At 71.6% G+C, this 57,398-nt stretch carries 44 protein-coding genes, 1 tRNA gene, 2 pseudogenes and 1 riboswitch (1 of these 48 running past the window's edge); of the genes and pseudogenes, 26 read left to right on the top strand and 21 right to left on the bottom strand.

The genetic code is table 11. The features are described 5' to 3' along the window. Positions 1–2,436 carry the 5' portion of a pyruvate carboxylase gene (locus FREUN1FDRAFT_RS15705; protein WP_006541084.1) on the bottom strand. It extends 948 nt beyond the left edge of the window, so only the first 2,436 of its 3,384 coding nucleotides appear in the window; it begins with the start codon at positions 2,434–2,436; its stop codon lies beyond the left edge, outside the window. Between the two features lie 512 nt (positions 2,437–2,948). Here FREUN1FDRAFT_RS15705 and FREUN1FDRAFT_RS15700 point away from each other — a divergent pair. The 3 genes from FREUN1FDRAFT_RS15700 to FREUN1FDRAFT_RS15690 all read left to right on the top strand — a co-directional run bounded on the left by FREUN1FDRAFT_RS15700 (position 2,949) and on the right by FREUN1FDRAFT_RS15690 (position 6,580). Then, on the top strand, positions 2,949–4,379 hold the full coding sequence (locus FREUN1FDRAFT_RS15700; protein ID WP_006541083.1) for an amidohydrolase family protein: 1,431 nt from the start codon (positions 2,949–2,951) through the stop codon (positions 4,377–4,379). Positions 4,380–4,709: 330 nt separating this feature from the next. After that, the gene (locus FREUN1FDRAFT_RS15695; protein WP_006541082.1) at positions 4,710–5,381 is read left to right on the top strand and encodes a dTMP kinase; all 672 of its coding nucleotides are present in this window, start codon (positions 4,710–4,712) and stop codon (positions 5,379–5,381) included. 248 nt (positions 5,382–5,629) lie between these two features. Further along, positions 5,630–6,580: an acyl-ACP desaturase gene (locus tag FREUN1FDRAFT_RS15690; RefSeq protein ID WP_006541081.1), complete on the top strand. Its 951-nt coding sequence runs from the start codon at positions 5,630–5,632 to the stop codon at positions 6,578–6,580. Positions 6,581–6,690: 110 nt separating this feature from the next. On the opposite strand, the gene FREUN1FDRAFT_RS15685 is transcribed toward FREUN1FDRAFT_RS15690, so the two are convergent. Continuing rightward, complete coding sequence (locus FREUN1FDRAFT_RS15685; RefSeq protein WP_006541080.1) at positions 6,691–7,227, bottom strand: hypothetical protein; 537 nt, start codon at positions 7,225–7,227, stop codon at positions 6,691–6,693. A gap of 271 nt (positions 7,228–7,498) precedes the next feature. Here FREUN1FDRAFT_RS15685 and FREUN1FDRAFT_RS15680 point away from each other — a divergent pair, with 271 nt between their 5' ends. The 13 genes and pseudogenes from FREUN1FDRAFT_RS15680 to FREUN1FDRAFT_RS15620 all read left to right on the top strand — a co-directional run bounded on the left by FREUN1FDRAFT_RS15680 (position 7,499) and on the right by FREUN1FDRAFT_RS15620 (position 21,271). Beyond that, positions 7,499–8,239, top strand: a complete 741-nt coding sequence (locus FREUN1FDRAFT_RS15680; protein ID WP_006541079.1) for a hypothetical protein — start codon at positions 7,499–7,501, stop codon at positions 8,237–8,239. Positions 8,240–8,405: 166 nt separating this feature from the next. Beyond that, positions 8,406–9,215: pseudogene (locus tag FREUN1FDRAFT_RS48040) on the top strand (histidine kinase); the annotation flags it as partial. 859 nt (positions 9,216–10,074) lie between these two features. Next, complete coding sequence (locus tag FREUN1FDRAFT_RS15670; protein ID WP_006541077.1) at positions 10,075–10,722, top strand: response regulator transcription factor; 648 nt, start codon at positions 10,075–10,077, stop codon at positions 10,720–10,722. A gap of 126 nt (positions 10,723–10,848) precedes the next feature. Next, positions 10,849–11,871 carry an ABC transporter ATP-binding protein gene (locus tag FREUN1FDRAFT_RS15665; RefSeq protein ID WP_006541076.1) on the top strand — a complete coding sequence of 341 codons (1,023 nt, stop codon included), beginning with the start codon at positions 10,849–10,851 and terminating at the stop codon, positions 11,869–11,871. Further along, positions 11,868–12,686, top strand: a complete 819-nt coding sequence (locus FREUN1FDRAFT_RS15660; RefSeq protein ID WP_006541075.1) for a hypothetical protein — start codon at positions 11,868–11,870, stop codon at positions 12,684–12,686. Before FREUN1FDRAFT_RS15665 ends, FREUN1FDRAFT_RS15660 begins: the two co-directional genes overlap by 4 nt. A 282-nt stretch (positions 12,687–12,968) precedes the next feature. Beyond that, complete coding sequence (locus FREUN1FDRAFT_RS15655; RefSeq protein ID WP_198144338.1) at positions 12,969–13,628, top strand: molybdopterin-dependent oxidoreductase; 660 nt, start codon at positions 12,969–12,971, stop codon at positions 13,626–13,628. After that, entirely contained in the window at positions 13,615–14,271 is a 657-nt protein-coding gene (locus tag FREUN1FDRAFT_RS15650) for a cytochrome b/b6 domain-containing protein (RefSeq protein WP_006541073.1), read from the top strand. The genes FREUN1FDRAFT_RS15655 and FREUN1FDRAFT_RS15650 overlap by 14 nt, the downstream gene beginning before the upstream one ends. 1 nt (position 14,272) lies before the next feature. Continuing rightward, complete coding sequence (locus tag FREUN1FDRAFT_RS15645; protein ID WP_006541072.1) at positions 14,273–14,746, top strand: protein-tyrosine phosphatase family protein; 474 nt, start codon at positions 14,273–14,275, stop codon at positions 14,744–14,746. Positions 14,747–15,157: 411 nt separating this feature from the next. Continuing rightward, entirely contained in the window at positions 15,158–15,775 is a 618-nt protein-coding gene (locus tag FREUN1FDRAFT_RS39850) for a PadR family transcriptional regulator (protein WP_157474813.1), read from the top strand. 2 nt (positions 15,776–15,777) lie between these two features. Continuing rightward, entirely contained in the window at positions 15,778–16,647 is an 870-nt protein-coding gene (locus tag FREUN1FDRAFT_RS15635) for an ABC transporter ATP-binding protein (RefSeq protein WP_006541070.1), read from the top strand. Next, complete coding sequence (locus FREUN1FDRAFT_RS39845; protein WP_006541069.1) at positions 16,647–19,163, top strand: ABC transporter permease; 2,517 nt, start codon at positions 16,647–16,649, stop codon at positions 19,161–19,163. The genes FREUN1FDRAFT_RS15635 and FREUN1FDRAFT_RS39845 overlap by 1 nt, the downstream gene beginning before the upstream one ends. A gap of 933 nt (positions 19,164–20,096) precedes the next feature. Then, complete coding sequence (locus FREUN1FDRAFT_RS46330) at positions 20,097–20,417, top strand: hypothetical protein (protein WP_006541068.1); 321 nt, start codon at positions 20,097–20,099, stop codon at positions 20,415–20,417. Then, positions 20,414–21,271 carry a glycoside hydrolase family 26 protein gene (locus FREUN1FDRAFT_RS15620; protein WP_006541067.1) on the top strand — a complete coding sequence of 286 codons (858 nt, stop codon included), beginning with the start codon at positions 20,414–20,416 and terminating at the stop codon, positions 21,269–21,271. Before FREUN1FDRAFT_RS46330 ends, FREUN1FDRAFT_RS15620 begins: the two co-directional genes overlap by 4 nt. A gap of 46 nt (positions 21,272–21,317) precedes the next feature. Here the strand turns inward: FREUN1FDRAFT_RS15620 and FREUN1FDRAFT_RS15615 are convergent, their stop codons facing one another. From FREUN1FDRAFT_RS15615 to FREUN1FDRAFT_RS15595, 5 genes are all read right to left on the bottom strand, one after another. Then, positions 21,318–22,016 (bottom strand): TIGR03085 family metal-binding protein, encoded by a 699-nt coding sequence (locus FREUN1FDRAFT_RS15615; protein WP_006541066.1) that lies wholly within the window; start codon positions 22,014–22,016, stop codon positions 21,318–21,320. 26 nt (positions 22,017–22,042) lie between these two features. Beyond that, a complete protein-coding gene (locus tag FREUN1FDRAFT_RS15610) occupies positions 22,043–22,489 on the bottom strand; it encodes a response regulator (RefSeq protein WP_006541065.1) in 447 nt (148 codons plus the stop codon). Beyond that, a complete protein-coding gene (locus FREUN1FDRAFT_RS15605) occupies positions 22,486–24,126 on the bottom strand; it encodes a CHASE3 domain-containing protein (protein ID WP_006541064.1) in 1,641 nt (546 codons plus the stop codon). The genes FREUN1FDRAFT_RS15610 and FREUN1FDRAFT_RS15605 overlap by 4 nt, the downstream gene beginning before the upstream one ends. 11 nt (positions 24,127–24,137) lie before the next feature. Continuing rightward, positions 24,138–25,328, bottom strand: coding sequence for a PP2C family protein-serine/threonine phosphatase (locus FREUN1FDRAFT_RS15600; protein ID WP_035951743.1), 1,191 nt, complete (start codon positions 25,326–25,328; stop codon positions 24,138–24,140). 159 nt (positions 25,329–25,487) lie between these two features. Further along, entirely contained in the window at positions 25,488–26,276 is a 789-nt protein-coding gene (locus tag FREUN1FDRAFT_RS15595) for a hemerythrin domain-containing protein (protein WP_006541062.1), read from the bottom strand. A 159-nt stretch (positions 26,277–26,435) separates the two neighbouring features. Between FREUN1FDRAFT_RS15595 and FREUN1FDRAFT_RS15590 the strand changes: the two genes are divergently transcribed. Beyond that, entirely contained in the window at positions 26,436–26,972 is a 537-nt protein-coding gene (locus FREUN1FDRAFT_RS15590) for a hypothetical protein (protein ID WP_232295210.1), read from the top strand. On the opposite strand, the gene FREUN1FDRAFT_RS15585 is transcribed toward FREUN1FDRAFT_RS15590, so the two are convergent. Continuing rightward, positions 26,921–28,744, bottom strand: coding sequence for a DUF4139 domain-containing protein (locus FREUN1FDRAFT_RS15585; RefSeq protein ID WP_006541060.1), 1,824 nt, complete (start codon positions 28,742–28,744; stop codon positions 26,921–26,923). The two genes, FREUN1FDRAFT_RS15590 and FREUN1FDRAFT_RS15585, sit on opposite strands and share 52 nt — an antisense overlap. Before the next feature lie 1,935 nt (positions 28,745–30,679). On the opposite strand from FREUN1FDRAFT_RS15585, the gene FREUN1FDRAFT_RS15580 reads away from it, so the two are divergent. Both FREUN1FDRAFT_RS15580 and FREUN1FDRAFT_RS15575 read left to right on the top strand, forming a co-directional pair. Then, the gene (locus FREUN1FDRAFT_RS15580; RefSeq protein ID WP_006541059.1) at positions 30,680–31,069 is read left to right on the top strand and encodes a hypothetical protein; all 390 of its coding nucleotides are present in this window, start codon (positions 30,680–30,682) and stop codon (positions 31,067–31,069) included. A gap of 395 nt (positions 31,070–31,464) precedes the next feature. Then, positions 31,465–31,632: riboswitch (cyclic di-AMP (ydaO/yuaA leader) on the top strand. Positions 31,633–31,757: 125 nt separating this feature from the next. Next, positions 31,758–32,744, top strand: a complete 987-nt coding sequence (locus FREUN1FDRAFT_RS15575) for a C40 family peptidase (protein ID WP_006541058.1) — start codon at positions 31,758–31,760, stop codon at positions 32,742–32,744. 1,054 nt (positions 32,745–33,798) lie between these two features. Here FREUN1FDRAFT_RS15575 and FREUN1FDRAFT_RS15570 read toward each other — a convergent pair. From FREUN1FDRAFT_RS15570 to FREUN1FDRAFT_RS15560, 3 genes are all read right to left on the bottom strand, one after another. Further along, complete coding sequence (locus FREUN1FDRAFT_RS15570) at positions 33,799–34,467, bottom strand: PHB depolymerase family esterase (protein WP_006541057.1); 669 nt, start codon at positions 34,465–34,467, stop codon at positions 33,799–33,801. Between the two features lie 135 nt (positions 34,468–34,602). Continuing rightward, positions 34,603–35,355 (bottom strand): type 1 glutamine amidotransferase, encoded by a 753-nt coding sequence (locus FREUN1FDRAFT_RS15565; protein WP_006541056.1) that lies wholly within the window; start codon positions 35,353–35,355, stop codon positions 34,603–34,605. Continuing rightward, positions 35,352–36,602 (bottom strand): Mur ligase family protein, encoded by a 1,251-nt coding sequence (locus FREUN1FDRAFT_RS15560; protein ID WP_006541055.1) that lies wholly within the window; start codon positions 36,600–36,602, stop codon positions 35,352–35,354. The genes FREUN1FDRAFT_RS15565 and FREUN1FDRAFT_RS15560 overlap by 4 nt, the downstream gene beginning before the upstream one ends. A gap of 386 nt (positions 36,603–36,988) precedes the next feature. On the opposite strand from FREUN1FDRAFT_RS15560, the gene FREUN1FDRAFT_RS15555 reads away from it, so the two are divergent. The 4 genes from FREUN1FDRAFT_RS15555 (at position 36,989) to FREUN1FDRAFT_RS15540 (ending at position 39,498) form a co-directional block, all read left to right on the top strand. Then, positions 36,989–37,480 (top strand): tRNA adenosine deaminase-associated protein, encoded by a 492-nt coding sequence (locus FREUN1FDRAFT_RS15555; RefSeq protein ID WP_006541054.1) that lies wholly within the window; start codon positions 36,989–36,991, stop codon positions 37,478–37,480. A 94-nt stretch (positions 37,481–37,574) separates the two neighbouring features. Further along, positions 37,575–38,045, top strand: a complete 471-nt coding sequence (gene tadA / locus FREUN1FDRAFT_RS15550) for a tRNA adenosine(34) deaminase TadA (protein ID WP_006541053.1) — start codon at positions 37,575–37,577, stop codon at positions 38,043–38,045. 189 nt (positions 38,046–38,234) lie between these two features. Next, positions 38,235–38,321: transfer RNA gene (locus FREUN1FDRAFT_RS15545), tRNA-Ser, on the top strand. Between the two features lie 532 nt (positions 38,322–38,853). Beyond that, a complete protein-coding gene (locus tag FREUN1FDRAFT_RS15540) occupies positions 38,854–39,498 on the top strand; it encodes an NAD(P)-dependent oxidoreductase (RefSeq protein WP_006541052.1) in 645 nt (214 codons plus the stop codon). A 347-nt stretch (positions 39,499–39,845) separates the two neighbouring features. Here the strand turns inward: FREUN1FDRAFT_RS15540 and FREUN1FDRAFT_RS15535 are convergent, their stop codons facing one another. Then, the gene (locus tag FREUN1FDRAFT_RS15535) at positions 39,846–41,264 is read right to left on the bottom strand and encodes a pyridoxal-dependent decarboxylase (RefSeq protein ID WP_035951742.1); all 1,419 of its coding nucleotides are present in this window, start codon (positions 41,262–41,264) and stop codon (positions 39,846–39,848) included. Between the two features lie 593 nt (positions 41,265–41,857). Here FREUN1FDRAFT_RS15535 and FREUN1FDRAFT_RS15530 point away from each other — a divergent pair. After that, positions 41,858–42,955, top strand: a complete 1,098-nt coding sequence (locus FREUN1FDRAFT_RS15530; protein ID WP_006541050.1) for a TIGR03617 family F420-dependent LLM class oxidoreductase — start codon at positions 41,858–41,860, stop codon at positions 42,953–42,955. Here the strand turns inward: FREUN1FDRAFT_RS15530 and FREUN1FDRAFT_RS15525 are convergent. The 4 genes from FREUN1FDRAFT_RS15525 to FREUN1FDRAFT_RS15510 all read right to left on the bottom strand — a co-directional run bounded on the left by FREUN1FDRAFT_RS15525 (position 42,945) and on the right by FREUN1FDRAFT_RS15510 (position 47,380). Then, a complete protein-coding gene (locus tag FREUN1FDRAFT_RS15525) occupies positions 42,945–44,132 on the bottom strand; it encodes a cytochrome P450 (protein ID WP_035951747.1) in 1,188 nt (395 codons plus the stop codon). The genes FREUN1FDRAFT_RS15530 and FREUN1FDRAFT_RS15525 overlap by 11 nt on opposite strands. Positions 44,133–44,448: 316 nt before the next feature. Then, complete coding sequence (locus FREUN1FDRAFT_RS15520) at positions 44,449–44,637, bottom strand: ferredoxin (RefSeq protein WP_006541048.1); 189 nt, start codon at positions 44,635–44,637, stop codon at positions 44,449–44,451. Positions 44,638–44,822: 185 nt separating this feature from the next. Further along, a complete protein-coding gene (locus FREUN1FDRAFT_RS15515) occupies positions 44,823–46,433 on the bottom strand; it encodes a FadR/GntR family transcriptional regulator (protein WP_006541046.1) in 1,611 nt (536 codons plus the stop codon). Between the two features lie 287 nt (positions 46,434–46,720). Then, positions 46,721–47,380 carry an enoyl-CoA hydratase-related protein gene (locus FREUN1FDRAFT_RS15510; protein ID WP_006541045.1) on the bottom strand — a complete coding sequence of 220 codons (660 nt, stop codon included), beginning with the start codon at positions 47,378–47,380 and terminating at the stop codon, positions 46,721–46,723. A 682-nt stretch (positions 47,381–48,062) separates the two neighbouring features. Between FREUN1FDRAFT_RS15510 and FREUN1FDRAFT_RS15505 the strand changes: the two genes are divergently transcribed. Further along, positions 48,063–48,947 (top strand): universal stress protein, encoded by an 885-nt coding sequence (locus tag FREUN1FDRAFT_RS15505; RefSeq protein ID WP_006541044.1) that lies wholly within the window; start codon positions 48,063–48,065, stop codon positions 48,945–48,947. Positions 48,948–49,021: 74 nt separating this feature from the next. On the opposite strand, the gene FREUN1FDRAFT_RS15500 is transcribed toward FREUN1FDRAFT_RS15505, so the two are convergent. The 5 genes from FREUN1FDRAFT_RS15500 to FREUN1FDRAFT_RS15480 form a co-directional block, all read right to left on the bottom strand. Then, positions 49,022–50,308 (bottom strand): VCBS repeat-containing protein, encoded by a 1,287-nt coding sequence (locus FREUN1FDRAFT_RS15500; protein WP_050795882.1) that lies wholly within the window; start codon positions 50,306–50,308, stop codon positions 49,022–49,024. A 165-nt stretch (positions 50,309–50,473) separates the two neighbouring features. Next, positions 50,474–51,304, bottom strand: a complete 831-nt coding sequence (gene ppk2 / locus FREUN1FDRAFT_RS15495; protein WP_006541042.1) for a polyphosphate kinase 2 — start codon at positions 51,302–51,304, stop codon at positions 50,474–50,476. Positions 51,305–51,414: 110 nt separating this feature from the next. After that, a complete protein-coding gene (locus FREUN1FDRAFT_RS15490) occupies positions 51,415–52,359 on the bottom strand; it encodes a universal stress protein (protein WP_006541041.1) in 945 nt (314 codons plus the stop codon). Positions 52,360–52,929: 570 nt separating this feature from the next. Beyond that, on the bottom strand, positions 52,930–54,783 hold the full coding sequence (locus FREUN1FDRAFT_RS15485; protein WP_006541040.1) for a GAF domain-containing sensor histidine kinase: 1,854 nt from the start codon (positions 54,781–54,783) through the stop codon (positions 52,930–52,932). A gap of 175 nt (positions 54,784–54,958) precedes the next feature. Beyond that, complete coding sequence (locus FREUN1FDRAFT_RS15480) at positions 54,959–56,587, bottom strand: hypothetical protein (RefSeq protein WP_006541039.1); 1,629 nt, start codon at positions 56,585–56,587, stop codon at positions 54,959–54,961. 339 nt (positions 56,588–56,926) lie between these two features. On the opposite strand from FREUN1FDRAFT_RS15480, the pseudogene FREUN1FDRAFT_RS15475 reads away from it, so the two are divergent. Further along, positions 56,927–57,398: pseudogene (locus FREUN1FDRAFT_RS15475) on the top strand (response regulator transcription factor); the annotation flags it as partial.

Raw genomic sequence — 57,398 nt, 5'->3', positions numbered from 1 at the left:
CAGCCCGGCCTCGAACGGCACATACAGGTCACGGACCGCCTCCCAGTACGCCTCCATCGCGGACAGGGCCGCCAGCGGGATGCCGGTCGCCCGGTCGGTGTGGTCGGTGGCGGCGACGAGCGCGGACAGGTTCGGCTGGCTGGTGCCACCGGACATCGGCGCGGCGGCGGCGTCGACCGCGTCGACCCCGGCCGCGGACGCGGCCAGCAGGGTGGCGAGCTGCCCGCCGGCGGTGTCGTGGGTGTGCAGGTGGACGGGCAGGTCGAACCGTTCCCGCAGCGCGGTGACGAGCTGGCTCGCGGCGGCGGGGCGCAGCAGCCCGGCCATGTCCTTGATGGCGAGCAGGTGCACGCCGGCGTCGACGAGCTGCTCCGCGAGGCGCAGGTAGTAGTCGAGGGTGTAGATCCGCTCACCGGGGTTGGTGAGGTCGCCCGTGTAGCACAGGGTGCCTTCGGCGAGGGCCGTGCCGGTCTCCAGGACGGCCTCGATCGCGGGGCGCATCTGCTCGATGTCGTTGAGCGCGTCGAAGATCCGGAAGATGTCGAGGCCGGTCGCGGCGGCCTCCGCGACGAACGCGCGCACGACGTCGTCCGGGTAGGGGGTGTAGCCGACGGCGTTGCGGCCGCGCAGCAGCATCTGCAGGCAGATGTTCGGCACCGCCGCGCGCAGGGCGGCGAGGCGCTCCCACGGGTCCTCGGACAGGAAGCGCAGCGCCACGTCGTAGGTGGCCCCGCCCCAGCACTCCAGGCTCAGCAGGCCCGGTGTCGCCTCGGCGAACACCGGGGCGGCGGCCAGGATGTCGAAGCTGCGCAGCCGGGTCGCCAGCAGCGACTGGTGCGCGTCGCGCAACGTGGTGTCGGTGACCGCGAGCTCGGTGCGGGCCCGCAGATCGGCGGCCCAGCCGGCCGGGCCGAGGGCGACGAGGCGCTGCCGCGACCCCGAGGCCGGGGTGTCGGCGGACAGCGGCGGCAGCATGGTGCGCGGGTCCGTCAGCGCGCCGCCCGCGGGCCGGGCGTGGCCGTTCACCGTGCTCTCGGCGAGGCGGGCCAGCATGCGGCTGGTCGCGTCGCTGTCATCGGCAGCGCTCAGCAGCCCCGGCCGCTCGTCGATGAAGGACGTCGTCACCCCACCGGCCAGGAAGTCGGGATCGGCCAGCAGGCTGGTGAGAAACTCGATGTTGGTCCGTACTCCGCGCACCCTGAACTCCTTCAGGGCACGGCGGGCCCGCCGCGACGCCTTCTCCAGCGTCGCGCCACGCGCGGTCAGTTTGACCAGCAGCGAATCGAAGTACGGGCTGACCTCCGCACCCGGATAGGTGGCACCGTCCAGGCGTACTCCGGGCCCGCCCGGCGACTGGTAGAAGGTGATCGTTCCGGTGTCGGGCCGGAATCCGTCGGAGGGGTCCTCCGTGGTCACCCGGCACTGGATCGCCGTCCCCCGCAGCGAGACGGACTCCTGCGACAGGTTCAGATCGGCCAGGCTCTCCCCGGCCGCGATCCGCAGCTGCGCACCGACGATGTCGACCCCGGTGACCTCCTCGGTCACCGTGTGCTCCACCTGGATGCGCGGGTTCATCTCCATGAAGGTGAACGTGCCGTCCGCGCCGACCAGGAACTCCACGGTGCCGGCGTTGACGTAGCCCACGTGCCGGGCGAAGCGCACCGCCGCGTCACACAGCGCGTCGCGCACACCGGAGTCCAGCGCCGGCGCGGGTGCGATCTCCACGACCTTCTGGTGCCGGCGCTGCACCGAGCAGTCCCGCTCGAACAGGTGGATCACGTTGCCGTAGCTGTCGGCGAGGATCTGCACCTCGACGTGGCGGGGCCGGTCCACGGCCTGCTCCAGGAACACCGTCCCGTCGCCGAAGGCCGCCGCCGCCTCGCGCGACGCGCTTGTCACCGCGTCGGCCAGGTCCTCGGGCCGCTCGACCCGGCGCAGACCGCGCCCACCGCCGCCACCGGACGCCTTCACGAACAGCGGAAAGCCGACCGCCTCGGCCGCCGCCGCGAAGCCCGTGCCGTCCGGCAGCGGCTCCGAGGCCCGCAGCACCGGAAGGCCCGCCGCGATCGCCGCGTTGCGCGCCGCCACCTTGTCACCGGTCAACCGCAGGACCGCCGGCGGCGGGCCGACGAACGTGACACCGGCCGCCGCGCACGCCTCGGCGAGCACCGCCGACTCCGACAGGAACCCATAGCCCGGATGCAGCGTGTCCGCATCGGCGATCTTCGCGACCCGCAGCAGCGCGTCTATGTCCAGATATCCCCGTACGGGATGACCCGGCTCGCACAGCTCGTACGCCTCGGACGCCTTCGTCCGGTGCAGCGCCGCCACGTCCTCCGGGGTGTAGACCGCGACGGTGCGCAGCCCGAGCTCATACGCGGCCCGGAACACCCGGACCGCGATCTCACTGCGGTTTGCCACAAGCACCTTGCGCACGCGCGGCTCCTCATGGAATGTGCCCCGGAACGTCCCGCACGGACCGAGGGGGTCCGTCGATTTTCGACTGTTTCGCCGGCGAGCGCCAAGATTAGTGACATACATTTCGTCGCCTGGAACGCGGCACCACCCCGCCGACCCGGTATGGATACCCCCTCGCCTGCGAAGATGCCACAACTACGGAACAACAGGGGTTCCCACGCCGCCCACAGACCGACCCCGAAACGGCCCGCCGACCGCCCGGGCCCGCCGTCCGGCCGCGTCACCCCGGGCTCGACGAGCATGCGTCCGCCGACAAGGCGACAGGAAACATGTCAAACATCGGTGACGCTCCGGCTCGGCGCGCCCCACGCTCGCCGACGCCCGCCCCGCAGCCACGCCGTTCCCGCCCCGGTACCCGCGCCGCAGCCGCCCCGTACCCACCCCCGTACCCACCCACCCCCGCAGCCGCGCCGTACCCGCGCCGCAGCCGCGACGCGGTCGTCCCGGCGGGCGGCCATCCACAGGTGCCGATGTCGGAAACCCCCGGCCAGCAGGGGCAGACCACTCCTCCGGGCGCTGATATCCCCAGGCGGACCGCGGTCATCCACAAGTTATCCACAGTCTGGGAGTGTGCCCTCCCCAGAACCGGGCATGATCATGAGGTGCTGCCCTTCGTGGAGAACCTCTCCCTGGTGGACCATCACTGCCACGGGCTGCTCACCCGCGACCTCAGCCGTCCGGACTTCGAGCGCATGCTCACCGAGTCCGACGAGCCCGCCCCGGCCGGCACCACGCTCTTCGACAGTCATGTCGGCTTCGCCGTGCGGCGCTGGTGCGCTCCCGTCCTCGACCTCGCCCCGCACAGCAGTCCCGAGGACTATCTGGCGCGCCGCGGGGAGCTCGGTGTGGAGGAGGTCAACCGACGGTTCGTGCGCGCGGCCGGGATCGGCGCCTTCTGCGTCGACGCCGGCTACCTGCCGGAGCCGCTGATGTCAGCGGGTGAGCTCGCCGTCGCCTGCGGCGCGGCAGGCCACGACATCCTGCGGCTCGAACGGCTCGCCGAGACCCTGGCGGTCGACATCGTCACCGGCCAGCTCGGCGTCAACCACTTCGCCGACACCATCCGCGAGCGGATCGCCGGGGCGAGCCCGACAACCGTGGGGCTGAAGTCCGTCGCCGCCTACCGGGTCGGCCTCGCGCTGCCGGCGGCCCGGCCGACCGACCGTGAGGTCACCGCCGCCGTGCGGGAGTGGATGGCCCTGATCCGGCGGGGAGTGCCCATCCGGCTGGCGAACCCGCTGCTGCACGCCTTCCTGATCTGGACCGGGGTGGACGCCGGTCTGCCCATCCAGATCCACGTCGGCTACGGCGACGCCGATCTCGACCTCGACCGCTGCAACCCGCTGCTGCTCACCGGCCTGCTGCGGGCGCTCGCACCGACCGGGGTGCCGGTGATGCTCCTGCACTGCTACCCCTACCACCGCGAGGCCGGCTACCTGGCCCAGATCCTGCCCACCGTGCACATGGACGTCGGGCTCGCCCTCCAGAACCTCGGGCGCCGGGCGCCGGTGCTGCTCGGCGAGGCGCTTGAGCTGGTCCCGTTCAGCAGGTTCCTGTTCTCCACCGACGCGTTCGGGCTCGGCGAGCTCTACCTGCTCGGCTCGCTGCTGTTCCGCCGAGCCCTGTCGACCGTGCTGGCGGACGGGATCGCCGACGGCGACTGGACCGAGCAGGACGCCACCCGGCTGGCGGAGATGATCGGCGCCGGGAACGCCCGCCGCGTCTACCGGCTGGACGAGCCGGGCCGGGAGACCGCGGCGGTCACCGCCTCGCGCCTCCCGGCGGTCGCGCCAACCGCGGCAGCCGCGTCCGCGACGGTGGAGATCGCGGCGCCGGAGACCGGAGCGCCGGAGACCGCGGCGTCGCCGGTCGAGCCCCAGCCGCAGCCGCAGCCGCACTAGTGTTCGGCGCCTCAGTAGCTCCTTTTCCGGGAGGAGGGCGAAGGGTTGAGGATTTTGGTCGTTCTGGCAACCAAAGTCCTCAGGCCTTGTCAGGTAGCAGTGGCCGCCGCGGCGGCAGCCGGAAGCCGCGATTCGAAGCGTTGAGGATCTCCGTCGTCCCGACGACCATAATTCTCAGATCTTGTCCGGAAGCAGCATCAGCCGAGCCCGCGGGTGGCATCGTGGCCGAGCAGACCGGCCCGACCCCCGCGGCGAGTTGCCATAGGCTGACGGCCCTATGAGCAGGATCGAGCAGCGGCGGGCATTCGCCGGTCCGCGGGCGGCAGCACGATGATCGTCGCGATCGAGGGCGTCGACGGTGCGGGAAAGCACACCCTCACCTCCCGTCTCGTCGAGGCCCTGACCGCGGCCGGGCGCACCGCCGCGACCTTCTCCTTCCCCCGCTACACGGCCGGGCCGCTCGGCACCGCCGTCCGGGCGATGCTCGACGGCGACGAGCGCCTCGCCGGGGTTGCGGGGTCGGCCCGGGCCACGGCCCTGCTGTTCGCCCTCGACCGGGCGAACGCGCTGCCCGAGCTCGCCGCCCGCGCGGCCGAGCACGACGTCCTCCTCGTCGACCGCTACCTGGCTTCCAACGCCGCGTACGGTGCCGCCCGCCTGCCCGCCGACGAGCGGCCTGACTTCCTGGCCTGGATCGCCGAGCTGGAGCTGACCGCCCTGCGCCTGCCGCGGCCGGATCTCCAGGTGCTGCTGGACGTCCCGGTGGAAACGGCCCGCGCGGCGGCCCGCCAGCGCGCCGCCGGCGACGCCACCCGCGCGCTGGACACGTTCGAGCGCGACGAGGGGCTCCAGGAACGCTGCGCCGGCATCTACCGCCACCTGGCGGCGGACGGCTGGGTCGCCCCCTGGATCGTCGCGGACCGGGCGACCGGGGCCGAGGCCGTCCTGGACGCACTGCTGTCCGGGTCGGCGCGGACGCTCCAGTCGTCGCAGTCGCTCTAGCGGTCCCCAGCCCCCAGCCCCCGGTGACCGGGGACCGGGGACCGCGTAGCCGTCCCCAGCCCGGCACGGTCACCGCGGCACGGCGCGGGTTACCCCAACGCGGGCCGCGAGTTGTCCCGCGCGGGCAGAAGTCCCCTGACCGGCCGGAAGGTAGCCCATGAAAACTGTTCCCTGGAGACAGTTTTAGGTTCGGATTCCACTCCGGGTGGCCATGGCCATCAATCATGGAGCGATGTCAGAGTTCATCTATGGGATCCCCTACGGACATCGACCTGTTGCGCGAACTTGAGCCGGTCGCGGAAGCGAACGTCAACCGGCATCTGAGCATCGCGGCGGAGTGGATGCCACACGAGTACGTCCCGTGGAGCCAGGGCCGTGACTTCGACACGACGCCGTGGGCCCCGGAGCAGTCCGTGCTCTCCGAGGCGGCCCAGATGGCCTTCGAGGTCAACCTCCTCACCGAGGACAACCTGCCCAGCTATCACCGCGAGATCGCGGTCGCGTTCGGGCGGGACGGCGCATGGGGGACGTGGGTCGGCCGCTGGACCGCCGAAGAGGGCCGCCACGCGATGGCCATGCGGGACTATCTCCTGGTGACCCGCGCGGTCGACCCCGTGACGCTGGAGCGCGACCGGATGCTGCAGATGCAGCGCGGCTACGACTCCGGGGCGAAGACCGCGCTGGAGGCGATGACCTACGTGTCGTTCCAGGAGCTGGCGACCCGGGTCAGCCACCGCAACACCGGGCGCGTCACCGGCGAGCCCTTCGCCGAGAGGCTGCTCACCCGCGTCGCCGCGGACGAGAACCTCCACATGATCTTCTACCGGAACCTGGTCGCCGCGGCCCTGGAGCTGGCCCCGGAGCGCCTGCTGCCGATCATCCGGGACGAGCTGATGAAGTTCGAGATGCCCGGCACCGGCATCCGGGACTTCGGCCGCAAGGCCCGCTACATCGCCCAGTCCGGCATCTACGACCTGCGGATCCATCACGACGACGTGGTCGCTCCCATCCTGCGGCACTGGAAGCTGCTCAGCCTCGAGGGTCTGTCGGGCGACGCCGCGAAGGCACAGGCGGACATCGGCGTCTTCATGAGCGGCCTCGACGCGCTCGCCACCCGCCAGACGGAGAAGAAGGCCGCCGCAGCGGCCCGCCGGGCCGCCCGCGAGGCACAGCAGCCCACGCCGGTCGCCGCCGGCTGAGCCGGCACACACCCACCCGGAGGGCGGAACGAGGGAAACAGGGGCCCCTGTCGTAACTGCTCCCCGATGTCCGTAGTGTCCGTGGCGTGAGTGGCGGGACCGCCCGGTGCTCACCGCCACCACGCACGAAACGGACGGACCGAAGTGAGCACACATCGCGGGTCCGCGCGACCGATCCCCAGGTCCCAGCTGATTACCGGGGCGCTGGCGGTGATCGCGCTCGTGGCCGCCTTCATGGTCGGGCAGAAGGGCTCGGGCGGCGGCGGCTCCTCGGCCGTGGCCGAGGAATGTCGATCCGGCGCGGCCAGCTCTGGGACGGCTGCCTCCGCACCGGCCTGCCGCACCGCCGCACCGACCTCCCCCACCGGGGCCGGCGACAGCCGCACCCCGGCCACCCCGACCACAACGCCCAGTTCCAGCACCCGGCCGGCGGGGAAGGGCACCGCCGGGCAGACATCGTCCGAGGGCGGCGACAGCGACGCGGCCGACAGCGCCGGCACCACCACAGTGCGCTCACAGTCCGCGACGACCACCCGGCCGAGCAGCACGCGGCCAAGGGCCACGACGGCCAGGCCACGCGCCGGGAACACCCAGGCGCCGGGCCTCGACCTGCGGCTGCCGCCCGTGACGCTCCCAAGCTGCCTCATCGGCTGCGGCTGATCCGAGCGGCCGCGGCCCTCGGTCCGGTATGTCCACCCGGGTTGGCCGGGTGGAGGCAGGACGGGCCGAAGCTTTCGCGTGAGGTTTCACACGGCACCGCGACGTACCAGTGAGTGCACAGGTAATTCAGTTTCATCTCGTATCCGGTTCACAGCTGGGCGCTGTCTCGTTGGAGGGACGTCGACAGCGCCCGCTGTGAACCTGATCCAGACGAACACGAGCACCTGGGCCTCCAGTACGGATCCCCGAGGAGCCGCCATGCCGCCGTCCGCCGCCAGGCCGCGTCCAGCCGCCCCGTCCATCTCCCTTGCCGTGATCGGTGGCACGCTCGCCGGTGCGGCGGTCGACCGGCTGGCCGCGCGGCTCGCGGTCCGCCGCGCCAACCGCCGGCTGAGCGGACGTCTCGGAGCGCTGGACGCGACGGTGCGGGTCCGGCCGCCGCGGTTCCCCTATCTGCTGCACGCGGCCACCGGGCGCCAGGCAGTCCTCGAGGTCAGCGCGACGGCGTCCTACGGCGAGCTGCGACGGTTGCGACGCGGTTGCGATGCCGCCGGCAACACCTGGGACGACCCGGCCTACGCGCTGATGTCCCTGTTCGGCGGCTATCTGGGGGTCTTCGGCGACTCCTGCGGGCCCGTCTTCGACGGCGACCCGGCCAGGATGTCCCCACCCGAGGCGCGGTGGACGGACATCACCTACGGCGGCGACGAGCGACTGTCCATCGGCACCGAGATCGACCTGGGCAACCGCACGCTGGCCATCCGGATCATCGGCATCCCCCTGGTCCGGGACGGCCGCCTCGCCCTGCTGCCGGACGAGATCGTCCTGGGGAACCAGCGGCTGCCGGGTGAGCTGATGACCTCCGCGAACACGGCGGTCTTCGCCGAGCCGGTGGTGATCCTGCCGTCCTTTCCCCGCGGGACCCGTCTCGCCGACGCTGTCGCAACCCCCGAAGGCCTGCGCCTGCGCTTCGAGCAGCGCGAGCCCGCCCGCCACTGACCACCATTGACGCTGGCCACCATTGACGCTGGCCACCACTGACGCTGGCCACCGCTGGCCGTTCGCGCTCCCGCCCTGCGCCGGACGCGGTACGTCCGTTGCGGTATCCCGGTCTACGCCTCGGGACGGATGCCCTTCCGGACCGCCGCCGGTTACCGTCGGAACGATGCAGCGGACCAGTCGTCGGGTCCAGCCGAGGGTCAGCCAGCTCGTCGCGGGCCTCGGGAAGTGGGCCGGGATCGAGGAGAGCACGGGCGTCTGCGACGTTCGCAGCTGTCCGCCTGCCGGCCTGCTCGCGCGCATCCCCTCCGCGACCGTCCGCCGCGTCGCGACGGTGGTGATGGCCGACGTCCTGCCCACGGTGATCCTCGGCGTTGTCTTCCTGGCCGGGTCACGCAACGCGGCCCAGGGGCAGATCCCACCCGGCCGCGAGCTGGACAGCGCCGCCTACGCCCTGCTCGTCCTGGCGACCGGCCTGTTCCCCCTTCGCAGGTACAAGCCGCTGGCACTGTTCGTCGCCGAGGTACTCGTCATCGGCGTCTACACCGCGATCGGTTATCCACATGGGCCCGCGGTCATCGTGGTCGTCATCGCGAGCTTCACGCTCAGCGTGCAGGCCCCGACCCGTACCGCTCGCCGGGCGGCGAAGGGAACCGCGGCGGTTCTGCTGACGGCCACCGTGGTGGCCCACCTCCGCGGCTACGTCGGCGGTGGCTGGGAGCTCGCCTTCGCGTGTGCCGGGATGCTCGCGGTCGCCGTGATCCCGGCGATGCTGGGGGCCCTCATCCGGCTGAGCCGGATCGCGTCGGCGCGGGCCAAGGAGGAACAGACCCGCCGGCGGGTCGAACAGGAGCGCCTGCGGATGGCCCGCGAGGTCCATGACGTCGTCGGCCACGGCCTGTCGATCATCTCGCTGCACGCGGCGGTCGCGCTGCACGTGCTCGACCGGCGGCCGGAACAGGCCCAGGTTGCCCTCGAAGCCATCCGCCGCACCAGCGTCGACGCGCTGAACGAGCTGCGCGCCACGCTCGCGATCACCCGCGCAGGCGACGGCCGCGCCCCCGGCCTGCGCCTCGACACGCCCGGCGGAACACCCGCCGCTCACGGCGAGGCGAACGCCGGCACCGCGCCCACCTCCGCCGGGCCGGATGGGCACGCGGGTCCGAGCAGCTACCCGGCGGGCGGCGAGCCGGTGCCGAACGGCCGCGCGGCGGACGGCCAGGCGGACAGCCGGGCGGCGGACGGCCCGGCGGCAGACGGTCCAGCGGCAGGCGGCCCGGAGGCGGACGACCGGGCGGCGGACGGCGGTCGCGGTGCGCCCCGGACGCCCCAGACCGGCCTGAGCCGGCTGCCGGGCCTGATCTCCGAGGTCCGGCTCTGCGGAACCGCCGTGGACCTGACCACCAAGGGGGACCTCGACGGCCTGCCCGCCGAGGTAGATCTCGCCGCCTATCGGATCGTGCAGGAGTCGCTGACCAACGTGCTGCGCCATGCCGGTGCCGCCGAGGTCAGGGTCGCCCTGCACGCGACCGACATCCGGCTGCGCATCGAGATCGTCGACACGCCCACGCAAGCCGCGGATGCGCCGGACCCGGCGACGACTCCGGCCACAGACGGACACGGCCTTCGGGGTTGCGCGAGCGCGTCGCGGAACTGGGCGGAGCCTTCACCGCCGGGCCACGCCCGGCGGGAGGCTGGTGCGTACGCACCGAGCTGCCGATCGCCGCGCGGACCGCGCTGGGAGCCGCGCAACCACAACCGCAGCCGCAGGCGCGGCCGCAACCACAGCCACTGGCACAGGCACAGGCACAGGCCGACCGAGCCGGGACCGCCGGATGATCCGAGTGGTGATCGCCGACGACCAGCCGCTCATCCGCCTCGGGCTGAAGGTCCTGATCGAGACGGAGGCAGACCTCGAGCTCGTCGGCGAGGCGGAGAACGGCCTGGCCGCGCTCGACCTCGTGCGCCGGGTCAGCCCGGATGTCGCCCTGCTCGACATCCGGATGCCGGGCCTGGACGGGCTGGCGGCGCTGCGGGAGATCACCGCCGACCCTGCGCTGGCAGCCACCCGGGTCGTCATCGTCACCACGTTCGAGCTGGACGAGTACGTCTTCGAGGCGCTGCGCAACGGGGCCTCCGGCTTCGTCCTGAAGGACGCCGAGCCCGCGGACCTGCTGCGGGCCATCCGGGTGGTGGCCGCCGGCGAGTCGCTGCTGTCCCCCACCGTCACCCGCCGGGTCATCGAGGCGTTCGCCCGGCGGCCCAGTGCCCCGGCCGCGGTGGATCTCAGCGGCCTCACCGGCCGGGAACGCGAGGTCATGGGCCTCGTGGGCATGGGCCTGTCCAACGACGAGATCGCGGCCCACCTCGTCATCAGCCCGGCGACCGCGCGAACCCACGTCAGCAGGGTGATGATCAAGCTCGCCGCCCGTGACCGCGCCCAGCTCGCCGTGCTCGCCAACCAGGCCGGGCTCGCGGGCTGAGGCCGCCCAGCGCAGGCGCCCCGGCGACTACTCCCGCAAGCGTAGGTACCGGCCCGCCACTCTGCGCAGACCGATGACGATTTTCGACGGACGACATGACAACCGGTGACGACCAGGCTGAGCGCCATGACAGCAGCCACCACCATCCGGACCGGGCAGGTGACCGGCCCACCGGCGATCGACGTGCGCGGCCTGACGAAACGGTACGGCCGCCGCACCGTCGTCCAGAATCTCGACATCACCGTTCCGGCCGGGGTCGTCGCCGGGTTCGTCGGCCCCAACGGGGCGGGCAAGACAACCACGCTGCGCATGCTGCTCGGCCTCGTCCGGCCGACCGCGGGTGACGGCACCGTGCTGGGCGAGCCGCTGCGGGCGCCCGAGGACTTCCTCCCGCGATGCGGGGCGCTGATCGAGGGCCCCGCGCTGTACCCAGGGCTGTCCGGGCGGCGCAACCTGCACTCGCTGGCCGTCCTCGCCGGGCAGGACCCGGCCATCGCCGACGACGTCCTCGACCAGGTGGGGCTGGCGGGGCGGGCCGACGACGCCTACCGCACCTACTCGCTCGGGATGAAGCAGAGGCTCGGAATCGGAGCCGCCCTGCTGTCCGACCCCGACCTGCTGGTGCTCGACGAGCCGACGAACGGCCTGGACCCCGCCGGCATCCGGCAGATGCGCGACCTCGTGCGATCACTGGCCGAGGCGCCGCCCGGCGAACGGCATCGGGCGCGCACGGTACTGGTCTCGTCCCACCTGCTCGCCGAGATCGAGCAGATCTGTGACTGGCTCATCGTGCTGGAGAAGGGCCGGCTCGCCTACCAGGGCCCGACCGCCAGCTTCATGGCCTCCTCCGGAAGCCGGGTCGAGCTGCGGCCCGAGAGCCCCGACGCGCTGGGCATGCTGGCGGACCTGGTCGCGGGCCTGGGCCTGCCCTGCGAACGGGCCGGTGACCGGGTCCTCGTCGAGATCAGGCCTGCCACGGGAACAGACCCGGCGGGCGACGCGCGGCCGGCGCCCGAGCCGGCCCTCGCCGCGGTCAACCGGGCCGCGCACGCGAACGGGATCACTCTGGTGGAGATGACCTGGCGGCAGGCCAGCCTGGAGGATCGTTACCGGGATCTGGTCGAGGTCACCGCCGGGGGTGCCCAGTGAGCGCGGCACTGCAGGCCACCGTCCGCGCCTACCGCGCCGAGCTCGTCAAGCTGCAGCGTCCGGGGGTGGCCCTGTCCATGGCCGCCGTCACGCTGCTCACCGTGCTGCCCACGGTGCTGGCGATCGTGCTGGCCGACGACACCTTCACCCCGCCGAGCCCGGGCCAGCCGGGCCTGTCGATCTCGATTCCGCAGCTCGAGACGGCGCAGGGCCTGGTCCTGGGCTTCCGGGGCGGCACGACGTTCATCGGGCTGCTCGTCTTCGTGCTCTTCACGGTCAGCATGACCGCCGAGTTCAGCCAGGGCACGGTGCGGAGCCTGTTCCTGAAGGAGCCCCGGCGGTTGAGCTGGCTGGTCGGGCGACTCGGCATCATGCTCTGGACGGTCGCGATCGCGCTGTTCCTCGCGCTCGTGCTGAGCCTGGTCGCCTCGACGGTGCTGGCCGCCGTGCGCGACATCGACACCGGCGAATGGTGGACGGCCACCGCGCTCGGCGAGGTCGCCACCGCCTACCTGAACGCGCTGCTCGCCGCGGCGTTCTTCGCGATCGCGGGCACGGCGCTGGGCATCGCGCTGCGCTCGACGACCGCGGCGCTGGTCGTCGGCATCGCCTGGACCTTCCCCCTCGAGCACATCGTGCAGGACTCGTGGGGCACCGCGACGTCCGTCCTGCCCGGTCTCGTCTTCGACGCGGTGGGGCGCGGCGGTGTGCCGGACGCGTCCTACACGCCGGCGCTGCTCGCCGGGCTCGGCTACGCGGTGGCCGCCCTGGTGTTCGCGTCGGTCAGCCTGCGACGCCGCGACGTGACGGCCTGAGCCGGACGAACCCGCCACCCTGAGCGGCCGCCACCCTGAGCGGCCGCCACGCTGAGCGGCCGCCACGCTGAGCGGCCGCCACGCGCCGCTGCTTCTAAGCAGGAAGTGAGGATTTCGGCTGCCGCAGCGACCGAGATCCTCACTTCTTGCTGACCGTCACGTGGTTCTGCGTCGTTGCCGCTCCACGGCCGGAACCTGCCCCCGAGATCCTGACCAAGGCCATAGGTGTTCACTGGGATCGTGGCCGAGGGAACTCCGGTGGGGCGGCGGGTGGTCTTCGCCATGCTCGGTCTCGGCGCGCTCGGCGTCTTCGTGGGCGCCGACGTGCAGCGCGGCACCGACCGCTTCGTCGCCCCGCTGCGCGAGAACGACCCGACCGGACTGACCGGCCTGCTCCCGTCCAGCGGCTTCCGCTACTACTCGGTGGTCAGCCATGTCCCGACCATGACGGCCGCGGACTACGTGCTGACCGTGCACGGGCTGGTCGATCGCCCGCTGCGGCTCACCCTGGACGATCTCTCCCGGCTGCCGCAGACCGAACTCGTACGCGACTTCCAGTGTGTAACGGGCTGGCGCGTCCCCGACGTCCGCTGGACGGGTGTGCGCCTCGCGGCGCTGCTCGACGCCGCCGGCCCCACGCCCGCGGCCACCGCGCTGACCTTCCGCTCGTTCGACGGCGCCTACGACGAGAGCCTCACCCTGGAGCAGGCTCGCCATCCCGAGGTCCTGGTGGCCCTCACGATGCTGGGCGGCCCGGTCACCCACGACCACGGCGGGCCGGTGCGCCTCTACGTGGCACCGATGTACGGCTACAAGTCGATCAAGTGGCTGGGTGAGATCGAGCTGGTCGACGCGGTCGCCCCGGGCTACTGGGAGCAGCGCGGCTACGACGTCGACGCCTGGATCGGCCAGTCGAACGGGCGCGACGATGAGCCCGTCTGACGAACCACCTCTGGTACGGCGGTTCGGCCGGGCGAGCCGGGCCACGCACTGGTCCACCGCGGTACTGACCGGTGTTTGCCTGGCGACGGCGGCCGTGCTGTATCTCGGCCCGCTGGCGACGCTGGTGGGCCGCCGGCAGATCGTGGCGACCGTCCACCTGTACGCCGGGCTCGCGTTGCCGCTGCCGATGCTCGCCGCCGCCGTCTCCGCCGCGTACCGCCGGGACGTCGCCGCGCTCGACCGGTTCACCGCCGGCGACTGGGCCTGGCTGCGGACCCGCCCGCGCCGCCGGGACCGCGCGGCCGTCGGCAAGTTCAACGCCGGCCAGAAGCTGTACGCCGCGTTCGTCGCGGGTGCCGTACTCGTCATGCTGGGCACCGGCCTGATCATGGAGTTCGGCGGCCCCGGCGCCATCCCCGTCTCCTACCGCACCGGCGCCACCTTCGTTCACGACCTGCTCGCGCTCGGCCTGTTCGCCGGGGTCTGCGGCCATCTGTGGATGGCCTCGCGCGACCCGGTCGCGCTGGTCGGCATGCGCACCGGGATGGTCCCACTCCCCTGGGCACTGCGCGAACATCCCGCCTGGCTCACGGGGCCCGACGGCGGGGCCGGCAGCGGGGCCGACGGCGGGTCGCAGGCCTGAAATGCCGAGCGTTCCCACCCTCACCGGCGCCATCGAACTGCCCGACGGCACCTGGGTCCGCGGGCGCGGCCTGCGCCACCCCCGCCCGGACGGACGATCACCCGACTTCGGTCTCTACCTGGGCTCACCGCGGCTGCGCCGTCGGCACGACGACGCGCTGACCTGGGCGCGCCAGTGGATCGACTGGCCCGACTTCGGGCTGCCCCGTGATCGCGACGAGGCCATCCGGCACATCCACACGCTGCACGAACGTGCGCAGCCCGCCGGCTCGGCGGTCGAGGTCGCGTGCGGCGGCGGCGTCGGACGCACCGGCACGGTCATCGCCTGCCTCGCCGTGCTGACCGGCCTGGACCCCGCCACCGCCATCACCTGGACCCGGGAAAACCACCACCCCCGGGCGGTCGAGACCCCCTGGCAGCGCAGATGGGTCGCCACATTCCGCCTGCCACAGATCGACGCCGATCAAGATCTCTAGTCGGTGGGCAGGGAGGTTCGCACTCCACGAGCGCGGGACCTCCGAGAGCCCGAGCGCCTGGTAGCCCGGTAGCCCGGTTTGGCGAGTCGCAAGAGTGAACGATTTTGGTCGTTCCGACGACCAAAATCCTTCTTTCTTGCGGGTCGCCAGGCGAATCTGCGCCCCCTTTTGCACCCTTTTATGGTGAATTGCTGGTGCCGTGCGGCGCTGGCCGGCGGCAGGGAACCGCCGAGGCACCGCTCCAGCGCCACCCGGCCAGCTTTCGATCACCTCTGGGTGACCGTCGGCCCGCGTCCGACGCGGGCCGACGGTCACCCAGACGGGCTGATCGTTGACAGTCACTACCTAGCCGTTATACATAACCGTTATGCAGACCGGCTGGACGTCGCACGGCGCCTCGTGAGGTTCCTGATGCTTGCCCTGCTCGACCGCGGGCCCGCGCACGGCTACGAGCTCAAACGAGCCCATGACGAGCTGTTCGGTGACGTGGCGCCACCGGTCAACGTCGGCCAGATCTACGTGACCCTGACCCGGCTCGAACGTGACGGTTCGGTCGTCCATCACGTCGAGGCCAACGCGGACGGGCCCGATCGCAAGATCTACGAGCTCACCGAGGTCGGCCGCAAGGCGCTGCGCGGCTGGCTGGCTGATCCGTCCGAGCTGCCCGTGGGCAAGAGCGACATCGTGCTGAAGCTGGTCGCGGGCCTGATCACCGACGGGACGATCGCCCCAGCCGTCGCCGAGCACCGGATGCGCTGCATCCAGGCCCTGCGCACGCTGGCCGACCTGCGGGCGACGAAACGCCCGGCCGGCCAGTCCCGCGACCCCGGCGGCCTGAACGAGGCCGCCAACACCGACGACACCCGTGCCACCAGCACCAACACCACCGGCGGCACCGGCGGCACCGGCGGTCGAACAGACCTGCCTGTCGGCCTCGGCGATCTGCTGCGCGAGGCCTCCGTCCTGCACCTGCAGGCCGAGCTGCGCTGGCTCGACCTGGTCGAGGAACGACTTTCGGGGAGATTGTGATCATGGAGCCGAAGCCGTCCAGCTCGGCGGGAACGCCGATCATCGAGGTGACCGGGCTGACGAAGGCGTTCGGGCGGGCGCCGGCGAAGCGGGTCGCCCTGCGCGGGGTGGACCTGAGCGTCGCGCCCGGGGAATGGGTGGCGATCGTCGGGCCGAGCGGCTGCGGCAAGTCGACCCTGCTGCACCTGCTCGCCGGGCTGGACACGGCCGACTCCGGGTCGGTCCGCCTCGCCGGGGAGGAGATCAGCGCGCTCTCGGCTGGCCGGCGCGCCCTCGCTCGCCGGCACCGGGTCGGGCTGGTCTTCCAGGCCTACAACCTCGTCCCCCACCTGACCGTGCAGGCCAACGTGGAGCTGGGCATGCGGGTGGCCGGCACCGGGCGGCGGGCGACCCGCGCCCGGGCCCAGGAGCTGCTCGACCTGCTCGGCCTGTCGGACGTCGCCCGGGCGCTGCCGGCCACGCTGTCGGGTGGCCAGCAGCAGCGGGTGGCGATCGCCCGGGCCGCGGCGACCCGCCCCGACGTGCTGCTCGCCGACGAGCCGACCGGCGCGCTCGACAGCGAGGCCACGGGCACGGTCGTCGATCTGCTGCGCACGGAGAACGCAGGCGGGCGGACGGTCGTGATGGTGACCCACGACTACGCGGTGGCGGCCACCGCGGACCGCATCGTCTTCCTCCGCGACGGGAAGGTCACCGACGAACGGCGCCCCCGAGGCCTGACCGACAGCGGGGGCGTGGTCGGGGTCCTGCCCGGCCCCGGCCCCGGCGCCACCGCGGCGGCCGGCTCCAGCTCGGGCGACGACGCCGAAGGCCCAGAACCGGCTGGCACCGGCACCGGCGACGTCGACCTGCTGGGCCTTGGGAGCTGGTGATGAGTGCGATCATCGCCCTGACCATGGCGGGGCTGCGCAGCCGCGGCCGTGCCGGGACCGCTGTGCTCCTCCTGGTTCTCGTCATCGCCGCGACAGGGCTGACCGCGGGGGTGAGCGTGGCCCGCGGCGGCGAGGGCCGGCTCGACGACCTGGCCGAACGGACGAACGTGGCCGACGTCGTCGTCCAGGCCCGGGGCCTTCCCGCGGAGCCCACCGCGGCCACCGCGGCCACCGCGGTCACCCCGGGAACCCCGGGAACCACGGCCACCACGGCCACCACGGCCACCACGGCCACCACGCGGGACGGTGCCGCGACGCTGGCCGGTGTGCCCGGGGTCCGGGCGGTGGCCGGGCCGCAGCGCGTCGTCGACGGCGAGCTGGTCACCGGCACGGGGCCGGCGGACCTCGAGTCCGCCGAGGTGGCGGCGGCCGATGATCCCGACCAGGTGGTCGGCGCCTCCCAGGTGACCGCCGGCCGGTGGCTCGACGGCCCGGGTGAGCTGGTCGTCGAGCGCAGCGCCGCCACCCATCTCGGACTGGTGCCGGGGTCGGCGGTCACCCTGCGCACCTCCGGTGGCGCGGACGTCCCGTTCACCGTGGTCGGCACCGCTACCGATCTGACCGACTGCGCCTTTCCGGACTGCGACCCGATCCGCATGTTCGCCAGCTCGTTCGGGGTGCGCCGGCTCGACCCGACGGGGACGGCGTCGTCCACCAGGTATCTGCTCGACGCCGCACCCGGCACCGACCCCGAGGAGCTGGCCGGACGCCTCCAGCGTGACCATCCCGACCTGGCCGGCTGGACCAACACATGGCCGGACACCCGCGGGGACATCCTCGTGGCGTCCCGGATCTTCGGCCGGTTCGTCTCCGCCTTCGGTGTCTTCCTGCTGGTCGCCTGCGCGATCGTCATCGCCGGGACGATGACGATCCGGGTCATCCGGCAGCGGCGGGAGATCGCCGTGCTGGGCGCGGTCGGCTGCCGGCCCCGGGAGATCGTCGCCGCCCTCGTCGGCGAGCACCTCGTTCTCGGCCTCGCCGCGGCGGCCGCGGGGTGGGCGCTGGGCTCCCTCGTCTCGCCGCTGCTCGATCTCGGCGCGGCGCCGCTCGCCGGCCGGCCCGCACCGGTGTGGTCGGTGGCCGACCTGCTCCTCACCGCCGGCGTGCTGAGCCTGGTGCTGATCATCGCGACGATCAGCCCCGCCGTCCGGGCCGCGCGGGCACCGGTCACCGAGGCGCTGCGCGACAGCCCGTCGGTCGGAAGGCTGTGGTCGCGGGGGCCGGCGACCCGGGTGCCGGCACAGCTGAGCCTGCTCGGGCTGGGTCCGCTGGCCACCAGGCCTGCCCGCACCGGGCTGAGCACGCTGGCCGTCGTCGTCGCTGTCGTCGGCCTCATCGTGACCGGTGGATTCCTGCGCATCGTCGAAAGTGCGGCGACCGACCCGTTCCAGACCGGCAGCCCCTGGGACGTCACGGTGAGCGCGCAGGCCTCGGACAGCGCGCCCGCGCAGGACGGCAGCGGCACGCAGCACAGCACCGCCACACAGGACGGTGCTGCCACACAGGACGTCGCAGCAGCACCGGACGTCGCGGGGGCGCGGGGCGCCGAGGCCGCGCGGGGCGCCGAGGCCGCGCGGATCGGCTCGGTCGTGCGGGCCGCGCCGGGAGTCGCGAGCTGGTACGCCGAGGCCAACCGCCCGGCGAACCTCGGCGGCGAGACCGTGCTGGCCCGGGCCTTCGACGGTGGCCCGCCGGCCTACCAGGTCGGCGCCGGGCGGCTTCCGCTCGGCGCGGGCGAGGTCGCCGTCGGCTACGGGCTGATCGCCGACCACGGCCTGACAGTCGGCGGCACCGTGGCGTTCGAGGTCGCCGGAGCCGCCCACACCGCTCGGGTGGTCGGCTGGTACCGGACCACCGAGGACACCGGCGACATCCTGCTGCTGCCGATGGCGGAGCTGCGCCGCACCGAACCGGGTGCCGTGGCGACGGTCTTCCGGCTGACAGCCGGGCCGTCGGTCAGCCCGGCGACGCTCGCCGACCAGCTCAGCGAGGCCGTGGGTGATGACGTCCCGCTCGAGCTGCAGGACAGCTCAACCGAGGGTCTCGCCATGGTCCGAACGGCCATGCTCTCGATCGCCGGCCTGGTCGCCGCGGTCGCGCTGGTGAACCTGCTCTCCACCCTGCTCGCCGGCAATCGGGAGAACGGGCGGGCGCTGGGTGTTCTCGGGGCGCTCGGGCTCACCCCGCGCCAGCTCGTCGGGCAGGGAGCGGTGGCCGGCGCCGCGCTCGGCATGCTCGGTCTGGCGGTGGGGATCCCGCTCGGCCTGGTCTGCTTCCGTGTGCTGAGCGATCTCGTCTCCGCCAGCATCGGGATGGGCCCGGGGTACGGGAACGGACCGGGCCTCGGCGTGCTGCTGGGCCTCGTGGTGACCCCCCTCGCCTGCGCGGCCGCCGGTGGCCTCGCCGCCCGCGTCCTCGCCGCGCGGCCGGTCTCGCACCTGCTGCGCTGGGACTGACTCCGCAGGAAATCCTGAGCCGCAGACTGTCGTCACTTCCGCTGCCGCTGCCGCCGCTGCTGCCGCCGCCGCTGCCGCCGCTGCCGCTGCTACTGCCGCTGCCGCCGCCGCCGCTGCCGCTGCTACTGCCGCTGCCGCTGCTACTGCCGCTGCCGCTGCTACTGCCGCTGCCGCTGCCGCTGCCGAGCAAGATCTGAAGATCGCGGCCCAACGACCAGAATCCTCAGATCTTCGAGCCGCGACTTCGGGCCGCCACTGCTGCAGAGCAAGGTCCGAGGATCAGGGTCGCCGGGCCGGAGCTCGCCGGGCCGGAGCTCGCCGGGCCGGGTCGCCGACCCGGGGGTCGCCAGCCCGGGTCGCCGGGTCGGGGGTCGCCGCTGTTACGCGCATGCGCATCGTTACCCCACAGGCGTATGTGCGGTGACAGCGGAACCAGGGCCGGGCGGGGGCCAGACCCTCCGCACCTGTTCGGTTGCGGCATCACCACCACCTGGCCGCGAAGCAAGTTCAATTAACAAATTGAGTGCCGAATCAACGCCAGAATCACCGCAAGGTGTCGGCCAGACGACAAGGTGCGGCCCGAAACAACCATCGCTCACGCAGAGCGACAGTCCGTGCGGGATAGCTCCCCCCGCCTACGTGGCCACCCACCTCCGTGTACGCTGCCGTCACAACTGTCTAGTCACGTCAGGGTGACCAGTAGGAGTTTCGTCAGACCAAGCCCTGTGGAGGGTCGTCCGCTCAGGAGTAGGCGGGTGGGATCGGGGGGTCCACAACGACACCGCCCGGCACGTCACGGCCGGGCACGGAGGGATGTCCGCGGTGAGACATCGTGCGGAGGGCCAGCCCAGCCCGCGCAGAAAACCGTCCGGATTGCGCCGTCGATGGCGTGGTCCAGTCAGAAATCCCGCCTGGATAGCTTCGCTGAGCATCATGGCATTCGTCGCGGTGGCGGTCGGATGGACGCTGGCCCCGGAGCGGGACGGTGATTCCTCGGCCGTCGTCGAGGCATCGGCCATCGACCCCAAGGACCTCCGGGAAGCCCGCCCGGACGTCAACACCGGCGGCGGCCAGGACACGACGTCCCCGTCGCCGAGCCCGAGCCTGAGCCCCTCCCCCGTCGCGACGACGGCGGCGGCGACCACACCACCCGCGGCGACCACACCGCCCACCACCCCCCGCGCACAGCCCTCGGCGCGGCCGGCTCCAACACCCCCTCCGGTGGTGGCGGCGGCAGGGTGCCCGGTGGCATGAGCGGCGTCTACGCGAACAACCTGACCACGGTGCGCGACTGGGAGGCACTGCGGGGATCGGCGGTGAACGTCGTCCTGACCTTCGCCGACAGGGGAAGCTGGGAGACGATCACGCATCCGTGGCTCGGCGGCAGCACGGAGAAGTTCGCCGGCTTCGCCGGCACGTGGGTGATCTCCCAGCCCTTCTTCCCCACCGGCCAGGGCAGCATCTCCGCATGCGCGTCCGGTGCCTACAACAGCCACTGGGCCGAGTTCGGCCGCTGGCTGGTCAGCAAGGGCCGGCCGGCGACCATCATCCGGCTCGCCTGGGAGTTCAACGGCACCTGGTTCGAATGGTCGGTGCGCGGCAACCCGGGCGCCTGGGCGAGCTGCTACCGCCAGGTTGTGTCCGCCGTCCGCTCGACGGACCCGCAGGCCCGTTTCGACTGGGCGATGAACGCGCACAGCTCCAGCCCCTGGGATGCCTACCCCGGTAACGAGTACGTCGACATCATCGGCATCGACTCCTACGACCAGTGGCCCGCCAGCACCACCGCGGAGATCTTCGACAAGCAGTGCTTCCAGGCGGTGGGCCTGTGTGCGGCCATCGCCTTCGCCCGGGCGAACGGCAAGCAGTTCTCCGTCCCCGAATGGGGCCTGGTCGCCAGTTCGGGCACCGAGGCGGGCCGGTCCGGGCAGGCCGGCGGCGACAACCCGGTCTACATCCAGAAGATGTACGACACCTTCCGCGCGAACGCGGATGTGCTGGCCTATGAGACCTACTTCAAGGACTCCCGCGCCGGGAACGTGCACTCGTCGCTGATCAACCCCAACGAGAATCCCAACAGCTCAGCCCTCTACGCCTCGCTCTGGTAGCAGCGAGCGACCGAACCTCCTGCCGCCGATCCGCGCGGCAGGAGGTTCAGCGGGCGGTCTCCCGGTTGCCGGCACCAGCCGGCGCCGCGACAGCTCGCGCCGTGACGGCCGCGACGGCCTCGGGCGTGCCCCGCAGCTCGACCTGGGCCGCGGCGTACCGCCCGAAGGCGAAGAGCAGGAGCTCCTCCGGCGGGCCCACTATCTCGACGACCGGCTCCCGGCGGCGCAGGGTGAGCCGCCCGGGCGCATCGGTCCGTTCCGCGACCACGCCGACCGCGCTGTGCCGGAACTCGGCGAGCCCGATCAGCCGCAGCGCGGCCCACATGGCATCCCGATCGAGAGTCGCGTCGTCCGCACCGGCCGGGACGTCCGCGACGGCCGGGACACGGCCGGGCGCGGCCCGGCGCAGGTCCTCGGTGTGGACGAAGAACTCGACCAGGTTGGCCGCGTCGTCCAGGGGTCCGAACCGGGTCGGGTGCCACCAGGGCGGGCCGCCGCGGAACATCTCGACCAGCTCGGGGTAGTTGTGTGCACGCATCGTCGCCCGTTCAGCACTTTCCGTCAGGCCGCGCAGCGCGCCGACGACCAGACCGGGGCCGGCCCACGGCACCCGCTCCCGGGTGACCAGGTGAGCGGCCAGGTCGTGCGCACTCCAGCCCGCGCACAGCGTGGGGCTGGCCGGCCCGAGGTCACGAAGCAGGTCCGCGAGAATCTCCCGTCTCACCCTTGCGCGCCCAGCAGCCATGCGGTGACTTTAGGCAGACGAGGCGACTACTGAGTGGGAAGCCGGGCGACCGTGATGAAGAAGTCGTCGATCTGGCGGACCACCGACACGAACCTTTCGAAGTCGACCGGCTTCGTGATGTACGCGTTGGCGTGCAGGTCGTAACTGCGCAGTATGTCCTCCTCCGCCTCGGAGGTGGTGAGCACGACAATCGGGATGCGCCGCAGCTGCTCGTCGGACTTGACCTCCGCCAGCACCTCCCGGCCGTCCCGGCGTGGGAGGTTCAGGTCGAGCAGGATGAGATCGGGCCGCGTCGCTCCCGCGTACGCGCCCTCGCCCCGCAGGTAGGCCAGTGCCTCGACACCGTCGCTGACCACGTTCAGGTTGTTCTTGAGCTTGTGGTCCTCGAATGCCTCGCGGGTCATCAGCACATCGCCCGGGTCGTCCTCGACCAGCAGGACCTCGACCGGGACGACAGGCTGGGGCTGGGTCACGACGGACCTCCTGGTTTCGGCAGAGCGGGCGGCGAGGACTGCGCGGGTGGCGATGGCTGCGGGAGGAGCGACGGGGGCGACGGCTCCGTCGAGTTGCCGTGCGGGACCAGATCGGTGGGCAACACCACGGTGCGGCGCTTCGGCAACGTCCAGCGGAAGGTGGTGCCGGACTCCACCGTATTGTCCAGCCAGATCAGCCCCCCGTGGAACTCCACGATCTTGCGGCACAGCGCGAGGCCGATCCCGGTTCCCTCGTATGCGTCCCTCGCGTGCAGGCGCTGGAAGATGACGAAGATCTTCTCCGCGTACTCGGGCTCGATGCCGATGCCGTTGTCGGCGCAGAACAGCTCCCACTCGTCCGGGCGCTCCACCGCCCCGATCCGCACCCGCGGCGGCTGCTCGCCATGGAACTTCAACGCGTTCCCGATCAGGTTCTGGAACAGCTGGGTCAGCAGGACGGGGTCGCCGGGAACCGTCGGAAGCCCGGTCGAGGTCACCTCCCCGCCACTGCCCTCCAGCGCGATCGACAGGGTCGCCCGGGCCCGCTCGACGACGTCGGTGAGATCGACGTCCACGAAGCTCTCGGTGCTGCGGCCGACCCTGGAGAACGCGAGCAGGTCGTTGATGAGCTGCTGCATGCGCTTGGCACCGTCCACCGCGAAGTGGATGTACTGGCTCCCGCGCTCGTCGAACTGGTCGCCGTAGCGGCGGGACAGCAGCTGGCAGAAGCTCGCCACCTTGCGCAGCGGCTCCTGCAGGTCATGCGATGCGACGTAGGCGAACTGCTCCAGGTCGCGGTTGGAGCGGCGCAGGATCTCCGCCTGCGCCTCGACGGAGGCCCGTGCCTCCCGCGCCGTCTCCAGCTCGCCGATGAGCTGCAGCCGCATCAGCTCGACGTCGCGGGCCAGCGACGCGATGTCGGGTGGTCCGGTGGGCCCGATCGCGTGCCCCAGGCTGCCGGCGGCGACCTGGCGCACATCCGCCCCGACGGTCTCCAGCGGCCGGGTCACCCACAGCCGCAGCGCGCGGAAGATGAGCGTCAGCAACACGACGAGCGCCACCGCCGCGACCACAAGCGAGATCACCAGCGTGCGCACCGCGTCGCTCAGGTTGTCACGGGCCTGCCGCGCCGCGGCCCGCACCGCGTCGTCCAGCGCGGTGCCGGCGGCCCGCACCGCGTCGAACCGGACCTTACCGACCGTGGGGTCGAGACGGTTCGCGGCGTCGACGCCACCGGTGCGCACCGCGGCTATCGCCGGGTCGGCATAGTCGCTGTGCCACTCGTTGACGCGCTGCTCCAGCGTTGCCAGCCCACGCTGCAGGTCGGGGCGGCTGGCCACCCTGGCCGCGAGGCTGGCACGCAGCTCGTTCTCGGTCTCGCGCCCCTGCGTGTACGGATCGAGATACCGGGCGTCGCCCTCCAGGACGTAGCCGCGGACGCCGGTCTCCTGGTCGACCAGGCTCGAGATCAGCCGGACGGTGCCGACCTGCACCGGGGCGAGGATGTCGCTGCGGACGTGGATGGCGTCGTCCAGGCGCACCATCGACCAGCCGATCATGCCCGCGGAGAGCAGGAGGATGACGGCCACGGCGCCGTAGACCGCGCCCAGCCGCCGGCGCAGCCGCCAGCCCCGCATCGCCGCGGCGCTCACGCGGGCAGCACCCGCTGGAGCAGCAGCAGAGCCACGTCATCGGTCAACGGGCCGCCGTTACGTTCCTCCACCCGGTCGATCAGCGCGTCGAGCAGATCGTCGGGACCGGACTGGGGCCACAGGTCGGCCACCTCCGGAAGCACCCCCTCCCAGCCGAGTGGTTCGCCGCCCGGCCCGTCGCGCCCCTCCAGCAGGCCGTCCGTCGCGAGCAGCAGGGCCCACTGCTCCCCGAGCTCGACCGTCACCTCGTCGCTCACCAGCTCGTCGAGGATGCCCAGGGCAGGACCGACCACCTCGCCCGGCAGAGCGGTGATCCGCGGAGACAGCAACGCCGGCGGCGGATGCCCGGCCAGGGTCATCCGCAGGCTGCGCCGGTCCGGCGAGATCGCCAGGGCGCAGACCGTCGCGAAGATCTCGTCGTGCTCCCGCTCGCTCACCAGCACCTCCTGCAGGAAGCCCAGGCGGTCGGCGTCCGGGACGCCGGCCAGCACCAGGGTGCGCCAGGCGATGCGCAGGCTGACACCCAGCGCCGCCTCGTCCGGGCCATGCCCGCAGACGTCGCCGAGCAGCACGTGGACGGTCCCGTCCCTGGTGGAGACCATGTCGTAGAAGTCCCCGCCGAGCAGCGCCTGCCTTCGTCCGGGCCGGTAGCGGGTCCGGTGCTCCAGCGTCGCGTCGTCCATCAGCGGCCTGGGCAGCAGGCCGCGCTCCAGCCGGGCCTTCTCATCCGCTCGCAGCTCGGACTCGCGCAACGCCCGCGCCGCGGTGTCGGCCCGCTCACGCTCGATCGCGTAGCGCACGGCACGGACCAGGTCCCGCCCTTCCACCTGGCCTTTCACCAGATAGTCCTGCGCGCCCGCGGCGACGGCCTCGGCACCCCGGTGCTCGTCCACCAGACCGGTGAGCACGACGACGGGCGCCCCGCCGTCGATCGACAACAGCCTTTCCAGCGCGGACAGGCCCTCGCTGTCGGGCAGGCCGAGGTCCAGCAGGACGCAGGCGGTGCTCTGGGTTCGTAGAACGGCCTCCGCGACCGTCCTCACCCGGGTGACCTCGACGGGGGCGGAGACCTCGTCGAGCAGGGCCGACACCAGGAACGCATCGCCGTCGTCGTCCTCGACGAGCAGCAGCGGCCAGTTCACGCCCGCCAGGCGTGCCGCCTCGCCCTCGGCCGCGGATGGCCGCATGGCAGGGATCTCGCTTGCCGTCACTTTCTCTCCAGGCAGGGGCGACGCCACGCTGATCGGCGGGCAACCAACAGATACTGACAGGTAACAAGCAAACGTTTTAGCAGCTGACAAGGAGAACGTAGCGCCGGCCACGCGGCGGAACGTGTGCTTACGGACTCAATCTCCGGAAGTTCCGGTGCCCGGGTGCGCCTGGTCACTGGTCGGGCGCCCAAGCAGGTACCAGCCCCACAGACCGGCCGGCGCCGGCGCGCGGACGGGACGGCCCGCCACCGCGCGGGCGTCCATCGTGTCCAGCAGATGGTCCCAGTGGCCGGCCAGCCGGGCGGCGAGACGGCTCGCCACGCCCGCCCGATGCCCAAGGTGCGGGTGCGGGCGGGTCGGTGCGCGCCGCATCGCCCGCTGGACGTCCTCGCGCAGCCGCAGCAGCTCTGGACCGGCCAGCCGCTCTTCGAGATCGCTCAGCAGCCGTTCCTCCGCTCGGGCGTGCGCCTGCCCGAGCTCCACCAGGTTGGCGCGGAGCTCGGACACCCCGCTGCCGGGCTGGTACCGGTCTCCCTGCACATACTGCTCTATCCCGCGCATCATGCCGGCCGCCTCGCGGGCGGTCTCGCGCAGCGCCGCGGTTCGGGCCGGCCCGTCCGGAACCGCCGTGGCAGCTGTCGGGTACACGACGCCCTCCATGACGCTCAGGTGTGCGCTGAACGCGGCGACGGCGGCGTCGATCGCATGCAGGGCCAGCCGTGGATCCGCCGACGGGCTCTGTCGGCTGCCGGTGTTCTTCGCGAGCTCCTGCCTGGCCAGCTCGAAAAGATCAGCCGCATCACGGTGCGTCTCATGCACCAGGCCCGAGAGTGTGGACACATCCGCACCACCGCCCGAGCCGCCACCGCCGGTGCCGACTTCCGTACCGGTGCTGGCGCTGGTCGCCTCATCCTGGTGAGCCATAACCGCCTCCCGTACGTCCAAGCTACGCCGGCCGCCCCCCGGACGCATTCACACCGGACGAACACCATGCGCACCCAACTTCGCCGGAAATGCTGGTTCTTCCCCGATCAACGCCGGAGGATGCCTACGGACCGGATGGAGTCAGCTACTGTTCAGTACATGCTTGGCAGCGTCGCACCGGCCACTCTGAACGAGGCGATCACCGTCGCCCGTTCGCGACTCGGCCACGCCCGCCGACGCCTGACCCACGGGGAGCTCCCACCGCTCGGCCATCTGATCATCAGGCACCAGCTTCCCGTGCCCGGCGGGGTCGAGGCGTTGTGGGCCATCGTGTCGACCTGGCCGGATCCGCGGACGATTCACGGCCGCAGCCTCAACGACGGCGCGCACCCGGCCCTGGTCCACATCCGGATGGGCAGCCCCGTGGTCGTCCCGGCCAGCACCGTGATCGACTGGGCGGTGATCGACGGCACCGCGGAGATCGAGGAGGGCGGGTGGACACGGGGCCTCGCGGCCAGCCAGCCACCCCGAACCGCCGGCCAGCCGTCCCGAACGGCCGGTCAGCCGTCCCGAACCGCCGGTCAGCCGTCCCGAACCGCCGGTCAGACTCCTCGGACGGGCGGTCAGCCGCCCCGGGCGACCGGTCAGTCGCCCCAGCCGGTGATCTCCGCCCCGCGGGGATGCTCAAGGCGGTAGGAGAGCCGGATCTCCCGGCTCGCGCCCGGATCAAGCTCCAGGTTCCAGGTCAGCAGCCCCAGCTCGGTGTGCTCGGCCGCCGCCGGCTCGGCTGACACGTCCCGCACGGTGATGCTCTCGTGCCGCGGCACCGGCACCTGATCGCGGACCGTCACCCGGGCCCGCATGGACGCGTAGTTGGTCACCAGGATGGTGTAGGCGACGTCCGTCCGGCGGACGTTGCCGACCATGCGCCGGCCGGTGCTCCGGCGAGCCAGCTTGCGCTCGACCTTCACTCTGTCGTCCACCCCGAGCTGCAGCTCCAGCTCGCCGCCGGGCGGGATGAGGTCCAGCCTGCTGGTGCCGACGAACTCCCGCTCGTGGAAGACCGACACCCGCCCGGCCGGGAGCGTGTGCGCGGAGGTGTTCACGACCGCCGCCCGCAGGTGGGCCTCCGCGGCCAGCTTCGGGACGGTCAGGTGGTCGAGAACCGCGTCGAGCTCGATCACAGCCACCGTCGCACGATGCGGGTCGCCGTCGGCGGGCACGGCCACCGGGCGCGGGGGACGGTAGGTGGACGCCGCGCCCGCCGACTCCAGCACCGCCGTGGCGGCGACCATCGGCGGCGCCGGTGCGGGTGCCCGCCGAGGCGCCGCGGCGAGTGGCATCGCGGCGCCCGCCTCGGTGGGCATGCCGCCGACCAGTACCGGGGCCCCGCCCGGGGCCGCGAGCGCCCCTCGGATGTGCATGGACTCCGGCGTACGCCGGACGTCGACGAACTGCGGGTCCAGTTCGGGAAGCGTGAATCCGCTGGCGGGACGGGCGGTCGACAGTCGAAGATCGGTCGCGGGCCAGTCCTCACCCGTCCGCTGGCTGATCATCGCGAACCAGGTCAGCGTCACCCGCTCACCTTCCAGCCGCGCGTCGTAGCCGGACACCCATGACGCCGACCCGACCAGGTAGGAGACCTCCATCTCGGCGGCGGTGTCGCTGTCGGCGGGCAGTTCCAGATCGGCGGGCAGTTCCAGATCGACGAGGACCGCGCGGGTGTCGGGCACCGGCTTCGCCCCACGAGACTCGATCATCCGGCCGATCATCGTCAGTTCCTTCTCCGCCTCCTCTCGCCGCCTGGCCAGCTCCCGCCGACGTGCGTGCACACCGGCGATCTGTGCCGCGAACGCATCGCCGACCGAGACCAGCTGGCCGGCGGCGTCGACGTCCCCTGGGCCGGCCGGACGTCCGCTGCCGGCGGCCAAGCCGCGGGCCAGCGCGCCCGCCCCCACCCTGGCGGCGACATCGAGGAAGGTACGGCGGGCCCGCTCGGTCTCGTCCTCGTCGCCGATCTCGGCCAGCAGCGCGCGCAGCTCGTCCTGACGGGCACGCAGGTCTGCCAGGGCACCGGCATCCGTTGTCGCCCGCGCCTGGGACACCACCCGCACACCCAGTACCCGGGCCGGGCCCGTCCCGCCTACGCGCACCGAGTTCTCGTCGAGGCCGATGGGCAGGCCGCTCACGGCTGCCTCGACCCGGGTCACACCGGCCGGCAGCGCGGAAAGATCGAGTGGGCCCCGACGGGTCACCCTGGCGGCCGTGGGGTAGACGACAACAGCTGTGATCGGCGCGTCCAGCGCCACCGCGGCGGTTGCAGTGACCGCTGCGGCTTCAGTGACCGCTGCGGCTTCAGTGACCGCTGCGGCTTCAGTGACCGCTGCGGCTTCAGTGACCGCTGCGGCTTCGTCGACCGCGTCAGCCTCGTTCGGGGTGTCCGATGTGTCGTCCGCCACGGCAGCCATGCGGTCACCCTACGGGCAAAACGATCGTTGATCGCCGGTGGCCCGTAGACCCTGGTCAGCCCTGGCCGGGTCTGGACGGGCTCGGTCGGGCCCACCCGTCGGAGCAGCCCCGCCGCCGCGCCGTGCCCCCGGTCGGGTTCTGCGGCACGGCCCCGCTGGCCGCGAGTCGTCGTCGACCGCCGGGTGGGTCGACCGGCGCGCAGCGTCACCGGTCTCGATCATCGTGCCGCGAGTCACGATTACCGTGTGACACGACGAGGGTGGCCGCCCGGCCACCGGCGGCGCGCGGCCTGATCCATCCGCCGGCGGCGGCCACGGGGCAGGTCGACAGCACGGCCACACGCGGCGCCCGTCCGGTTCCCTCCCGCCGATCTCCCGCCCGGCGGCAAATCTCCCCAACCTGACCATCTCATCGCGCGCCCAAGCACCCGACCGCCGTGGCCGGTGCCGATGATCGGATCCGACACCGACCATCGCAGCACGGACAATCCACCGGGACGGGTCTTCCGTCCGTGCCGGTGCGAAGTCGCGCGCCGAACTGCCGCGCCGAACTGCCGCACCGGACAGGCGGACCGACCGACGAAAGGCTTACCGCCCGGCGGCGGGCCGGTCTCTTTTCCCGCCGGGAAGAGCAGCATCGAGCAGGTCACCCGACAGCTGCGGGCCGCCGTGGCGCGGGGCCGCAGCCGCCGCGCACAGCAATGCCGAGAGATGCGGGCGAACCGCCCTGGCTGTTACGGCGCTGCCGTGGGCCAAACTGGTCAGCGCTTGCCCGACACACGCCGCGAGCATCTGGCAGACGAAAATGTGCCCCCATGAGCCTGTCGCAGATCGCGCCGGGGATTTCTGACGATCGCTGCAGGATCGGGGTGGGGTCTGGTGGTTGCCGCTGGTGGTGACGGTTCAGGGGCGGGCGATCTCCTCGGCCGCGGGGCTACTCGCGAGCGCGGCCGTAGCTGCCGGGCAGGACCTGAGGATTGTGGTCGCGAGAACGGCCACAATCCTCGACTCTTCGAACCGCGGCTTCGAGCTTCCGCCGTGGCCGCCACTACTGCCGGGCAGGACCTCAAGGTTATGGTCGCGAGAACGGCCACAATCCTCGACTCTTCGAACCGCGGCTTCGAGCTTCCGCCGTGGCCGCCACTACTGCCGCGCAAGACCTGAGGACTATGGTCGCCAGGTCGCGGGTGGCAAAAATCCCGAGAAGCGGCCGATCCGGGCGAGCGACTTCGGCTGGGCAGCCCGGGCTCGCCCGTCAGCGGCGATCCCAGCCATGCCCACCCGATTAACCGACCTTGATCGACGTGATTGCGTGACAGGATCCCATTCTTAGGAAACCGTCAAAACCGGATCACATACTTACTCCACACGGCGCCACCCGGATCCACCGACACGACCCACACGGATCGGCTGCACACTGATGATGAGGATGACCGGGCATCAGCCACGATCGCCCCGCCGGCCATCGCCACTCGCGCCCCGCCCGTGCTACGGGGCCACGACAGCCATCATGATCGATCGCAGACCACAAGTCGCGTCACTTATTGTGACGATCAGTCGGGTGGCATCCAGTGGCCAGAACGGCGCGAGCCACTGGCCCGCCACTTCGTTCCGTCACATCCGAAACCTTCCGTTGTCGACACGGAGATCTCTGATCGCTGGATCACACGGCAACCGGTGATGATCCATCTCGTCGGGTGCATCCGTTGGTCGACACCCGTCTGGTGGCCCCGACACGCGCCGCCGTCCGTTGACTATGTGCCGGATCCTGCCGACCGCACGCCTAAAATCCATGCGTCGACTAACGTAACCAACCGTGTCGGAACTTCGGCGATGGTTGAGAGCGGGGCGATGGCGCGCCTCAAGGCTGCCTTCCGCCCGGATCACGACGCCCCTCCAGCAGGCCCGCACCGCAGGCCGCGGCCGGAGTCAGCCATGACGCACCCCCAGCCGAGGCGACACGAGCTCTCACTCCTGCCCGGCCGCGGCGATCTGATGGCTGAGCTCGCCAGCCGCCTGGAGGCTCTGGACGCGCTGCTCAGCCGCCTGGAGGACGCCGAGCGCCAGGCCGCGGACGCCGGCGAGCACATCATCCGCACCAGGCAGTGGCAGGAGGACACGGTCCGGACGCTCCAGGAGGAGCGAGCCCGGATGCGTCAACGCCAGCAGGCCCTGGACGATCTCGCCGAGCACGCCCGCGCGGCCGTCGAGGCCATGCAGAGCAGCTACCGCACGCTTCCGCCCGAGGTGACACAGCTCGCGATCGAGCTGCAGGTGCTCCACAACTCCGGGTTCCTGAGCCGCCGGAGCGGCCGTCCGCGCTGAGCCGGCCGTCCGCGCCGAGCAACCGTTCCCCTGGACAGGCCCGTCCACGCCAAGCCGGCCCGTCCACTCTGAGCCGCCGTCCGCGCCGAGCCTCACCCCTCCATGGCCGGGTTTCACCGCCCGCTCCGGCGTCCGTTGCGGGCTGTCAGTTCGGAACTTCTCGTCACCTAAAGTGTTTGTCCGTGATCCTCGTGTGGCCGTCCAAAAACGTGACGTGAAGCTCAGCACCCCCTCTGACCTGGGCAGATGCGCTCCCGCAAGGGGCACTTCTTTGCACACTCGGTGTAGTTGGGGGGGACTAGTGTTTACCCACACCATCCGTGTGGACTAGTCTCGCTTGCGACGTCACGACAACACCGGGCCGAACGCCGAATCCTGCCCGCGGCCCCGGTGTCCCCTCCGAGTCGTCACCTCGGGCAGGAGCGGGGGACCCACCTCCACCGACCGGCACCAAGTAGTGGTGCGGGTCTAGGGGTGAAGTCCATCGCACGAAGGTCGCGCGACGGACCGGGCAGCCCAGCCCGAACCCGACAGCTCACCTCGCAGGCGTACGGGAAGGAACGCAACGTTGTCTGCGCAAAGCGTGCAGCTTGATACCGAGAGACGCCGGCAGCAGGAAGGCCGTGGCCGCCACCGGGCACCGTCAGCCCCTACGGCGTCGAGTCGAGCAAGAGCCCGAGCCCGAGCTGTGGCCGCCGTCACCACCGGGACCGTAGCGGTCTCCGGGGTCGCGCTCGCCGGATGCGCTCCGGACATCAACGCGGACGCTGCGTTTGATGATGCGTCGAACACCGCCCCGATGACCCTCGCGACGCAGATCGGCTCGCGGCTGGCCGTCGACGGGGCCATCCAGGTAGCGTCCGTGGCCGGTAGTGGGTCCACCACTGTGCTGGACGCCACCACCGACATCTCCGCGCCGACCCTCTCCTCGAAGGTCGATGTGGGCCTGCGGGTAACCAACCCCGAGGTCACCGTCAACGCGAACGAGCCGGTCGACATCGGTTTCTCGCTCTACGACGAGCAGACCAAGGCCCCGCTGGCCGACCAGCTCATCAAGGTCCAGGTCAAGCTCCCCACCGGGTGGGCGACCTTCCTGCACCTCACCACGGACGACCGGGGCCAGGCCTCCTACACGGCCCGAGTCCTGACGACCACCAACGTCACGGCGATCTTCGACGGCACGGACTCGCTGCAGTCCGCCCACTCCGACAACGACGCCACCCTGACGGTTCGTCCCCCCGTGCCGGCGCAGGCCTCCCGTCAGGCCGTCCGCTCGACCGTCGAGGTCGACACGCCCGTCGTCAGCGTCAACGTCGGGGCGAACACGGTCGGCGAGAAGGCCGTCTACCTGGCATCGCTCCAGGCCGGCAAGCCGTACATCTACGGCGCGGAAGGCCCGAACTCGTTCGACTGCTCCGGGCTCGTGCAGTACGTCTACAAGCAGCTCGGCAAGAGCGTGCCCCGTACGACGGACCAGCAGTACGCGGCGACCACGCACATCTCCCAGTACAACAAGGCGCCTGGCGACCTGATCTTCTTCGGCACCCCGGGCAACATCTACCACGTCGGTATCTACGCCGGCGACGGCAAGATGTGGGTCGCCCCGCACAGCGGCGATGTCGTCAAGCTGCAGACGATCTACACCACCTCGTACCTGGTCGGCCGCGTCGCCTGAGCACCGTGAGTACCGGCCGGCCCACCTTGCATTGCCGGCTGGCTCCGGGCTCCCCCCTGTTCACCTGATAAGCCGCACACACTGACGGGGCAGCACGGATCGCCCTGTCCTCGGAACGAGCCGCCGCGCGATCTCCCCCTCCGGTCGCGCCCGGCTCCCGCCGCCGGGTCGGGGTTGGTCGGGATTGACTCCGGCCCGGCGGTCACCAGATCCGACGTGTGGTCCCTTGCACCGGACCGCAGCCTCACCTTCCGCAGACTTGCGAGCACGCCCCGTTGCCCGCACTGCCGGGAAGTGCCCGACGCCGCGCGACTCGCGCTCGCCGCGTGACCGTCTCGACACTTCCGGCGCTTAGGCCGTTGCGACATCATTCTACTTCGGCATAAGCGGTGTAGATGCGGCGCAAACCGTCCAGAATGCGACCATCGGGCATCAACGCCTGCCACACAAACAAAACAGAACCACACGTGCCACCCACCCGGATCCGCAGATCGTAGATCCTTCCGGTGGGATGGACGTCAGATCCCCCCCCATCTGACGTCCATCCGGCCGGAAGGCCTCGGACTCCGCTGGTCGCCGTTCCGATCCCCCCCCCATTGGACCGGCGGCCAGCGGACCCTCCGCCACCCGGCCTCCTTGTGGCCTTCGGCGCCGTTACCCCCTCCCGGCGACGCCGACAGGCCACGCGGGCCCCGGCCGTGACTCCTCACCAGGATCACGGTCGGGGCCCGAACAGGAATCCGCACCCGGCGCCGACGGCCCGGAGGCAGCGCCCCCAGCGCCCCCTGGAGCCAGCCGAGGGGCCTGACCGGCAGGCCCGCCGATCCACACTCCACCGGATCCGCAAGACCCGAATTGGCCAGCGGCTCTGCGACATCCTCGGCCGCCGCCGGACATCCGAGCTAAGTGACTAGTTCTTTGCAACTAGAGCAACTCGGCCGGAGCGTGACGTGGCGGCCGATGCGGGGCCGATGGGGTCAGATGCGGGGCCGACCGCGCACCCCGCACCCCGCACCCGTCCTCGTCACACCCGTCTCGTCGAGCCGGACTGTCGTCACACGGTCCGGTGCAGGTCGCGGGAGAACTTCCACAGGGCATCCGTGACGCCCTTGTCCCACTCGGTCTCGGCGAACCGGCCATGCGGGGTGACGTTGTCGCAGGTCGGCCCGGGCTCGGTGTCGAACTGCCCCACCACGCCGACCGCGGCGTAGATGGGCGTCGCCGAGGTGCAGGCCGCGAGCAGCGCCAGCCGGGCCCCCTCGCCCATGCCCCAGAGGTACACCCGGTCCAGGTCGATGTCGGACCGCTTCTCGTCCATATAGCGCACGACATCGCTCAGGTACTGCACGTCCGCGCCTTTCGGGTCGTCCAGTCGCCAGGTTCCGGCGACGGCCTCCGGGAAAGCGAGCGCGAGATCCTTGCGATTCGCCAGCGAGGACACCTTGCTCCCCTCTTCCAACGTCTTCGCATCCGAATTGTCATCGTGCAGGATGATTACCAACGGCAACGGGTCGCCCGGATCAGAGGGCGCCTGGACGAGCAGTTCCCGGCCGGCCGAGGGATAGCTGTCCGGGATGGTCGCCTTTTCGACCTTTGGATGGCCCCTTCCCGCGGCCAGCCACCAGACGACCACCAGCACGACGCCAATGATGATCACGTTTCTCTTGTTCTTGCCCCACCAACCGGCAAGGGGATTCGACGCCACGATGCAACCGAACCACACCCCACGCCCGGAAATCGCCTGATTCGAAGCAGCGCGTCCTGGCAGACCCACTCAGGACGACGCCGGAAGCACCTGACGACGCCCGGGACGACCCTCACGCCGCTCCGTCGCCCCCGACCACCGGCGCGGGTGTGCTCAACCCTCCGCGAGCGCGTGAGCTCTGGCGTCACGCAGGATGCCCACCTCACGCGGGCCGTCCAGCGGCGCCAGCGGGCCGTGCACCCAGGTCAGCAGCAGGTCGGCCAGGGCCGGGTTCTGCGCCAGCACCGGCCCGTGCAGGTAGGTGCCGATGACCTTCCCGTCGACGACACCATCGGTGCGGGCGGGCGTCCCGTCCCCGACCCCGACCCGAACCGTGCCGAGCGGGATGCCACGGAAGCCCGGCAGCGGGCGCGTGCGCCCGCCATGGTTCTCATAGCCGTAGAGCGTCGGCAGGCCCAGCTGGGGGCTCGGTTCCACCACGATGTCACCGACGGCGCGCGGCGGCGGCGGGGCGTCCGGTGGTTCGAAGGAACGGCGGGTCTCGACGTCGATCAGGTTGACCCCGTCGTGGATCTGGCCGTTGCCCGCCGGGAAGGTCGCGCCGATCACCTGATAGCCCGCGCAGACGGCCAGCACGGCCGCACCGCCGGACACGGCACGCAGCAGCGAGCGGTTGCGGCGCATACCGTCGGCGGCCAGCACCTGCGGCTCGTCCTCACCGCCGCCCAGCAGGTAGATGTCGCAGTCGGCCGGCACCACCTCACCGGCCGGCACCTCCACGATCTCCGCCCGCAGCCCACGCCAGCGCAGCCGCTGGGCCAGCACGATCGCGTTGCCACCGTCGCCGTAGGTGCCGAGCAGCTCCGGATAGATCAGCGCGATCCGGGTCGCCGAGGGGCGGATCACCGGGTGGTCCGCACGAGCAGGTCGCGGAACGCCGTGTAGTTCGCGACGACATCCACCACCTTTTCGTTCGCCGCCGCGGCGGCGGCCTCGGCGTCGTCGTGGACGCTGTGAGGAACCTCGGCATAGGCCAGGCGCACGCTCATGTCCTCCTTGCGGCCCCCGGTGACGAGCACCTGGCGGCCGGAGAGCCGCTCGAAGGGCACATCCCAGATCCAGGACGGGTCACGCCCGTCCGCCGTCTGCGAGTTGAAGTCGATCACGACCGGCCGCGGCGGCGCCAAGTTCAGCAGCTCCATCATCTCGACCCAGCCGGCCGGGTTCTTCGCCAGCAGCAGGCGGGCCTGATGGCCGTCGTGGCCGAGCGGAACCTCCTGGTAGCGACCCTGGACGTCGCCGATGCCACGCATCGCGGCGAGCGCGTCCTCGACCTCGACGCCGAACTCGCGCGCGGCCGCGGCGGCCATCGCCGCGTTCGCGAGGTTGACCCGGCCCGGCAGGTCGATACGGGCGGGGATGCGCCGGCCGAACCACATCAGCTCACCGAGGCCGGCCACCGAGACGATCGGCTCAGGCCTGGCCAGGCCACACTCACACCACCAGCCGGAGGCGTTGCGGTGCAGCAGCCTGGCGCACTGTGGGCAGACCATCGCGTCCGCGGTCCAGTTCTGGCCTGCCGACACCCACACCTGGCGGGACCAGGTCATCGCCGCCCAGGCCACCAGCGGGTCGTCGACGTTCGCCACCACGACCGTGTCGCGCAGCTCGGCGCCCAGCTCGCGCCAGATCGCGGCGATCCGGCGGGTCTCGTTGGACCGGTCGAGCTGGTCACGCGAGATGTTGAGCAGCAGCACCACCCGCGGCACGATCGCCCGCGCCACCTTGGGCAGCCAGATCTCGTCGACCTCCAGGGCCGCGGGAGAGTCGTACGGCGGCCTGGCCAGCGCGGTCATCACGCCGGGCGCCATGTTCGCGCCGCCGCCGTTCGACTTCACCGGGCCCAGCGTCCCCAGTGCGCGGGCCAGCAGCCTGGTGGTGGTCGTCTTGCCGTTGGTGGCCGAGACGCAGGCCGTCGGGCGGTTGGAGCCGACCTCGGCCAGCGCGCCCGGGGAGATCCGCAGGGCGATCTTTCCGCCGATCATCTCACCGGAGCCGCGGCCCAGGCGGCGGGACGCACCCGACGCCAACCGCTCGGCCGCGAGCGCAAGCTGGGTACGGGCTGTGAGCCGGCGTGGCAGGGGTGTCGTCATCGCGTCTCAAGAGTGCCATGCGCCCGCGCGGGTGTGATGCGGGCCCTGCGCTCTGCCCCTGTTTCCACCCTGTCCCGCCCTGTCCCCGCCCTGTCCGCGACCGCGCACCGCCTGTCCTTCGCACCAGTTTGCCCGGGTAAGGGAATCAACTGACATGTGTCGAGCCCGTCCGCCGAGGCGCATGTGATGCCCACGCGAGGCACGTTCGCCCCGCGGCCACGCGGTCACGGTGCACTCATGAGTAGGAAGGCGCGGCCCCTGATGGATGAGTAGGGCACCCAGCGGTGAGAATCACAGAAGGGATACGGCATCACCCCGGGTCGGCAGGCCAGCGGGCCCCATGAGGGCACGCTCAGACCCGGCGGGAAGGGACGTGAGGACAGCCAGTGAGCACCAAGGGGATAGCGATCGCCCAGCACGGCGAACGGTGGACGGCACACGACCTCCACATCGCCGACATGGAGGATCTCGACTCGCTCGTCGACGCCATGCACGACCTCTCCTCCGGCACCGTCATCGCGTTCGTCGAGGAGGACGACGAGTACCTCGCCATCGTGCGGATCACCGCGCGGGATCCCGACCCGAAGGTCTTCCTTTCGGACCGCCGGGTCCTGTTGACCTCGGATCACGCCGAGCGCCTCTTCGCGGACGCGCTTCCGTCCATGGCGGGGTTCGACAGCGACGACGACTCCGACGAGGACACCCCCGTCGGCCAGGCGTCGCCCGTCGGCGACCTCGACCTCCTCGCCGACCTCGGGACGCCGACCGAGGCGCTGCTCGAGCTGATCGCCGAGGAGGGCATGCTGCCCGCCGACGTGATCAGCGCCATCAGCGAGCGGGCCGGCGCCGGGGAGATCTTCGACGACGCCCGTGGCTGACGTCCCGACGGGGGCGGCGAGGCCTACGGGCAGGGCGGCCCGGACTGCGGGCGGCGGGGCGCCGTCGCCCGCGCCGGGCGCCTACCACGATCTGATGGGGCTCGCGCTGGCCGAGGCGGCGTTGGCCGAGACGGCCGGGGACGTCCCGGTCGGCGCGGTCGTCGTCGCCGCGGACGGGCAGGTCCTCGGCCGCGGGCACAACGCCCGCGAGGCCACCGGCGACCCCACCGCGCACGCCGAGGTCATCGCCCTGCGCCACGCCGCCGCCGAGCTCGGAGCCTGGCGGCTGGGCGGGACGACCCTCGTCGTGACCCTGGAGCCGTGCACCATGTGCGCGGGCGCGCTGGTACTCGCCCGGGTCGACCGGGTCGTGTACGGCGCGGTCGACCCCAAGGCCGGCGCCGTGGGCTCCTTGTGGGATGTCGTCCGCGACCGGCGGTTGAACCACCGCCCCGAGGTCATCTCCGGCGTCCGCGAGCAGGAATGCTCCGACCAGCTCGCCGCCTTCTTCGACGGCCGGCGCGCCCAGCGCCGTCCCCGCGACGGGACGGCCCGGCCCGCCTGACCCCGAGCGCCCCCGCTCCCACCAACCACACCCCGCACCGGACCGCCCCGATCCGACCGGACAGGACATGACCGGACAGGACACGACCGGACAGGCGGAACCGGACCGGCAGGACCGCGCGACAGGACGCCCTCAGCTTCACCCACCCCGGTGAACCGAACCAGGACGACATCGCGTAAGCTAGCCCGCGGTGGAGTCGCCTAGTGGCCGAGGGCGCACGCCTCGAAAGCGTGTGAGGGGGCAACCCCTCCGTGGGTTCAAATCCCACCTCCACCGCACCGACGGCTGACGTGTGCCCATCCCTCCCGGGGGATGGGCCTGGTCGGTTCGGTCATGTCTCCCGGGGGCCGGCCCCCGAAACCCCCCGACCCAAAAAGCCCGTGGCACCGATACCTGACGTGTGCCCATCCCTCCCGGGGGATGAGCCTGGTCGGTCAGGCTGCGGTTCCACCGTCGTCCCCAGGGGCGTTGGCGGCGCAGGTTGTTTCTTGTGCGACCGCCGCCAAGCCGCCATGCCGGACGAATCCCGAGGTCGCGGGTGAGCGGGCTGAGCGGGTCGTAGCGGGACGCGCCGGTCCGTCGAGAACCCGCATCGGAGCGCCGGCCGCGCGGCCGGCGTACCGCCGCGACGGCGTCCGTCAGAGGACACGTTGGTTGGCCCGACCGCGCAAGGTGCTCGAGTTGCGTTGACTCCGGAGCGTGTCATAGTCGATGCGCAAGGTAAACAACCGTGACCATGCCGCTGTTGCACATCATCCAGCGGATCGATTTTCCACGGTGGCTCCGTAACCGAATCCGGAGGTCAGGAATGGCAAGGATCGTTGTACTCGGTGCCGGTGGTCAGGTAGGTCAGTCCATCGTCGCCGAGGCCGTCAAGCGCGGCCACGAGGTCACGGCGGTCGACCAGGACAAGAACTCGTTGAACGGAATCTCCCGCCAGGCCAACGCGGTCGCCGGGGACGTCACCTCCCGTGACGTCATTCAGAAGCAGGCGCAGAACGCGGACGTCATCGTCGTCGCGCTGACCGGGTCCGCCCGCCCCGAGCACGCGAACGCCGCCCGCGCGATCGTCGACGTCGCCGGCAAGCTCGGCAACAAGGCTCCCGCGGTCATTCAGGTCTCCAGCGGCGGGCTGCTGGAGAACACTGACGGCGAGCGGATTCTCGACACGAAGGACTTCCCCGCCGCCGAGCGCAAGGAAGCTCTGGACCAGGCCGACGCGCTCGACGTGCTGCGCGCGGCCAAGGGCAGCGTGAAGTGGTCGAGCATCGCCCCGCCGCCGCGGAACTTCGGCCCGGGCCGCCGCCGCGACGCGTACCGCACCGCGAGCGACCGCCCGGTTGTGGACGCGCAGGGCAACATCGGAATCTCGTACGAGGACTTCGCGCTCGCCGTCATCGACGAGGTGGAGAAGCCGCGGTTCCGCAACAAGCGGTACACGGTCGGAAACTGACCTGACGGCGCAGAAAACCTCCTGAGGTAATAACCGGCGACAAACCAGGGCCGGGCTTCCGGACATACGGTCCGGAGGCCCGGCCCGTCTGGTTGGCGGCCCGGATTCAAGTGTTCTCGCGCCTGCCCCCCGAAGATCTGAGGATTTTCGTCGTTCCGGCGACCGAAATCCTCAAGGCTTGCCCGTCAGCAACGAAGGCCGAAACGGAAGCCCGAAACCACCGCTCGAAGATCTGAGGATTCTCGTCCTCCTGGCGACCAAATTCCTCGGATCTTGTTCGACAGCAAACGGCTGTCTGAAGCTCGGGATCTGCCACGCACGCGGGAGCCACCGACCGGTGGTGGCTTTCATCGGCCGTCGGACATCGTCGCGAGAATCCGGTCAATGTCGTCCGGGGTCGTGCGGGGATTGACGATCGCGAAGCGGGTCACGGTCTCCCCGTTGTGGACGGTGGGGGTGACGAAGCCCAGCCCGCTGCCGAGAAGCCACTGCGTCCAGCGGTGGTAATCCTCCGCGGACCATCCCAGCCGGCGCAGCACGACGACCGAAAGCTCCGGCTCGCGCACCAGCTCCACGTAGGGCAGCTCCCGGATGCGGTCCGCCGCCGCCCGGGCGGTCGCGAGGCAGCCCTCCACGGCCCCGCTGTAGGCACGGGTGCCGTAGGTGGCCAGCGAGAACCAGAACGGCAGGCCGCGTACCCGCCGGGAGAGCCCGATCTGGTAGTCGGACGGGTTCCACGGGCTGTCCCGGTCGAGGACCTCCAGGTAGCCCGCCTGTTGGGCGTGGGCGGCCCGCGCCGCGGCCGGGTCACGGTAGACCAGCCCGCAGGCGTCGAACGGGGCGAACAGCCATTTGTGCGGGTCGACGATGAACGAGTCGGTGTCGCCGACGCCGTCGAAGAGATGGCGGGTCGAGGGGGCGGCGGCGGCCGCGAGGCCGTAGGCGCCGTCCACATGCACCCACAGGTCATGTGGACGGGCGGCGTCGACGATCCCGCGGATGTCGTCGACGATGCCGAACTGAGTGCTGCCCGCGGTGGCGACGACGGCGAACACCCCGGAGTCGCCGCCGGTCGCGGTGGCTGCGCCCCGGGTGCCCAGCGGGCCCGGGCCCCGCGGGCCCAGGGCACCGAGGGCCGCCGCGACCGCCTGGCCGGTCAGCCGTCCGTCGTCGTCGGCCACGACGAAGACCGGGTCGACATCCATCACCTCGGCGGCCTGCCGCAGGGACGAGTGCGCCTCGGCTCCGCACAGGAAGCTCCAGCGGGCCGGCGCGGGCAGGCCCCGGGCGGCGCGCCGGGCCCGCGCCGCGTGCCGCGCGGCAACCAGCGCCGAGAGGTTGCCGATGGTGCCGCCCTGCACGAACGCGCCGCCCGCCTCCGCCGGAAATCCGACCAGGTCGGACAGCCAGCGCAGCGCCTCGTTCTCGGCGTGGACCGCTCCGGCGCCTTCCAGCCAGCTCCCGCCGTAGATGGACGAGGCACCGACCACCAGATCGAACAGAATCGAAGCGCGCGTCGGCGCGGCGGGGATGAAGGCAAGATTGCGCGGATGGTCGGCCGAAATGCAGGCCCGGGACAAAACCTCGTCAAACACCCGCAGCGCCGCCGGCCCGCCGATGCCGTCCGGGGTAACCGTCAGCCCGGCCCGTTCCGCCAGTTCGGTGGGTGTGGCACTCCCGTCCAGGGGTACCGGGTCGAGGCTCATCCGCGTCCGCGCGAGATCCACAACCGCCTGTTCGAGGCCAGGAGTGAGCGCTTCGAACATCGGGGAAGGGGAATCGGGCTGGCGCACCCGGCGAAGTCTAGGTGCCGCCCGGGTCATGCCGAAGAGATCAAGCGGTGGGCCCGGCCGCGCGTTTCCCACCGGCAGGGGTTTACCTACCGCGCTGGCGCCGCACCAGGAATCCGCCACCGACAAGGGCGAGGATCGCGACGATCAGACCTGCGCGCTTCATACGAAACCTCCACGATGAGGGCTTGGTGATCACCGGCTTCCAGCCGGCTCCCACCGCGTTCAGCCGCCAACATACCGAACACTGAGGCCACACTCGACACGCCGCGCGGACGTGAAGAAGTGTTGTCCCGGAACGGGCTTTGTTGCGTGGCCCTGCACCGTTCCACGATGAGATCTCCACTCCGACGACCACAGGTCGACGGCCGCCGCAACCGAAGCCGCCGGTGACCGGTTCACGAACCCGGCGCGCTGGGCCGGTCGGATGCCCCGTGCTGGGCCGACTGTTACGTTTTCTCCACCGTCGGCTCCGGGTGACCGCCAGGCGCCAACGGGCCGCCGGGTGCCCTGACCTGCGCCGGCGGCAGGTTCGGGATGTGTGGTGGCGGCGTTGAAGGGGGCGGCGAGTGAAGGTCGACGGCACTCTCGGTGGGCTGGCGGACGCCGTGGCGCGGGCCGGCTCCGCCGAGAGCGCGGGCTATGACGGAATCTGGGCCGGCGAGGTCAACCAGGACCCTTTTCTGCCGCTCACCCTCGCCGCTCAGACGACGTCCAGGGTGGAACTGGGAACGTCGATCACGGTCGCCCTGGCGCGTTCTCCGATGTCACTCGCCTATACCGCGAGCGATCTGCACCGCTTTTCCGGCGGGCGGCTGCGGCTTGGCCTCGGCTCGCAGGTGCGGGCGCACATCACCCGGCGCTTCTCCATGCCCTGGGGGCGGCCCGCGCCACAGATGCGGGAATTCGTCCTGGCTATGCGGGCGATCTGGTCGTGCTGGGCCGACGGCACCCCGCTCAGGTTCGAAGGTGAGTACTACCGGCACACGCTGATGCCGCCGGCCTTCGTGTCACCGCCGCACCCGTTCGGGCCGCCGCCGGTGTTCCTGGCCGGGGTCGGGGATGCCATGACCCAGGTCGCCGGTGAAGTGGCGGACGGATTTCTGTGCCACTGGTTCACCAGCCCGCGGTGGATCCGAGAACACACGATTCCTGCGCTGGAGCGGGGCCGCCAGCTCACCGGCCGCACACTCGACGGGTTCGAGATCCTCGCGGGCGGCTTCGTGGCTACCGGAACCGACCAGGAGATAACCGAGGGCGTGCAGAGAATGCGCTCCCAGATCGCCTTCTACGGGTCGACGCCGGCCTACCGGCCGTTGATGGAGCTGCACGGCTGGGGTGACCTCGGTACCGAGCTCACCGTGCTTTCGAAGCAGAACCGATGGGTGGAGATGGCCGGGCTGATCGACGACGACGTCGTCGACGCGTTCGGCCTGGTGACCACGCCCGAGGAGCTTCCCCGCCGGCTGGCCGAACGTCTGGGCGGCCTGGTGACCAGGGTGGCCTTCACGCCGCCGGCGTCCTTCGGCCCGGAGCGGGTGCGGGAGACACTCGACGCGATCCGCGCCGTCACGCCCTACTCCCCCACACCCGGCCCCGTGCCCACAGCCGCAGCCGAGCCCGAATCCGAGCCCGAAGCCGCCCACGAGGCGGCGGTCAGACGATGACGGGCAGCTTCGCGTAGCCGCGCACGGTGCTGGTGTGCAGGCGCACCGCACGGTCCCGGTCGACCTCCCAGCTCGGGAAGCGGCGCAGCGTCTCCTCCAGCGCGATCCGCCCCTCCATCCGGGCCAGCGCGGCGCCCAGGCAGAAGTGCGGACCGTGGCCGAACGAGACATGGCTGTCGAAGCGGCGCCGGATGTCGTAGCGGTCGGCGTCGGGGTACTTGCGTTCGTCCCGGCCAGCCGAGGCGGTGAGGAGCAGGATCCGCGACCGGGCCGGAATCTCGGTGCCGTGCAGGACGACGTCCCGGGTGGTTGTGCGGCCCTGCACCGGCGACGGTGCCTCGTAACGCAGCGTCTCCTCCACGGCGTTCGCCAGTCCGGACGGGTCGGCGGCGAGATCGGCGCGCTGGTCGGGATGCGACTCCAGCAGGTCGCAGGCCCAGCCGAGCAGCCGGGCGACGGTCTCCGTCCCGGCGGCGACGAGGAGGTTGGTGAAGTCGGTCGCCTCCGCGGTGGTCAGCCGACGGGTCCCCTCCGCCGTGGTGATCTCGGCCTGGGCGAGGCCGGTCATCATGTCGTCGCGCGGCTCCCGGCGCCGGGCCTCGATCTGCTCGGAGAAGTAGGTGTGCAGCTTGATCTGGGCGGCGAAGGAGATGTCGTTGATCATCCCCTTGCCGTCCTCGATGTGGAAGGTCTGGTCGATGGTCTGCCGGATCTCCTCCCGGTCCTCCGGGCTGACCCCGATCAGCTGGGAGATCACCAGCGACGGCAGCTGCGCGGCGAAGTCCTGCACGTAGTCGAACCCACCGCCGCCGACCTGCCGGTCGAGAAGCTCGGCGCAGAGCTGGCGAATGTGGCCTTCCAGGGCGGCGACGCGCCGTGGGGTGAACGCACGGGAGACCAGCGCGCGCAGCAGGGTGTGTGCCGGAGGGTCCATGAAGATGATCTGCCCGGTGCTCAGCGGCTCCGGCCCCATGAGCTCGAGGACCGTGCCGTACGCCGAGCTGTAGGTCGCGGGATCGACGTGGGCGTCGTCGACGTCCCTGTGCCGCGAGAGGGCGTAGAAGTCCAGCTTGTCGTTGCGGTAGACCGGAGCCTCGTCCCGCATCCGCCGCCACACGGGGTAGGGGTCGACGTCGACGATCTCGTCGAAGGGGTCCCAGTACAGGTCGTCCGTCACGGTCAACCCTTCCCTCACCATGCCCGCGCCTTCCAGCCCGAGCGGACAGCCAGTCCGGTCGCCGCGTCAGCCACGCCCGCACCCGTTGCCGACAGGCGCCTGTGCGCTGATTCGTCAACCTCTCCTAGCAGATTGACGCGCACACCACTCGGCGAGCAAGTAAATGCGACCGCCGGTCGCCTGATTGGGTATCCGGGCCGGCCAGCCGGCCGGCCAAACACCGGCCTGACCGGCCTCACCGGCGTGACCGGCCGCCGGGCGGTCCGGGGTACCGAGGTCACCCGGCGCCGCCCGGCAGAGGAGTCAGCTGAGACGGTCAGCTGACCGTGATCGCGCGCTCCGGGCAGTTCTCCGCGGCCTCGCGCGCCTTGGCCTCGTGAACCGGGGGAACCTCCGGCACCGCCACTAAGCCGTGCCCCTGCTCGTCAAGCTCGAACACCTCGGGGCAGATATCCCAACAGCGGGCGTGCCCCTGGCAGAGGTCATGATCGATCGACACCTTCATGGCTGTATCTCCCATCTTCCTTATGTCGTCACCCAACCGGCCCACAGCGTGAGCCGGCACGCCGCATCGGTCAGTCGAACCAACTGAGCCTTCTCCATCTCACAGTGCACCGTCACGCGATACCACCGGTCGGCGCCGACCACGGAAAGGGCTCAACCGAGCCCTTTCCGTCTCACGGGGCACGGTCACCGGACGACGCCAGTCGGAGACGACGACGGAAAGGGCTCACTGGTCATCCGGCGCCGCGCCAGCTCGGACGATTCGATGAACGGCGCGTTGGTCTCCAGACACGCCGCCCAGGCCGCCCGGCTCCGGGCCGGGTCGCCCGCCACCAGCGCCGCGACCACCTCCTCGAACAGGCGGACGTTGTCCTGCGCGGTCGCCACCCAGACCTCGTCAACCCCGGTGGTGAGCGCCGCCCCGGTGCCGAGGCGCACCCACTGGAGGATCTCCGCGATCACGGTGAGCGCGGGATTACCGGTCGCGGTGAAGGCGAGGGCGCTGCCCCGGCCCCAGATGTCGGCGAACCGGGGCATGTCCCGGGCGCAGGCGCTCAGCTCGTCCCGCAGGGTGCACAGCGTGGCCAGCGACTCCTGGTCGATCCTCGACGCCGCGAGCTCCATCATCGCCGGCTCGATGACCGTCATCGCGCGGAAGAAGTCAGCGAGCGTCGTCTGCCGGGCCTCCAGCGCCGTTCCCGCCAGCTGGGCCGCGACCTTCGTCGAGGGGTGGCGGATCCGCGGGCCGGAACGGTCCCCCGTCCGCAGCTCGATCAGGCACTCGGTCTCCAGGATGCGCAACGCCTCCCGCAGCGTGGGACGGGAGATGCCGAACTCCTTGGCGAGGTCGGCCAGCGAGGACAGCCGGGCACCGTCGGCGAGACGGCCCTCGGCGATCCGCGCCCTGATCTCGGTCGCGACGGCCATCGCCATCCGCTGCGGTGGCCCGCCGCCCACCGCGCCGCCGCTGCCCACCGCGCCGCTTTGGGCCCGCCACAGCGGGACGACGTCGATCACCTGCCGGCTGCGGCTGCGGCTCACCTGGAGCCTGCTGGTGCTGACCAGATAGTCGCTCCAGGCCTGGCTGGCGCGGGCACCGTCGCGAGCACGCACGGCCCGCAGCAGCTCGCCCTGGCTGACGACGACGCGGCGGGCCGCCCGCTCGGCCGACGCCAGGTCGGGGGTACCGACCACGGCATAGACCTGGCCGGCGTAGATGTCGCGCAGCACGCCGGTGAACACCGCGATCGAACGGTTGCCAGCCAGGTCGGTGACTGCCTGGTCGAACGCCGCGACCGCGGTGGCGAAGGCGAGTGGATCGCCTTCGGCCGCCCGGGTGTTCTCGTGCAGCGCCGCGATGTGGTCGAGCCCTTCCTGACCGCAGCGCAGCGCCAGCTGCTCGGCGGCGTGCGGCTCGATGACCAGGCGGGCCTCTTCGAGATGGGCCAGCGTCGTGCGCCGCAGCTGCAGCAGCAACGCCACGTACCGGCTGACCGCGGCCAGGCCGGGCCGGCGGATGACCGCGCCACCACCCCGCCCGCGCCGGACCTCCAGCAGCGACTGCGACTCCAGGATCCGCAGTGCTTCGCGCAGCGTCTCCCGGGACACCTCGAAGGCCGCGGTGAGCTCGGCCTCGCGCGGTAGCTGCTGGTCCACGACGAGCTCGCCGCCGAGGATCTGGCGACGCAGGTCCGCCGCGAGGATCTGCGCGATCTTGAGGGGTGGTCGACGGGCCGACGCCCGGAACACGGCGGCTCGCCCGTCGTGGCCGCTGGCCACGTCCGCTTCGTTCCTCAAGAACGCTCGCCGCCCGTTTGTGACGCTGGAACCAAGACCGGCATCTGTTTCTCCTAAGCCTCCCGCATCCTCCCACGCCCCGTGACGCGCTGCGGAAGCTTGGAACCGCACCTGCCGGCAAGCGGTTCCCGGCCGACGCCGAGCCCTGGACCAGCGCCGCGCCCCGGACCCGCACTCAGCCGTGGCTCGGCCCTGCGCCTTCGATCGGCGCCGCACCACCGATCGGCCCTGCGCCTTCGATCGGCGCCCGTCGCACCATCGATCGGCCCTGCGCCTTCGATCGGTGCTCAGCCGTGGCCGTGTAGCGCGGCCACCACGGCCGCGTACATACGAGCCTTGATCGTGCCCAGCGTGTCCCCGGCCTTTCCGGCCTGCGCCTCGGCGATCTCGATGGCCGTCGACCGCACCGAGTCCTCGCCCACTGCCTGGTCGACGATGCCGGCCGTGGCCGCGGCCGTCCCGCCGTAGCGACGGGCGGTGACCATCGCCTCGTGTGCCGTCTGCGGCGTCAGCCGGGACTGGATGAGCGCGGACATGCCCTCGGTGAACGGAATGTGGATGTCGGCCTCGGGCAGGCACCAGAAGCCACGGTCGGCGCGCATCACCCGGAAGTCGTGCGCCAGCGAGAACATCGCGCCGGCGGCGAACACGTGCCCCTGCAGCGCGGCGACCGTGACCAGGGGCAGGGTCAGCATCCGCGCGAGGAGCCGGTGCACGGAGTCGACGTAGTCCTGGTGTTGCTCGGCGTGCGCGAACAGCCAGTCCAGATCAAGGCCGTTCGAGTAGAAGCGGCCCGTCGCGGTGGTCACGAGCGCCCGGGGCCCGTCGGCCTTCTCCAACTCGTCCAGGGCGGCGTTGACGGAGCCGATCCAGTCGGGATGGAACCGGTTCTCCCCATCGCCGAGATCGAGAACGGCGACGTCGCCGTGGCGCTCCAGAGTGGGCATGTGCGGTCCTCGGCCTTCCGTGCGGGGAGATCGTCAGAGCGGCAGAGCCGGCCGAGACACCCCCAGCTCGGTTCGGCTCCACAATGCCGTTGCATAAGAGTGCTGGATAGTGCCGCTCACAAGCAGCGTATGTACTCGTCGCCGCATACCAGGGCAAGCGCGTCAAGGCCCACCACCCCACCTCACCTCGCACGCCGCATCCAGGCAAAGCCTGAGCGAGCTTCGGGCTGCCGCCGCCGCTGCCGCTGCCGCCGCTGCCGCCGCTGCTGCCGCTGCTGCCGCTGCTGCCGCCGCCGCTGCCGCCGCCGCCGAGCAAGAAGTAAGGATTTTGGCTGCTTGAACAACCGGGATCCTCACTTCTTGCGGACTGCCAGGCGAACTCCGCGCCCCATTTGCCGCTATCGGCATGAATTGCCGGCGTTGCCCCGGCGGCGCTGGATCCCCGACGGGTCGCTCGACCTCCGTCCCGCCGCAGGTGCCGACGCCGGCGCCGGCGCCGGCGCGGGCGCGGGCGCTCCAGCCCCACAGGCCGAAGGACTGGATGCGGGGGCCGAAGGACTGCCGCTGTGATCACCCTTCGTCGGTTTCCCATCACGCTCCCACGTCGCAGGCTGGCTCCAGCACCTTCCGGCCCACCCGGACAGGTGCGCCGGGCACGCAGGATGGATGGAGGAGGACCACGGTGAGCACCGAACACCGCCGCGAGATCCTGGTCGGCATCGACGGCTCAGATGGTTCGGCGGCCGCGCTGCGCTGGGCCTACGAGACGGCCCAGATCGAGAAGCGGCCGGTCACCGCGCTGTTGGGGTGGACCGCCGACGGTCTGCCCCGGCCCGTCTACGAGGCCGCGGTCGCCGCGAACCACCACGCTCTCACCGAGGCGGCCACCGAGCAGCTCGAGCGGATAATCGCCCGGATACCCGCCCCGGTCCCCCCGGTCGAGCTGCGAAAGCTCGTCGTGAACCAGGACCCGGTGGAAGCCCTCGTCGCGGCGGCCAAGAACGCCGAGATGACCGTGGTCGGGCAGCGCGGCGCCGGGCTGGTCCACCGCATCCTGGCCGGCTCCGTCGCCCACCGGCTCCTGCATCATTCGTCCGGCCCCGTCGTCGTGGTCCGCGGCACAGCACCGGACACCGGTGACGCACCCGACCGTCGGCCGATCATCGTCGGCGTCGACGGCTCCGAGCCGTCGCAGGCGGCGGTGCGCTGGGCCGCCGCGCGGGCGCAGGAGCGGGGTGTCGCCCTGCACCTCGTGCACGGCTACCGCATCGACATCACGACGTTCGGCGTGCCCGTGCCCGATTTCTACCCATCGCTGCGCACCGGCTCCGAGCAGCTCCTCAAAGACGTGGCGACGGCCGATCTCGATGACGAGAGCACCGTCCAGGTCAGCCTGGACGCCGTTGACGACTCCGCGTCACACGCGCTCCTGCAGGCCGCCGAGCAGGCCCAGCTCCTGGTCGTCGGTACGCGGGGGCGCGGCGGGTTCGCCGAGCTGGTGCTCGGCTCCACCGCGCACCAGTGCGTGCTGCACGCGGCCTGCCCGGTGGCGGTCATCCACGCGTGAGACGGGCGGTGGCGCCCTGCTCGGGGCGCCCTGCTCGGGGCGCCCTGCCGGATGCACACCCTGCCGGTGACGCCCTAGCAGGAGTCCCGGGCGTCACCGGCAGCCCCGCCCCCGCCGCCCGGCGCGCCTGCGTCGGCGCCCGCGCCAGCGGCCGCATTCCCCAGCAGCACCGTCACCGTGCTGCCACGCCCGTTGGCGACGATCACATCGGAATGGCCGTCACCGCGAAGGTCGTCCACCTCCACCGTGGACGGGCCCGGGCCGGCGAGGTGGAGCAGTGGTGGTCCGAGGGTGCCGTCGCCGTTGCCGAGCAGGATCGACAGCGTCGAGTCCGAGGCGTTGCCGACCGCCACATCGGCGATGCCGTCGCCTGAGAAGTCACCCGTGTCCACCGCCGACGGCCCCGGGCCGGACAGGTACGGCCGCGCCGGCTGGAACGTGCCGTCACCGTTTCCCAGCAGCACCGACACCGTGCCGTCACCGGCATTGGCGACGATCAGGTCCAGGTTGCCGGCGTCGCCGCCGCCGCCTTCCTTGCCTTTGCCTGCGCCGCCCTTGCCCTCGTCGTCGCTCTCGCCACGCAGGACGGCCGCCGCCAGGTCCGTCGGGCCCGGGCCGGTGAGGTAGGGCCGCGGTGGCTGCAAGGTGCCGTCACCGTTTCCCAGCAGCACCGACACGGTGGCGTCGCCGAGGTTCACGACGGCGATGTCGGTGATCCCGTCCCCGTTGAAGTCACCGGAATCCAACGACGACGGCGCCGACCCGGCCAGCTGCGGCACCGGTGGGCCGAAGGTCCCGTCGCCCCGGCCCAGCAGCACCGACACGGTGCCGCTGTACTGGTCCGCGGCGGCCACGTCAGGAACGCTGTCGCCGTTGAAATCGTCCACCGACAGCGAGGACGGGCCGGGCCCGGCAGGGTAGGGCACCGGCAGGCCGAGGGTTCCGTCCCCGTTGCCCAGCAGCACCGATATCAGGCCGCTGGACGAGTCAGCGACGATCACATCGAGGACGCCGACGCCCCGCAGATCTTCGATCGCCACATCGGACGGACCCGACCCGGCCGGGTAGGGCACGGGCGGGCCGAAGGTTCCGTCCCCCCGGCCCAGCAGCACCGACACCGTGCCGTCGGCGATGTTGACGGCGGCGAGGCTCTGCCGACCGTCACCGGTGAGGTCCCCCGCGGCGACCGACACCGGCCCGTGCCCGCTGAGGTAGTACTCCGGCAGCGCGAACAGCCCGCTGCGCGGCGCGCCGCCGGAAGGGGCTGACGGGGCCGGCGGGGCGGCACTGACCGGCGCCGCAAGCGTTGCCGTCATGACCAGCCCGGCGGCGGAACGCCGGCCCGCGGACCACAGTCTCATCCGTCCCCGCATCCCTACCTGTGCCGGCGGGCCCCGAACAGCCCCAGGGATGCCACACTTCGCATCCACTGATGCGCAGATGGTGACCGATGGTGTCGCCGAACAACCGCAGCGACACCCCGGCGCCGCGCAGGCCCTTCGACGGCGGGGATCAGACGGCGGGGATCAGTCGACGACGTAGCGGCGCGGGACCCAGCTCTGGCTGTCGATCGGCGGACGCTTGTAGGCGCGCTGCTGGCGGGGCGGCAGCTTCACCTCCGGGTAGTGGACGGACTCGTACGGGACCATCGACAGCAGATGACTGATCAGGTTCAGGCGCGCGCTGCGCTTGTCGTCCGCGTCGACCACGTACCAGGGCGCCTGCCGGATGTCCGTATACGCGAACATCTCGTCCTTCGCCTCGGCGTAGTCGACCCAGTGGGCGCGGGCCTGCAGGTCGAGATCGGAGAGTTTCCACCGCTTCTCCGGATTCCGGATCCGGTCGGTGAAGCGGCGCTCCTGCTCCTCGTCGCTCAACGACAGCCAGTACTTGACCAGGGTGATTCCTGAACGGACGAGCGCGCGTTCGAGCTGCGGGCAGGTCCGCAGGAACTCGTCGTATTCCTCGTCCGTACAGAATCCCATGACCCGTTCCACCCCGGCCCGGTTGTACCAGCTTCGATCGAAGAAGACGATCTCCCCGGCCGACGGCAGGTGGGTGATGTAGCGCTGGAAGTACCACTGGGACCGTTCCCGCTCGGTCGGCGTGCCCAGGGCGACCACCCGGTAGTGCCGTGGGTTGAGCCGCTCGGTCAGCCGCTTGATGGTGCCGCCCTTGCCGGAGGTGTCCCGGCCCTCCATCACGACCACGAGGCGGCCGCCGGTGACGACGAGCCACTCCTGCATCCGCACCAGCTCGGTCTGCAGCCGGACGAGCTCCTTGTCGTACGCGCCCTTGGACAGCCGAGCAGGTGCGGTGTCGACGGCCTCCGGGGCCGCCTCCGGCCGGTCAGGCACAGCGCGCCTCCAGTTTCGGTGGACGTCCGATGCCAGTGAGCCCTTTCGGCTACTGACAAGATCACACAGGGCGACCAAGACTTCCACCTGACGGGCTCGCGGTCCAGCGCTCAGGCCTCGTCGTGGACGACAGCCACCGGGCAGGCAGCGTGCAGCAGGCACTGATGGCTGACCGAGCCGAGCAGCAGGTCGGCGAAGCCGCCGTGGCCGCGGCGCCCGACGACGAGCAGCTGCGCGAGCTCCGCCTCGTGCAGCAGGGCGACGCTGGGCGCGTCCGGGGCGACAACGGTGTCGACCGCCACCTCGGCGGCGCTGGCGAGCCCCTTGCCGACCGTCTCGTCCAGCATCGCCTGGGCCCGTCGCAGCAGGTCCACCTGCCCGCTGATCATCAGCTCCGGGTACAGCGGATCCGTGCGGCCGAGCGCGAACACGACCCGCAGGGGCGCCCGCCGCAGGGCCGCTGCCTGGGCGGCCCAGCGCAGCGCGCCCACGGAGTTCCCCGAGCCGTCGACGCCGACCACGACCGGTCTGCGCTGGCTGTCGGGCCGCTCGCCGTCAGGGCCCTGGCCGTTCGGACGCTGGCCGTTCGGACGCTGGCCGTTCGGACGCTGGCCGCCGGGGCGCTGCGCGGTTCTTCCCCTGACGACGACCACGGGGACCTGGACGTGGTTGACGACGGTCTGCGCCACCGAGCCCGCCAGGACCCGGGTGATGGGCCCGTGGCCGTGCGACCCGACGACGATCATCTCGGCGCCGGGTGCGTTCTCCTCCAGCGCGACCGCGGGTGCCGCCTCGACCAGCATCGGGTACACCTCGACGCCGTTGGCGTCGGCGCGTTCGATGGCCTGGTCCAGCGCCGCGACGGCCGAGGCCTCGAGTTCGGCGTGGTCGGCCCGGCCGGCCCGGCGGTGCAGCTCCCGCGGTAATCCGTCCGTGCCCCAGGCCAGCAGTGCGGTCACCGGCCGCCGGCGCAGTCGCGCCTCGCGGAAAGCCCAGCGCAGAGCTTCTTCGGAGCCGGTGGATCCGTCCACACCGACAAGAATTGTTCTGTCCATTTCCGGCCACCTTTTTGTTGCTGAGGAAAAATTGACAGTTCAAATTTCGCATCATGGCCGGAACGGTGCATCTGTCGTCCGATCTGCCGTGCGCGGTTCGTCGGACACGCCGGTGGCGGGACCCAAGGCCCTGGCGCGCTCGCGCCTGGTCGGGTAGCAAGGACGCACCATGCGGCCGTCGCCCTGGTGGCGGCGGCGCGGGATCCACGGTGGATCGGCCTGCGGCGGGTGGGTGCGGACCGACGGGTCAATATCGGGGGTCGGATCCGCCCGGGATGTCACAGCAAATTGTGAGATCGACTGCTGCGGCGGTGTGCCAGTAGACGCGGCGCGCCCGCGGGGCGTCGGGTCACCCGCGAGATCAGCAGCCAGCGCCGCAGCGCCAGCAATTCACGCCAATATGGACAAACTGGGCCGAGGAGTCACTTAACAATCCGCAAGAAGTGAGAATTTCGGTTGTTGCAGCAGCCAAAATCCTCAATTCTTGCTCAGAAGCAGTGGTGGCAGCGGAAACCGGAGGGATGGCGGATCATGATCCATCCCGGCACCGGCACCGGCCACCAGCACCGGCTAAAGCGGGGCCGTCCAGCGCAGATGGGTTCCACCGGTGGGCGGTGTCGTCGCGGCGAAGGTGCCACCCAGGTTCTCGGCCCGGGCCCGCAGGTTGTCCAGACCGCTGCGGCGGACGGTGTCACCGATGCCGACCCCGTCATCGACGGCGTCGAGGGTGACGCTCCCCCCGTCCACGGCGAGCCGCAGCTCCACCCTGGTCGCGCGGGCGTGGCGCGCCACGTTGGTGAGGGCCTCCCGCGCCACGGCGAGCAACTGGTCGGTGAGCTGGTCGTCGACGACGGTGTCCAGCGGGCCGGCGAGGGCCACGTTCGGCGCGAAACCGAGCGCCGGCCGGACATCCTCGGCGATCTTGTCAAGAGCGGCCTGGAGGCGGCCGCGCCTGACGGCGCTCTTGCCTCGCAGCTCGAAAATGGTGCGACGGATGTCCTTGATGGTGGCGTCGATGTCCTCGACGTACCCGTTGATCCGCTTCGCGTTCGACGGATTCTCGTACTGGGCGAGATCCTGCATTCCGAGCGCGACGGCGAACATGCGCTGGATGACGTGGTCGTGCAGGTCCCGGGCGATTCGGCCGCGGTCGGCGAGAACGCGAAGATGCTCCTGATCCATCTTGGCGCGGGCCAGTTCGAGTGCGACGGCGACGTGCCCGGCGAAACTGGACGCCATGTCCAGGTCACTGTCCGTGAATCCGTGGTCTCCACGGTCGCGGCCGATGAGCAGCGCCCCGCCGCACTGGTCGGTGCCGGCGACGAGCGGGACGACCATGAGCGGCCCGGTGCTCGCGGCGCGCTCCTCGGGAAGCGCGTCGAGCTCCGCGTCATCGACCCGCAGCGCCTGCCGCTCGGCGATGACACGGCCGGTCAGGGTCCGTCCCAGCGGGACGAGGTGACCGACCTTCGCGCCCTCGGCCGCGCCAGCGCCCGCGGAATCCGAGGCCACGGAATCCGAGACTCCGGAGCCTGAGATCACCGAGCCCGAGACCACGGCGACGACACGAGCGTAGCCGGCCGCGTCCTCCTCGCGATCGCTCTCACCCTCTTTACGGTTTTCACCCTGATCGCCGCGCTCACCGTGGTCATCCCGGTCGTCCTGGTCGTGGTCATCGGCATCGGCGTCGGCGTCGGCGTCGGCATCGGCGTCCAGCACGAGCGCGACGAAGGTGGCGTCGGCGACGACCCGCACCCGGGCGGCGAGCGCCGTGAGCGCGTCGTCGGCGCCGGCCATCAGCAGGCGCGTGATCTCTGCGGAGGCGGCCATCCAGCGATGCCGCTGCTGCGACTCGTGGTAGAGCCGGGCGTTCGCGATCGCCACACCGGCGTTCGCGGCAAGCGCGAGCGCGAGCTCCTCGTCCTCCGCGGTGAACGGAACACCGTCATGCTTGTCGGTCAGGTACAGATTGCCGAAGACCTCACCCCGCACCATGATCGGCACGCCGAGGAAGGACCTCATCGGTGGATGGCCCGGCGGAAAGCCCTGCGAGCTCGGGTCCCGGGAGATGTCGGCGACGCGCCGCGGGCGCGGGTCGTCGATGAGCAGGCCCAGCAGGCCGTGCCCGGAAGGCAGGTTCCCGATGGTGCGCACATCGGACTCGTCCAGGCCGACGTGGACGAACTCCTCCAGGGTGCGATCCGGCGCGACGACGCCGAGGGCACCATAGCGGGCGCCAAGCAGGACGGTGGCGGCCTCGACGATGCTGCGCAGCAGCACAGGCAGCCGCAGGTCGGTGACGATGGCCCGGTTTGCCTGGAGCAGGCCACGCAGCCGGCTCTGGGTGGCCAGCACGTCCTGGGCGCGTTCGACGAGCTGGCTGAGCAGGTCGTCAAGCTCCAGCCTGGCCACCGTGGGGAACATCAGCCCATCACCCGGCGACGTTGCCGGCTGCGCGGCCACGGGCTGCGCGCCGGAGGGACCCGGGGCCGCGGAGTGCGCGCCCGGGGGCTGGGGGGCCGAGGACTGGGATCTCGCCGCCACGCGAGGAAAATACGCGAGACCACGCCCGGATGATGCCGATTCCCCGGCCACCGGCTCATCCCGCGGCACGCCGCGCCGCTCGCAGCAGGGCGCCGGGCCCGGCGCCCTGGGGCAGGGTCGTCGCCTCCGGCCAGGGATCCGGATGTTCCGAGCTGGCCGCGGCCATCCTGCGCACCGGCCCGGACGTCCACTCCCACCGCAGGGCACCCCCCGCGGCGCTGCCGGACCCGCCGCGCGCCGTTCTGAGCTGGACGAGGTCGGCGGCGGTCACCCGTGCGAGCTCGGCAGCGCGGTCACGGTCGGCGCGGCGCTCCCAGGCCGCGTCGATGACCACGCTCTCACCGCGTTCGAGTGCGACGCGGGCCCGCCGGAACAGCTCGTCGTAGCCGGCCTCCACATCGGCCGCGTCACCGTCGGCGGCATCACGGCCCGCGGCGGCATCACGGCCCGCGGCGGCATCACGGCCCGCGGCGGCATCACGGCCCGCGGCGGCGCCGGTGGGATCAGTGCCGGTGGGATCGCCGTCGGGCCCGTGGACCAGACCGATGCCCTCCGCACGCAGCAGCGTCCATTCCTCGGCGTCGGCGAGGCCGGCGGCCAGCGCACCGCGGCCCGACCCGGGCGCGCCGCCGACCAGGACGAGCCGCACCCGTCCCTGACGCAGATGCGACAGGGCCAGCGCGGCCAGTGCCCGCGCCTCGGCGGCGGCGGGCTCCACGCCCTGCGCGTACCTGGTGCAGGCGACCTTGCAGCGGACGAGCGCCCGGTAGGCGATGTAGAGGTCGGCCAGCGAGCGGGGATGGCTCTCGGCCGCGTACTGGCGATAGTGGGCCAGGAGGAACGCGGCGAGATCGGGGCGGCCGAGGCTCTCCAGATCCATCGCCAGGAACCCGATGTCACCGAGGACGTCACCGACGCGCAGCCGCTGGTCGAACTCCAGGCAGTCCAGGATGCGGGGGCCGTCCTCAAGGCAGTAGATGTCACCGGCGAGCAGGTCACCGTGCCCGTCGCGGACCAGCCCGAGGCGCTGCCGTTCCCGCAGCAGGGGCTCCCGGCCGGCCAGGAAACGAGCGGCCAGCCGACCGATGGCGTCGATGGTGGCGCCGTCGAGGACGGTGCCCAGGTAGGGCTCGACGCCCCGCAGGCTCTCCTCCCACAGCCCGCCCAGCGTGGCGGACGAACCGGCGTCCGCGATCTCGGCGGAGGTCTCGCAACGGGTGTGGAACGCCGCGAGCAGGCGGGCTGTCGCCCGCAGATCATCAGCGACGTCGACACCGGCGGCGACGAGCGTGGACAGCCGCCGGTCGGCGGGCAGGCGGCGCATGACGACCATGTGGTCGCAGAGGGCGCCGTCCGGGCCCTGGACGTCCGCGACACCGAGATAGACGTCCGGAGCGAGGCGGCGGTTGAGGTCCACCTCGGCCTGGCAGGCCGCCAGGCGTGCCTGGCGCGTGCGGAAGTCGAGGAACCCGAGATCGGCTGGCTTCTTGACCTTGTAGACCCGGTCCCCGAGAAAGATCAGGACGGATGTGTGCGTCTCGACCAGCGCGGCCGGTGTGGCCACTGCTCCGGGCATGCCCGGTGCGGTCGGTGTGCCCGGGGCGGTCGGGGCGTCGCGGTCGGGGCGCGAGCTCTCCGCGCTCACCGGAAGGCCGGCCGTGAGGGTCGCTGTCGCCACATCCATACGTCCACCCTGACGGCAGCACCCTCGCCGCGCAGGTTGCCGGAGTCGGGCGGGCTGCGTTCAAAGGTCCCGCGACCGGCGGGACCAACGGGCCCACGGGCCGTTTCCCGGACCTGCCGCCCGCCGCACCGCCGCCCGCGGCCGGACGTTCCGGCGCCCCCGTCCGGGTGACGTTGCACCGACCACCGCCCGCCAAAGGTCCCTTTGCCGTCCCTTTGCCCGACTCCGCCGCAGGACGTACGCTTCGCGGCGCGGGCGGGTGCGGGAACCGCCGGCATCACCCGTTCAGGTGATCCAGGTCGATTGGCGAGGCGGTCCGGAGACCGTATCGTCGCGGTCATGGAGAAGATCCGGGTGTTCGTTCTCGATGACCACGAGATCGTGCGGAATGGTCTGCGTCAGACGCTCGCCCGGCATGACGATATCGAGGTCGTCGGTGAGGCCGGGCTGGCGGCGGAGGCGCTGCGGCGTATTCCGGCGTTGCATCCGCATGTGGCGGTGCTGGACGGGCGGTTGCCTGACGGCAGTGGCATCGACGTGTGCCGGGAGATCCGGTCGGCGTTGCCGGGGGTGGCGTGTCTGATTCTGACGTCGTATGACGATGACGAGGCGCTGTTCTCCGCGATCATGGCTGGTGCGGCGGGGTATGTGCTGAAGGAGATCCGGGGCAACGACCTGGTGGGTGCGATCCGGACGGTGGCGTCGGGTCAGTCGTTGCTGGCTCCGTCGGTGACGCGTCGGGTGTTGGAGCGGCTGCGGGACGGGCCGGCACGAGGATCCGGCGATGGCGACGCTGAACCAGCGGGAGCGG

The organism is Parafrankia sp. EUN1f (genome assembly GCF_000177675.1).
GTDB lineage: Bacteria > Actinomycetota > Actinomycetes > Frankiales > Frankiaceae > Parafrankia.
Note: the sequence above shows the minus strand (reverse complement) of the source record. Positions and strands in the feature narration are given on the sequence as shown.

Bases quoted from the DNA above. Each gene is read 5' to 3' on its own strand.
- FREUN1FDRAFT_RS15645 (WP_006541072.1), top strand. From the start codon at position 14,273: ATGCCGAGCGTTCCCACCCTCACCGGCGCCATCGAACTGCCCGACGGC.
- FREUN1FDRAFT_RS15685 (WP_006541080.1), bottom strand. From the start codon at position 7,227: ATGAGGCAGCTTGGGAGCGTCACGGGCGGCAGCCGCAGGTCGAGGCCC.
- FREUN1FDRAFT_RS15695 (WP_006541082.1), top strand. From the start codon at position 4,710: ATGATCGTCGCGATCGAGGGCGTCGACGGTGCGGGAAAGCACACCCTC.
- FREUN1FDRAFT_RS15560 (WP_006541055.1), bottom strand. From the start codon at position 36,602: ATGACGACACCCCTGCCACGCCGGCTCACAGCCCGTACCCAGCTTGCG.
- FREUN1FDRAFT_RS15500 (WP_050795882.1), bottom strand. From the start codon at position 50,308: ATGAGACTGTGGTCCGCGGGCCGGCGTTCCGCCGCCGGGCTGGTCATG.
- FREUN1FDRAFT_RS15485 (WP_006541040.1), bottom strand. From the start codon at position 54,783: ATGTTCCCCACGGTGGCCAGGCTGGAGCTTGACGACCTGCTCAGCCAG.
- FREUN1FDRAFT_RS15670 (WP_006541077.1), top strand. From the start codon at position 10,075: ATGATCCGAGTGGTGATCGCCGACGACCAGCCGCTCATCCGCCTCGGG.
- FREUN1FDRAFT_RS15655 (WP_198144338.1), top strand. From the start codon at position 12,969: ATGCTCGGTCTCGGCGCGCTCGGCGTCTTCGTGGGCGCCGACGTGCAG.
- FREUN1FDRAFT_RS15590 (WP_232295210.1), top strand. From the start codon at position 26,436: ATGCTTGGCAGCGTCGCACCGGCCACTCTGAACGAGGCGATCACCGTC.
- FREUN1FDRAFT_RS15690 (WP_006541081.1), top strand. From the start codon at position 5,630: ATGGGATCCCCTACGGACATCGACCTGTTGCGCGAACTTGAGCCGGTC.
- FREUN1FDRAFT_RS15580 (WP_006541059.1), top strand. From the start codon at position 30,680: ATGACGCACCCCCAGCCGAGGCGACACGAGCTCTCACTCCTGCCCGGC.
- FREUN1FDRAFT_RS15615 (WP_006541066.1), bottom strand. From the start codon at position 22,016: ATGGCTGCTGGGCGCGCAAGGGTGAGACGGGAGATTCTCGCGGACCTG.
- FREUN1FDRAFT_RS15490 (WP_006541041.1), bottom strand. From the start codon at position 52,359: ATGGACAGAACAATTCTTGTCGGTGTGGACGGATCCACCGGCTCCGAA.
- tadA (WP_006541053.1), top strand. From the start codon at position 37,575: ATGGGGCTCGCGCTGGCCGAGGCGGCGTTGGCCGAGACGGCCGGGGAC.
- FREUN1FDRAFT_RS15600 (WP_035951743.1), bottom strand. From the start codon at position 25,328: ATGCGGCCATCCGCGGCCGAGGGCGAGGCGGCACGCCTGGCGGGCGTG.
- FREUN1FDRAFT_RS15520 (WP_006541048.1), bottom strand. From the start codon at position 44,637: ATGAAGGTGTCGATCGATCATGACCTCTGCCAGGGGCACGCCCGCTGT.
- FREUN1FDRAFT_RS15585 (WP_006541060.1), bottom strand. From the start codon at position 28,744: ATGGCTGCCGTGGCGGACGACACATCGGACACCCCGAACGAGGCTGAC.
- FREUN1FDRAFT_RS15620 (WP_006541067.1), top strand. From the start codon at position 20,414: ATGAGCGGCGTCTACGCGAACAACCTGACCACGGTGCGCGACTGGGAG.
- FREUN1FDRAFT_RS15595 (WP_006541062.1), bottom strand. From the start codon at position 26,276: ATGGCTCACCAGGATGAGGCGACCAGCGCCAGCACCGGTACGGAAGTC.
- FREUN1FDRAFT_RS39850 (WP_157474813.1), top strand. From the start codon at position 15,158: ATGCTTGCCCTGCTCGACCGCGGGCCCGCGCACGGCTACGAGCTCAAA.
- FREUN1FDRAFT_RS15510 (WP_006541045.1), bottom strand. From the start codon at position 47,380: ATGCCCACTCTGGAGCGCCACGGCGACGTCGCCGTTCTCGATCTCGGC.
- FREUN1FDRAFT_RS39845 (WP_006541069.1), top strand. From the start codon at position 16,647: ATGAGTGCGATCATCGCCCTGACCATGGCGGGGCTGCGCAGCCGCGGC.
- FREUN1FDRAFT_RS15650 (WP_006541073.1), top strand. From the start codon at position 13,615: ATGAGCCCGTCTGACGAACCACCTCTGGTACGGCGGTTCGGCCGGGCG.
- FREUN1FDRAFT_RS15700 (WP_006541083.1), top strand. From the start codon at position 2,949: ATGTCGGAAACCCCCGGCCAGCAGGGGCAGACCACTCCTCCGGGCGCT.
- FREUN1FDRAFT_RS15605 (WP_006541064.1), bottom strand. From the start codon at position 24,126: ATGCGGGGCTGGCGGCTGCGCCGGCGGCTGGGCGCGGTCTACGGCGCC.
- FREUN1FDRAFT_RS15635 (WP_006541070.1), top strand. From the start codon at position 15,778: ATGGAGCCGAAGCCGTCCAGCTCGGCGGGAACGCCGATCATCGAGGTG.
- FREUN1FDRAFT_RS15680 (WP_006541079.1), top strand. From the start codon at position 7,499: ATGCCGCCGTCCGCCGCCAGGCCGCGTCCAGCCGCCCCGTCCATCTCC.
- FREUN1FDRAFT_RS15540 (WP_006541052.1), top strand. From the start codon at position 38,854: ATGGCAAGGATCGTTGTACTCGGTGCCGGTGGTCAGGTAGGTCAGTCC.
- FREUN1FDRAFT_RS46330 (WP_006541068.1), top strand. From the start codon at position 20,097: ATGGCATTCGTCGCGGTGGCGGTCGGATGGACGCTGGCCCCGGAGCGG.
- FREUN1FDRAFT_RS15665 (WP_006541076.1), top strand. From the start codon at position 10,849: ATGACAGCAGCCACCACCATCCGGACCGGGCAGGTGACCGGCCCACCG.
- FREUN1FDRAFT_RS15535 (WP_035951742.1), bottom strand. From the start codon at position 41,264: ATGTTCGAAGCGCTCACTCCTGGCCTCGAACAGGCGGTTGTGGATCTC.
- FREUN1FDRAFT_RS15480 (WP_006541039.1), bottom strand. From the start codon at position 56,587: ATGGATGTGGCGACAGCGACCCTCACGGCCGGCCTTCCGGTGAGCGCG.